This is a genomic window from Xenorhabdus sp. BG5, assembly GCF_015163665.1.
Classification (GTDB): domain Bacteria; phylum Pseudomonadota; class Gammaproteobacteria; order Enterobacterales; family Enterobacteriaceae; genus Xenorhabdus.
Genome location: NZ_JADEUG010000030.1, coordinates 1 through 47,307 on the forward strand (window position 1 = coordinate 1; position 47,307 = coordinate 47,307).

The following is a 47,307-nucleotide window of genomic DNA, read 5'->3' on the forward strand; positions in this document are numbered from 1 at the left end:
GTCTTACCAAAGCGAGGTAAACGCTGATAAAAGAGGCCGCCTGCCTCACGGTTTTCACGAATACGCCGGTAAATTGTGGTATGGCTGAGTGCTATCTCCGGACATTCTAGCAGCATTCTGTAGCCAATATTCTCCGGTGACCAGCCCATTAATAAGCCCTCAGACATAATGTGCTCGTGTCGGGCATGGTGTTTTCTAAACTTAAAAGCGGTCTTTTTTCGTTTATCTTTCACTGTCTCTGCGGACTCAGCACAATATTGTTCACCAGGGGTATTGCGTTTCAGTTCACGTGAAACGGTACTGGTGTGAACGCCAATGGCTTCAGCTATCTGATATTGTGGAAATCCCTTGTTATGTAGGGCTTGAAGCTGATATCTTTGTCCTAGAGTCAACTGTCGATACTGTCTGATTTGTTTATGCATATCAGGCTACTATTTCTGGTGTGAGAGCTGTGAAATTTATCACAGTTGACTCCTGTCTCTTCTACACAAATCCCTCGATTGAATCGAGGGATTTGTGTAGAAGAGACAGGGCAACATCAGGCTGTGACTCTTCTGCAAGGCGCAGATGCCCTGATTGCCCATCTGGAACGCATACAGGGCAGCAATGGGATTACCGGTACGCCAACGGGATTTCAGCAACTGGATGAAATAACCTGTGGCTTACAGGCGGGCGATCTCATTCTGCTGGCCGCCCGTCCTTCCATGGGGAAAACGGCACTGGGGCTGGCCTGTTGCCTCGGTGCGATTCGGCATCGTGATAATGCGGTGGTACAGATTTTCAGCCTGGAAATGCCGACCTCACAACTCATGATGCGTCTGTCTGCTATGGAAGGTGGCGTAGCGTTAACCGCGCTGCGCAGTGGTCTGCTGGACGATGAACAGTGGGGACGCATCAGCCAGAGTCTGGATCAGTTTGCGCAATGGGATAAGCGGCTGATTATCGATGATTGCAGTCACCAGACCCCTGCGCTATTACGTGCCCGTGCCCGCCGTTATACCCGCCAATATGGTAAACCTGCCCTGATTATGGTGGATTACCTCCAGTTGATGTGCGCCCCCGGGCAGGAAAATCGCACTCAGGAGATTGCCGATATCTCCCGCAGCCTGAAAGCGTTGGGCAAAGAACTGGATTGCCCGGTACTTGCGCTGTCCCAGCTGAACCGGCAAGTCGAAAACCGCCCGGATAAACGTCCCAACAACGGCGACTTACGTGATTCCGGCTCGCTGGAGCAGGACGCTGACTTGATATTGCACCTTTACCGCGATGAAGCCTATCACGAGGAAACCCCGGATATTGGGATTGCCGAAATCATTATCGGTAAGCAGCGTCAGGGACCGACAGGCACGGTGCGTGTGCGGTTTGACGGCCAATATACGCGTTTTTCTGATTTAGATGGCTACGGGAGGTAAATGATGGGACGCAATACGTTGAATTTAGGCCATGCTTTGTTACAGCAGGGACGACAGGCCGTGGCTACCCTCAATAACAGCCCGCCGATGGCGGAAATGCCGATGGTATTGACATTAGATCAGCTACGCCCCAATCCGGATAACCCCCGCACCAGCCGCAACCCGCGTTATGACGATATCAAGGCGTCGATCAAAGCCCGTGGGCTGGATACGGTGCCGAAAGTCACGCGTGATCCGGACGGTGATGAGGCCTACATCTTCAGTGATGGCGGGAATACACGTTACCAGATTCTGTCCGAGCTGTGGCAGGAAACCGGCGATGAAGTTTTTACCGTGTCCATTGCCTGTTTAAACCTTGGCAGGGCCGCTTACAGTGCGTTATCGGACACTTAGCCGAAAATGAGCTACGGGGTGACCTCAGTTTTATTGAAAAAGCTCTCGGTGTCTGCAAGGCCAGAACCCTTTATGAAGCGCAGAAACAGCAGAGAATCACGCTGCGTGAGCTGTCTGCGCTGTTGGGTAAAGCTGGTTTTCCCATCAGTATCAGCTATATCAGCCGAATGGAAGATACCGTGCTGTATCTCTATCCGTGGATGCCTAATCTGTTGAATTCGGGGCTGAACGTCCGACAAATCCGTCTTTTGTTGGCACTGCGGCAAGATGCAGAGGCAGTCTGGCAACAGCATCTTACCAGTATAAACCCGGAACCGACCGTGACTTTTGATGAAGTTTTTGGTGCCTGCTGCCGTAAGTTTGATGCGCCGGAAATTTGGTCGCCGGAGATGTTCCGGGATGAGCTGATTGGTGATTTATTGCAGGCACTGCCGCACCCGCTGCTCAATTACGACCGCTGGGTACTGGAATTAGATCCGAAAGAAAGCAACCGCCGGCAGCTCTTTGGTGAACAGGCCACCACGTCTGATACGGTGTTGGTATCGGAAAATCCTGAGACGAATAAATCGGCGCGGATTCGAGTGCCAAACAGGGAATCGAATCCGCACCATCTTTCTCAGTCTGCCGCTCAGGCACCTGCGCCGGAACCCGTGCTGGTCGATAAGGCACCTGTGCCAGCGCCGTTAAATCCAGTTATTCCGCCTTATCAGCCGGATAGCGCGGATAATCCACCTGAATCCGCGCTGCCTGTACCTGAAACCGAATGCCTGGCTTTTGCCCAGACGGGGCTGGAGCCGGTCAGTGCGGTCTGGGAAATTTCCCCGATGCAGGATGATATTGAACACCTGCAAAACATGGCGTTCCGGCTGGCGTTTGAACTGGCAGAAGTGGTGGGCTGTGACAGTGATTTACAGCCCGTGTCAGCGGTGGATTCGGCGGGCTTCTGCCTGATTGATGGGCAGGATGCCCACCCTTTTTCGTCTTTATTGTTCAGTCTGACCGGAGAGAACACGGCTGATCATGGTGAACTGACGCTGGCTGCCGTTCTGCTCGGCACCGCCAGACATGAAGATATACCGTTACTGGATGATATCCAGACCGTCAAGTTCCTGCGACTTATCCGGGTGCTCCGTCGTCTGCGTGAGCTTCAGCGTCAAATGACACCAGAGATGATAACGATGGCGTGATCCCGGTGCATCGTGCGGGGTGTCTGTTTTCCAATGTGTTGTTCATTACATTTTGACTGGCCTGATAGTGGAGGAAGTGGATGAATCATTTATCGCAAGCGACAAATAGCCTGCTGATGCAGCTGGTGATGGATTTGAAGAACGGCTATATCCGCCGTTGTGAGGCGCTGGGGCTGGCACCCAACGAGATGCTGATGTTGCAGCGCCTGACGATTGAGGATTTGCACTATCTGGGTAACAGCCCGGTGTCGGTGCTGAATGTCCATATTCATCACACTAATCTGGTGCGTCTCTTACAACAGGCGCGTATCGAGCAGCAGCGGATGCAACGGATTGACCGGGCACTGGAATTAGGCGGCTCTATCGAGCTGATGCACTATTTTTTTGGCCTGTCCAGTCTGGAAATCGCCGCCCGCCGACGTATTGCCGGCATGGCAGTCCGGCCGGGGCGCGGCTCGCCACTGACGGAAGATGAAAGCTGTGACCTGTGGCAACGCTGGCAGGCGGCAATGATTACCGATGCGGACAGTGCCGAAGGGCTGGATATCATGATGGAGATGGCTGAGCACCATGCGGTCTCGCTGACGTCCGTCTGGCGTGCGGTGAAGGACTGGCAGCAGAGGGGTGAAGCGATGCCGGAAAAAAAACAGGCATAAAACAGGGAATGAAGGAAACGATGTCAGGAAAATTAACGGAAATGATACCCGGCCTGCATGTGCCCTTGACGGCCCCGCTGTCATTTCGCCGCAAGGCGCAACATCAGGTGCGATGCTACCAGCGGGGCGAACACAATTACGTCCGGCTGAAAGAAAAAGGCACTGGGTATCTGAAAATCAATGTGGGGCTGTTCTGGCGGCTGTTAAGCCGTGATAACGGTCAATCGTGGGAGCTGATGCACCATGAACGCTACAACAATGAAATTCGTAAATCATAAATGTGACTGAAGTTGTGTCATTCTGCACCTTGTCAATGCAACAGGGTGCAGCCATGACATTATTTTTTTAAGGCTAACGCCGCAGAAAAGGGAATATCATGAACCTGTCCGCAGACAGCATAATTGCACACACCGTTGCCAAAATGAAAATCCGTCTGGCACAACGCTCAGACGACGACGTCTCACAACTGCGCAGTGGTCTGCTGTTTATGGGCAATATTCATGATGCCTATCCCCGCCGTCTGTTGCTGGATGATCGCCTGTCGCCACTGGATAAAACGGGCTGGATGATGATCCGCCTGTATGCCCAGCAAAATGAAGGTGCGGTTTTCCCCAGTTATGACGAATTGCAGATCCTGCTGGCTTCGCCGTATAAAGGTAAAGCCTCCCGTGAAACGGTCAGCCGGGTATTACTGATGCTGCGAATCACCGGCTGGCTGAGTTTATGTAAGCGTATCCGGGATGAACACGGACGGGTGCGGGGCAATATCTATGCGCAGCATGATGAGCCGCTGACCGGCCGTGATGCCGAAATTCTCGATCCCCACTGGCTGGATACCGTGGCGGAAGCCTGTCGCAGTAAAAACCGGACTGTCAGTCAGACGGCCTGGGACGTCCTAACCGACATCAAAGGCGATCCACTGATGCGCCATCGTCACAGTCATATTCGCCTGCTGGAAGAGAGATTGAATGCGGTGCAGACCCCGCAGCAAAGGGTGATGCGCCAGAACTATCAGCAAGGAAAACAGCTAACCGAACTCAGTCATATAAAGCCGGGTTCGGAAACCGAACTGAGTCCACTAACGGGGCAGTCTGAACTGAATTCGGTATCCGAACTCAGTCTTAAATCAACGTCTTATAGTGGATCAGCTAAACCGAACCGTTATGTACGTTCTTTCACACAGAGTGTGAATAAAAAAACATACGTAGATCCGCAATCCACTCTTTTTCTGCCAGAAGGACTTTGCCGACAACTGGAGCCGGAAGATGTGATGATGCTGAACAGCCAGTTGCAGGCGTTGCCTGCTGAACAGGCGCAGACCGTGCTGGGTTGTCTGGATAAGGCATTACAGGCAGGGAAAATCGGCAATCCGGTCGGCTGGCTGCTGGCGATGATGAAACGGGCACGGGAGGGGAAATTATACGGGCAACCTGAAACCGCTGTGACCGCGCCTGCCCCTGCGAAGAAGCCGGTTGAGTTCACTCAACGTGTTGAGCGTCCCGCTTCACCTTCCTCACAAGCCCATGTGCGTAATATGGTGAAAGACATCCGTCAGCGGCTGACAATGGCGAAATACCGCAATGATAACATTGATTAAAAAACATGCGCCTGTGCCCGTGGCACACACGATTAAAAAATATTCTGTTTTGAACAAAACAACAAAGGCTGGGAATCATCCTGTGTTGTCTGAGTCAAAGGCGGTTAAAAAGTATACGCCTGTGCCCGTGGCACACGCGATTAAAAAATGTTCTGTTTTGAGCGAAGCAACAAAGGCTGGAAATCATCCTGTGTTGTCTGAGCCAAGAGTGGTCAAAAAACATACGCCTGTGCCCGTGGCACATGAGGCTAAAAAATCATCATTTTTGATGGCGGATAAAATTCACTCTTTTTCCCGTTTCCCATAACTGGTTATTCATTGAGTCGCAGACGCTTTTGCCTTGATAGTTCTACTGACTTATCAAGTCCAAACAGGAGTCTTTGTGCATGTCTGATTCAGAAGACAAATCACCCTCCCAGCCACGTTTACGCGCTGGAGTCTTAACTTCCTCATTAACGATTGAACTGCATACCCATTATGCGATCCGGCTTTGGGCAGGACGCAGACGGGAAGAGATCAGTAATCCCCGAAAATTTTCAGGCATTCTCGGGATGCCGCAGGTCATTAAGCGAGCCGCTAATATCAGCGTGGATTCGGCAGCGGATAACCCGTATGCCGATACCTGGCTGGTGAAGCTGGAACACGCGCTGGATAAGGCTTTTACCAACCTCCAGCAGAGTATTGCCACTTTGCAGGATACCCTGAACGCCGTACCGCAGCAGATCACCTTATCCGCCGTTTCCTCTGTCGAGCCGCTGAATATCGGCGTCTACAGCCACTCCCCATTGGGCTATCGCTGTGTCTGGTTGCTGGTCGGCTATGACCAGCTTGCCATGAAAACGTTTCAGGCTTTCCATTATGGGCTGATTTCACGCTCAGAACGTGACGATTTTCTGCACAAAGGGAGCCGTGCCCTTCGCCAGATTTACGGCCTTGTGCGTTCTTACCGTTCACTGGCTGTCACCCGGCATGATATTGCGGAAAAAACGTCAGCAGGGCTTGAGGCGGTTAAGCTGTTGGGTGAACCGCATCCCGATATTTTGTCAGGCAAGTTGCGTTCGGTTTTCTCTCCACTTTTACGTTCGGTTGAACCCAATTAATGGAGGGGAATGCAATGCAGCTTTATTTGTGTGAAAAGCCCTCTCAGGCCAAAGACATTGCCAAAGTCCTGGGGGTGAAACAGAGCGGGCAGGGATTTCTCTTCGGCTCCGGTATGACTGTCACCTGGGCCATCGGGCATTTGCTGGAGGTCGCTGCACCCGAACACTATGGTGAACAATTTGGCTCGCCGTGGCGGATGGATGTACTGCCGGTGCTGCCCGCGCAATGGCAATGGTCGGTAAAAAAAGAGACCGCCGGGCAGTTTGCCGTGATTCAGCAATTATTGAAACAGGCCGATGAGGTGATTATTGCCACCGATGCCGACCGTGAGGGGGAAGTCATCGCGCGGGAATTGCTGGAGTATTGTCGTTTCACCGGTACAGTCAGGCGGCTGTGGTTGTCGGCACTGGATGAAACCAGTATCCGGCAGGCACTGGCTGCGATATTGCCGGGTGAGCAGACGGAGGCTCTCTATCAGGCAGGATTGGGACGGGCACGAGCAGACTGGCTGACAGGCATCAACCTGACCCGTTTGTATACCCTGAAAGCCCAGGCACTGGGTTTTGGCGAGGTGCTGTCCATCGGGCGAGTGCAGACCCCGACACTGGCACTGGTGGTGAACCGGGATAAGGCCATCAATCAGTTTGTGCCAAAACCCTACTGGCAGGTCACGGCGAAGCTGGAAAAAGAGAACCTCCGCTTTCAGGCTAAATGGCTGCCTTCAGCGGATGACTGCGATGAAGAAAAACGCTGTATCCGACAGGCCGTGGCGCAGGCTGTGCAGCAACGTTGTCAGCAGGCAACGCAGGCTACCGTGATGGGCGTCAGTAAGAAACGGGAGAAAACCCCGCCCCCGCTTTGTTTTGATTTAGGCACACTCCAGCAGACTGCTTCCCGTTTGTGGGGCATGGGGGCGAGCCAGGTGCTGGCGATTGCCCAGTCCCTGTATGAAACCCATAAAGCCACCACTTACCCGCGCACGGATTGTGGCTATTTACCTGTGTCCATGCAGGCAGATATTCCTGTAGTACTGACAGCACTGGCGCGAACCGACCCCGCTATGACTGCCATTATCAACCAACTGGATAGACAACTCGTGTCCCGCGTCTGGAATGACACAAAAATCACGGCACACCATGCCATTATTCCCACGCGTCACGTCTTTGATATCACCCGGTTAACGACCGATGAGTTAAAGGTTTATCAGCTTATCCGTCAGCATTACCTGGCGCAGTTTCTGCCGGTTCAGGAAACGGATGTGACTGAGGTCACGCTGGATATCGGCGGGTCATTATTCCGGGTAAAAGGTCGGGTGAATGTGATCACCGGCTGGAAAGCGCTGTTCACCTATGAGGCGGGAGAAGAGCATGAAAAGGAGGAAGAAAAGGAAAGCGATTTACCGCTACCGGCGCTTAATCAGGGTGATCGCTGTCAGGTGATTGAGGCAAAAATTCAGTCACTCTCCACCAAACCGCCGGCACCATTTACTGAAGGTACGCTGATTGCCGCGATGAAGAATGCCGCCAGTCTGGTCAGTGATCCGCAACTGAAACAAATTTTACGAGAAAGTGCCGGGCTGGGTACGGAAGCGACCCGGGCCGGCATTCTGGACACCTTGTTTAAACGCCAGTTGATTGAGCGGAAAAAGAAAGCGATCCACGCGACGCCGCTGGCGCAGGAACTGATTGCCGGGCTGCCGGCGGTGCTGACAGATCCGGGCATGACCGCGTTATGGGAGCAATCGCTGGAGGATATTGCGCAGGGCAAATCGTCGCTGGCGGTTTTTATGCAAAAACAGGCGCAGTGGCTCCAGCATTTAGTCGAACGGGGCAAGGCACAACCCCTTCATCTGACGTTGCCGAAAACCCCGGCCTGCCCGAACTGTGGTGGCCGGATGCGGCAACGGCAGGGAAAAACCGCGCCCTTCTGGGGTTGCGTGAACTATCCGGCCTGTAAAGGCATGCTGAATGACAAAGCGGTCACGCAATCGCGTAAAGTCAGGCGGGCAAATCAACGGACATGAAGATCTGGTTGTTGATTGACGTGCTGACGGGATGCTCCAAAAATCACCCTGTTTCTTAAATGATCGGTGAGCCTGTAACGATCGCCTCCGGGTGGCTATAAAACTCCCGTAGCCTGAAAGGGAGCGCCTCAACGCGGTACATCTGCCCACCTTTGGAAGCAGATATTGTCAGTCCAACGACAATGAAGGTTCATTATTCTTTATCAGAATGTCAGCAACGTATATGTCTGACACCCGGCGGGGAAAATCATTCCCGTCAGGGGAGGGGATTTTCTCCGTTGCACCTTATTTCTTGACCTCCATGGAGAAAATCGTATGTCTGAGAACACAACATCGTTAACCAAAAATGACTATTTCAACCTGAATATTAAGGGACTCGGCTATTTGAATAATATCCGCCATGTCAGCACGGCCAATGGCACGTTCCTGAGTTGCGTGATCAATGCGTTAAATGGTCCCGGTGATAATCCGGTCTATGTGCGTTTTGATATTACCGTGGTCGGCAAGGAGGCGACCAGTCTGATTGCCCGTTGTCAGAAATCGGTGGATGAGGACAAAAAAGTGTTACTGGGGTTTACCTTAAGTAACCCTTCAACCGATATTTTCACCCTGAAACGCGGAGATCATGCCGGTGAACAGCGCGTCAGCCTGAAAGCCCGTTTGATCAAGGTGGATTGGATTAAAATCGGTCAGGACAAGGTCTATCAGGCCGAACAATCCGACTCGACACCGCCACAGAACGGTGTTGCGCAAACTGAATATGCAGAAAATTCTTTCTGATATTTGTTATCCCTTTGACTTGCCCTGAATCGTCGTATTCAGGGCAGGTTCCTTTATCAAATAACAGGATACCGTTATGAATGTTCCATCAATTGGTTTTCTGGCACTGCAATATTGTCATAAGCAATTACCGTTAACGGTGTTGCAAACCCGTGCGGGCTTTTATATCGGCACGACAGAGGGCGGTGTGCCCTGCTCCCGTGAATCTATGGAATATTTGCCAGCCGTGAACAGGCAGAGTTTGCCCTGAAACAAGGGCGCTGGACGCAGCGTCAGTCATCGTAACAGAGAGGAAATATATGTCTTCACGTGGAATTAACAAGGTGATTTTAGTCGGTTTCCTGGGGCAAGATCCGGAAATCCGCTACTTGCCTACCGGTGGCACTGTAGCAACGTTGTCACTGGCGACCTCAGAAAACTGGCGGGATAAACAAACGGGCGAGATGCGGGAAAAAACCGAATGGCACCGGGTGGTGATCTTTGGCAAATTAGCAGAAATCGCCGCGGAATACCTGCAAAAAGGCGCCCAGGTTTATATCGAAGGTTCTTTGCAAACGCGAAAATGGCAGGACCAACAAGGGCAGGATCGCTATTCAACGGAAGTGGTGGTGAGTGTCAATGGCACAATGCAGATGCTGGGAAGTCGTGGCGATGCAAAACAGCCGGCTGCTCAGCAGGTTGGGCATAAGCCAGCACCGAAGCAACCGCCTTCTCAACCCGCCAATAAGGAGAGAAAAACGACTCGTGCGGTACAACCCGCTGCTTTACCGGAACCGGAAGAAATGGATTGGAATGAGGAGATCCCGTTCTGAGTGGTTTTTACTATCAACAAATTGCCCTGTTGCAACAGGGCTTCTTCATAAAATCGGTCAAAAAAATGAATAAAAATCAACCTTTCAGAGTTTTTTGGTATTACGTGTTATGCTAATGAATTAAAAGCATTTTCAAACATAAATAGCATTTTTTGTTAAAAAATAATGCGACACCTATGTATACTTAAGCACAAGTACACCTGCCACGCTGAGTCCCTTACTAGGGAATGCGCAAATTGGCGGGTTTTTTTTTACCTGAATTTTACTTTCCAGATATTTTATGACTACCCCTACGCAAAAGAAGATTTATCAAAAGCGCCCTGAAGATATTTCTTTTCTGATTAATAAGCTCCAGGAACGTGGCCTGATTATAAAAGATTACAAAGTGGCAGAAAATGCCCTGACATTTATCGGTTATTACAGATTGCGGGGTTATTTTTATCCTTTTTACATTATGGATGATCAGCGTATACCACAACCGATTGAACCCAAGAATTTTGTTGCAGGAACGACGCTGGAAGATGTTATTCAGCTTTATGAATTTGATCGCAAACTACGTTTAATTATACTCGAACAAATACAAAAAGTTGAAATAGGGTTGCGGACCTGTTTGTCTGAGCATATGAGTGGAAAATATGGTGCTCATTGGTTCATGAACTTATCTGTTCTGAGCAATGACTACCACTATGAAAATTTTTTTGGTCAAATTAATGAAGCCAAAGAAACGTTTATTGAACATTATAAGAAAAAATATCACACCCCGAAATATCCGCCTTCCTGGATGATTACAGAAACATTGAGTTTTGGTTCATGGTCGAAAATGTATAAGTCGTTATTACCTGTTGACCAGAAAGCGATCGCGCACAAGTTTAATGTTAAAAATTATGAAGTCATGGCGTCCTGGTTTCACACATTAAGCCATATTCGTAATCTCTGTGCACATCATAACCGTATCTGGAACCGATCTTTTCGTGCATTTCCGCCTAAAAAAGGCAGTGAATTAGCGCAACATATTATTAATCCATCCACGCTTTACAGTAGGCTGGCTGTGTTGAAATATCTTTCAGATCAAGTGTCTTACAATGATGGACTAAAAACACAATTAACTGAATTGATGAAGGATAAACCCTGTTGTGTGAAATGGGAAAAGATGGGGTTTATTGATAATTGGGCGGGGACTCCACTTTGGCAGCAAGAGATTATATCTCCCTCTGCTTAGAATAAGTTAATGAGGATGCTGCCAGTGTTATGTGCAGTGATAAATGTATCCCAGGTTGTGGAATGGGTTATTCAATTTAAGTGCGCTAATAACTTAATTTACTTATTAGACTTACCTGTTCGATTATTGAATTCGATAACACAATCGGTTAAAGTGAAAAAGCTATCGGCAAAATCCGATAGTCGGGGATTTGCGACCTCGTTTGTTATCCACTGGTAGGTAGTTTCTACCAGTGTGCCTGCTATCATCCTTTCAATGGTGGTTCAGGCAGGGGAGACTCACGTCTCGCCGGCTGATAACTCCGGTATCGCAAACCCTGTCTGAACTACCACCAATAATCAACAGAAGGGGAAGCAGGTATGATTAACACTCAACAAGACTGGCACCCAGCCGAAATTATTTGTGCATTACGCAAGCGTGGTACGACACTCGCCGCTTTATCCCGTGAATCGGGACTCAGCTCTTCTACACTGGCAAATACCTTATCCCGTCCATGGCCTAAAGGGGAGTTTATCATCGCTGCCCGTTTGGAGATGGAGCCTGCTGAAATCTGGCCAAGCCGCTACTTTGATCATAATGGCAATTTGATTGAACGGAGAAGACATAAATCGGTTGCTGAATAATGCTTCGTTATCACCCATGACACTGAATACGATAGTATTTGCTCAGGGTTCATCCGTTATTTTCTATTACGGCATGTTTATTTTCAGCAAACACAATTGAGTTGTTCATTGAATACATCACAGGGTTCCTTGCATAGTCAGGATTATTTTACGACTGGGCAGGAACCTATTTGGCATGAAAATAAACGCGTTAGTTGGTTTGATAGCGGTCATCATGACCGGATGCACCGCTCCCGTAAAACCACCGCCATCTCAACCCGCAAAAGAAACTTTTCCTTCCGTCACGCTGACCCGCAACGTTCAGCCGGTTTCACCGGATATTTATGGGCAAAAAGCAGAAGTTGTTCGTTATGGCCGCTATTTGCTGGTCAGCACCGACCCGACAGAAGCGCAGCGTGACCCGCTTTCCCAATTGATTGATAGCCCTATCCCTGCTTCTCTGAAACCCACCGTGGCTGATGCCATGCGTTACGTGTTGCGTCAATCGGGCTACGCACTCTGTGCACCGGAAAAAACCAATGATATTTTATATCGTCAGCCGTTGCCGTCTGTGCACACTCAGTTAGGCCCCGTTAGGTTACGTACTGCGTTACAAATTATGGCAGGTCCGGCCTGGCAACTGGAGGTCGATGAGGTGCAGCGTATGGTGTGCCACCATTTACGGCAGGGCTATCAGTTACCGGCTCCGGCTAAACAAACGCAGCAGGGAGGACATTGATGAAATGGCATCATTTCGGTTTATGGGTATGGTTGCTGAGCAGTTCGGTCTGGGCAGCCACACCGGCACCCTTAGCCTCTCAGCAGACGCAATCAATGGAAAACCAACAGCAACCCCTGAAAAATCAGGCTGAACAGTGGCAGTTAAGTGCGGATGAGTACCAGCGTTATCAGCAACTGTTGAACGGACCACGGGGTATCCAGTCACCGGGGCTTGACCCGCTGACCACATTAGGCATTGAAGCCGACAGTGATGCCGAACGTCGCCGTTATGCCGAACAGTGGGTCAGGGCGGAGTTTGCCCGTACCGAAAAAGAATTGCGTTTCCAGCGTGAAGTGGATGCGGCGTGGCAGCGGCTGTTTCCGGATGTGTTGCCGGTCAATATGACAACATCACGGGAGACAAGTGGTCGCCTGGCGTTGTTTGTCAGGGTCAAAGATTGCCCACCCTGTGAAACCCGTTTGGACGAAGTTCTGGCGGCGAAGCAACCGGTGGATATCTATCTGGTCGACAGTCAGGGTAATGACGATACATTACGGCAGTGGGCCAAAAACCATCATATTCCTGTTGAACGGATACGTCATCGGCAAATCACGCTGAATCATGATGCGGGGTACTGGTTCCGGTTTGGCAAGGGGCAGATGCCGGTATTATTGCGGCAAGGAGAGCAGGGATGGCACATCACATCATTACCATGAAACTGCTGAACCTGTTACCTATTATTGGTTTGTTATGGGTCACTGCCAGCCAGGCTGAACTGAACGTGATTGCCGATTTAGGCGGTAAAGAGGCTTCGCCCTTTTATGCAGGTATTTATGCTCAGTCAGGTGATATCACTTTGCCTCCACCGCATTTTTCACCCGAGCAGGCCGGTGAAGCTGCGATGTTACCGGTGAAAACACTGGAACTGACATCGGGGAAAGTGGCAAGCCGACCACTGCAACTGCCGGGCATTGGTGCGCTATTTCTGATTGGGGATGATCCCGATTCACGCCAGTGGTTAAGCCAACATGCTGTACGGCTTAAGCAATTGCATGCCGTGGGTCTGGTTGTCAATGTCAGTGAAATGGCGGGCTTACAGTCACTGCGCGCATTAGCACCGGATGTCTTGTTATCTCCGGCTTCCGGTTCGGAATTGGCTCGCCGTTTGCAACTGCAACATTATCCAGTATTAATCACCGAAACTTCACTTTCTCAGTCGTTATTACCATGAGCCGCCGTTATGTTGTTGAAGCCCTGTTACGTCCAGCTGTCGAGCTGAATACCGCGGTGGTCTCCGCCGTTGCCGCGTTTGTCTGCATCAGGGCACCCTGGGCCATTGCACTGGCACCGTCAGTCAGTTATGTGATGGCAGGCGGTTTTGCGGTATTAGCGATGATACGCACATGGCAGGGCATTCAGGTGATACGCTATCGCAGAAACCTGCGCCGTTTGCCACGTTACCAGATGGGTACAAAACAGATCCCTGTCAGTCATCAGCGCTTGTTTCTGGGCAAGGGATTTCGCTGGCAGCAAAAGCATACCCAGCGTTTGCAGGATACGCGGCGACCGGAAGTTGAACGATTTGTGCAACCGTCCCGGCTTTATCAGCTTGGCCGTTTACTGGAGCACCGAACGGAATATCGTTGGCCGAAATTGTCGGCCCTGTTACGCAACGATTCCCCGTTCAATCCGGTGCGGCCTTTGCCACCGGTTGGCGGCAATCCCATGATCCACGGTATTGAACCACAGGAAGCTGAAGTGTTTATGGATCTGCGCGAACGGGTCGGGCATACCTTAGTGATGGGCACCACCCGTGTGGGGAAAACCCGGCTGGCCGGAAATATCGGCACGTTATAACGCGGTCGGGCGATTTGGCCGGGTATCGGAAGTCGCTTCCCGTCTGGCCGGACAACTCAGTGGGGAAGGGAACAGCGCCGCTTTTCGGGAATTTGCCTGGCGGTTTGTTAATATTGTGGCTCGCGCGTTAGTCGCTTTGGGACATCGGCCGGATTACACGCTGATTACCCGTTACGTCAATAATATCAGCGAATTGTATCAGCTCTATGCCACCAAAATGATGGCAGAGCGACAACCCGCACTGCTGGAACAAATCAGCCAGTCTCTCAGCAAGCTGAAAGAAAAAGATATCCCGCGCAATATGCAGGGGCAGCCTGACGCGCTGAGACTCTGGGCGATGGAAGTGACGCTGAGTTCAGAAGCCGGTAAGCAGCTTTACGATCCGCTGTGCGTTATGACCGCACCTATTTTGATAAAATTGTGGCTTCTTTATTACCCCTGCTGGAAAAACTGACCACCGGCAAAATTTCAGAACTGCTCTCGCCGGATTATCTCAATATGGCTGATTTACGCCCGATTTTCGACTGGGAACAGGTGATCCGCAAAAACGGTATTGTCTATATCGGGCTGGATGCGCTGTCTGACAGTGATGTTGCCTCTGCGGTAGGAAACAGCATGTTTGCCGATTTGGTCAGTGTCGCGGGGCAGATTTATAAATACGGCATGAATGGGGGCTTACCCGTTCGCCATGATGGCAAGCTGGCGATTAACCTGCATTGTGACGAATTTAATGAGCTGATGGGCGATGAATTTATCCCGCTAATCAATAAAGGCGGCGGTGCGGGTATGCAGGTCACCGCTTATACCCAGACCTCCTCGGATATCGAAGCCCGTATCGGCAGCCCGGCTAAAACCGCGCAGGTGATCGGTAACTTCAATACCTTGATTATGTTGCGGGTGCGGGATAATCGGACGGCAGAGTTGCTCACCAGCCAGTTGGCCGAAGTGGAAATCTACAGTAAAACCCTGGTCTCGGGGCATTCGGATATTGCGGATGTTGAACAGGGTCAGGATTTTACCTCCTCCACACAGGACCGGGTAGGTACGGTCAAAACCCCGCTGGTGACCCCTGCCGAAATGATTAACCTGCCGAAAGGGCAGGCGTTCGCCTTACTGGAGGGCGGCCAGTTGTGGAAAATTCGGATGCCGCTGCCTACAGGGGATGACGATGATACCCTGATGCCGGCGAGTTTGCAGAAAATCGCCGAACAGATGCGACGGCACTACCGTACCCGTGAAGCCTGGTGGGAAGAGAAAGCATAATGGCACAGTCAGAACCGGCTTCCCGTCAATCCACCCAACCCCCGCGCAAGCACGGCCTGCTGTATCGTGTGTTATGGGAATGGCTGTGGCAACTCGTTGGGTTTATTGTGATGTCCTGGTTATTCAGCCTGTTACTGGAATACCTCGGGATGACCTTTCTCTGGCAGGATGAAGGCGCTTCTCACAGCCAGAAGATGATGAAAACTGAGTTGCAATTTTTATCCACGGAATTTACCCAGAGCCTGCTGTTATCCGAACCGTCACAAACGGTCTCTGACTGGCTGGTACAGGCGTATCAATGGCTGTTTGTGGACAGTGGTTTTATGCGCGGGATACAGGGGCAGCGGCAATATCCACTCAATCACAGCCATGATTTTAGGCGTGAATTCAATGCCGTATTACAGGGGGTATCAGGTTATTTGCAGGAATATGGGCTGGCCACAGTGTTTATCACGATGGTGACACTGACCCGAATAGCAATTCTGGTGTTATCTGTTCCGCTGTTTGTGATGGTGGTTTTAGTCGCAGGGGTTGACGGGCTGGGACGGCGGGATTTACGGCGTTATGGGGCGGGGTATGAGTCGAGTTTTGTCTATCATCATGCCAAACGAGGAATTAAACCGGCCTGCACGATCCCCTGTGTACTGTATTTATCCTGGCCGGATGTGGTGTATCCGGCGGTAATATTGTTACCAGCAGCACTACTTTTGGGTATGGCGGTGGTGATCACAACCTCGATGTTTAAAAAATACCTTTAATGCGCTGGACGATGGAATGCAAAACGGGTTTTTGTTTTGTATTCCATCGTCAGCAGACAAGCCGCATCGCGGCGCGTCAGTCTTCCCGGTTAATGCGGATACTTTGACTGAACATTAATGACATGCGTCATCCATTTAAACCAATCTCCGGCAGTATAGGCGCCCTTGATTGCGCTCAGCACCGTATTTTCCATATCAATATGAAAACGCTGGTGTGAGATATCCTGACAATAGCCCATAAAAGGCTCGTCGATACGATGAAGCTGAATGGCGGCGGCTTCTTTTCTGGAGGAAGGAAAAAACGCCCCGCCAACTTCCGCAAACATATCGGCATCATCCTGTTGAGCGCCACAGTGTTCGCAGTGATTTATCCAGTACGTTCGGCGTATTCGCTGCCCCTCCGTTTTGCACAAAGTATGATGAAAGCCAGATATCACGTTCCGCACGGTGGTGGGAATGTCGGCGACATAAAAGAGAAACGCCGGGCTGTCCTGCTCTGAGTAGTCAACTTCAGCGTGGGTTTCGTCGTCATCTTCTTCATCGTCATCATCCGTTTCCAGCATTTTATGCCCGGCAGGCAACATAAACCCAGTCACAGTCGTGTGTTCATGGCAGTGCGGGCACGGCGTCCGGGTTTGGGCGAGATACCAGAATTCAGCATGCACATTGTAGAATGGCAACCAGTTCATAAACGGGGTCGGGTCAAAACTGTCGTCGATATACCAGATTTGGGCGGCTGCATCCCAGTGTGCGCCCAGTTTGCGCGCCTTCTCGTGTTCTTCATCGGGGACATTTAAATCAATCCGCAGCATATTACTTCCTTTATTCTTCATGATTAAGTTTTGTCTGAATACGTTAGTCAGATTATTTAGCTAATTTTCACCAAAGCATAAAGAGTTTATTGCTGACCGTCGGTAAAAAACGCCGCATCCTTGGCATTTTGGAACCCATCATAAGGGAGTGTTTTGTTTATGCACGGTGGCTTTTCGATATCCTGTTCTGCCTGCCTGCTGGGGCTGGCGGTGTTATGTATGCCGCTGGCGCAAGCGGCCGAAAAAGACGAACTGGCGAGTGCAATGCGTCTGATTGAGCAGGTGCAGATAGCACTGGAGCGTGCCAGCATCGCAGAAAAGCAATCAGATACCTCAAAACTTCCTCGTTATGACTTTGATTATCAGCGCATCCAGGCTGATCTCAGCACCCTCAAAGCGGGTATCGAGCACTACCTCACACCTTCCCGCGACCAGCCCCAGAGTTTCGGCTCATTATCCGACCATTACCGTCAGGAAAACCCGCAATGACTGACGCACAACGCAATGCTTTTGAAGTGGCATCGGGGCATTTTGATATCACTTTTCTGTATCTGGTGTGCGTCGGGTTTTTTCTGGCCACCCTGTTTTTCTGGGCGGCCTGGGCCGCAGTGGATGTCTGGCAGGGCTGGGCGAATGAAAAAGTGCGCAGTGAGACCCTCAGCCAGTTTGCCCTTCGAACCGCGGTATTGCTGGTCGTGGCTGTCTGGATGTTTGCCAGTTAATGCCGCGAACATAATGAAAAGGAATAGATTGAATATGAAACACCTCTTTACTGTTTGTCGCCGTATCTGCACAAATCGGATAACCCGGATCAGCAGTTTTTTGCTGCTGCTGGGTCTTTCCTGTGAGTCTGCCTGGGCTGATTTACCCGCGATTGAACCCCCTAAGAGTGGCGGCGGCGGTGGATTAATGGGGCAGGTGAAAGGCTATGCGCAGGATAGCATTGTGATTGGCGGGTTGATCCTCTCGGCGGTGGCGTTCTTTAAAGTGGCTTCGGCCGCAGTGGAAACCTTCTCCGAAGTGCGCGACGGCAAAGCCACATGGACTCAGTTTGGTTCGATTATCGTGGTCGGTATTGTGCTGCTGGTTGCGGTGATCTGGCTGTTGGCGAAATCGGCCGGTATTATTTTTTAAGGTGCCGCTGATGCAGACGATCCCTTTTTTACCTGATCGCTTAAACGCAGAACCCGTCGTATTCCGGGGATTCACCACACCGGAGATGGGCATGGCGGCCATTGCGGGGGTGGCTCTCGGGCTGATTGTCAGCCTGCCTTTGATCCCGTTAGCCGGTTGGGTGATGCTGCCGACAGGGATGCTGATGATGCCTTTGTTCCTGATAAGCTTTGGCGGGCGCTGGCTCGCCCAGCTTAAGCGGGGTAAACCGGAAAATTATCTCTGGCTGAAACTGGCCGAGAAAAAACGTCGGTTCGGTCTGGGTGACCCGACGTTGATTATTGCAGCGCAGGGCTGGTCACTGCGCCGCAGCAGGAGAGCGCGATGAGCCAGTTTCGTCATGCGGTGAAAAACCGGGACCAGCATATTCTGACCCTGCGGGTGGCGTGCGGCATTCTGGTGCTGGTCTTGCTGCTGAGCCTGACGGGCTGGATGGCTTCACCGCGCAATCTCACCATCCATAACCCGCCGGACTTACGCACCGGCAGTACACGCCCGTGGTGGGAAGTGCCTGCGCCCAGTGTCTACAGCTTTGCCTTTTATATTTTCCAGCAACTGAATGCCTGGCCGAAAAATGGCGCGCAGGACTATCCATCCAAAATTTATGCGCTTTCCCCTTACCTGACGCCGGCCTGCCAGGATTTTCTGCGGGAAGATGCCAGAACCCGTGCCGACAGTGGCGAGCTGCTCGACCGGGTGCGCGTGGTCTATGAAATTCCCGGCCGGGGCTATGGGACGCGCAGTGTGACGGTGAGTGACCGGGATAACTGGGTGGTCCGGCTGGATTTGGTGGCCGATGAATATTACCACGCTGAACCGGTTAAACGGGCTCTGGTGCGTTATCCCCTGAAAGTGGTGCGCTGGGAAGGGGATGCTGAGCGTAATCCCTTCGGGCTGGCACTGGATTGTTACGACGGAATGCCACAGCGGCTGGAAGCGATGCCACAGCCAGTGGAAGAAAAAAAGGGCGTATTTCAATGAGTAGAGTGCCATTTGGTTGCCGCAGTGTTTGGTTAGGACTGGTCAGTCTCTTGTTGTTCAATACCAGCGTAAAGGCCGATGAACTGATGAAATGGGAACGCATTCCGTTATCCATTACGCTCAAGGTCGGTCAGGAACGCATTATTTTTGCTGACCGGAATGTCCGTATCGGTTTGCCGCCGTCACTCAGTGAGACATTGCGGGTACAAAGTGCCGGCGGGGCGGTGTACCTGAAAGCCAACAGTGCTTTCCCGCCAACCCGTTTACAATTGCAGGACAGTGAAAACGGTGAAATCATTTTACTGGATATCACTGCCAGTAAAACGGGCGCAACGGAACCCGTGCGTCTTGTTTACCCGGCTGAAAAACACTCCCTTCCGACTGAAAAATCGCAACAGCAGGGCAACGCCAAATTATTGGCACCTGTTCCGGTCGCCTTAACCCGTTATGCCGCGCAGCAACTGTATGCCCCGTTGCGTACCGTCGAGCCGGTGACAGGCATCCAGCCGGTGAATCTGCATTTGGCTTCATCCATCACCACACTCTATCCGTCAGAGCCGATTGAAATTACCCCGTTGGCAGGCTGGAGACTGCACAATCACACGGTCATCGCGCTGAAACTGCGCAATACGGCCAAACGCACACTCACCCTCGACCCGCGAGAATTACAGGGGCAGTTTGTGGCCGCCACGTTCCAGCATCGTTGGCTGGATGAAACGGGGTCGCCGGAGGATACGACAGTATTGTACCTCGTCACAAAAGGGCAGCCGGATAACGCCTTTATCCCTGAGCCGGCATCGGTGAAACCGGGAGGCCGCCATGGAGGTTAAGTCCAATGCGTTGGTGAAAATACTGGTGCCGACGGTATTGGTGATTGGCGGGTTTATCGGGATTAAAAGTTGCAATTCAACAGACAATAGCGCACCCAACACGCCCCAGAATAATGTGCTGGCGTCACTGTCACCGGAGGAGTTACAGGCGCTGGGCGTCGGTGGTGATACGCCGGAAGATACCTTGCGTACCCTGATAGGGGCCCTCAATAAAGTGCGGGCAGAGCAGAAACGCTTAAGCCAGCAGAATACCGATATCCTGAAAGAAAATGACCAGTTAAAACACCAAGGCCTTGATGTTGCCAGCCAAATCGATGCGGCTGTTGCGGCTATTCGTCAGGACGATGAACAGCGCCAGCACACGTTGCAGGATGAGCAGCAAAGTTTGCTGGCACAAATTGATTTGCTGACGGAACGGTTAAATTCAGCGCCTTTACCTTCGCAGGACAGCCAGATGCCGCTTGGACTGGGGCTGACAGGCAGTCCGTATGTGGCCAATCCAGTCAGGGGGCAGGATGAATTTATCTGGGTCAATCCCGCTGATGAAAAACCGGCAGCGTTGCAAGCGATGGGTCATGGTCAATCGACACCGCAATACCCCACTTCTTTTTTAAGCGAACAACCGACAGCCGGGCAAAAAGTGCAGAACGCGCCCGCGCTGAAGGAAAAGAACGAAACCCCGGTCTATACCTTGCCGGAAAATGCCACGCTGGTTGGCAGTCAAGCGATGACCGCGTTATTAGGCCGTGTGCCGGTCAATGGCACCGTGACGGACCCTTATCCGTTTAAGATTCTGATTGGCAAAGATAACCTGACCGCCAATGGCATCGGGTTGCCGGAAGTGGAAGGGGCGGTGGTTTCCGGTTCAGCCAGTGGTGACTGGACACTTTCCTGTGTACGCGGGCAGGTCAATTCCATCACCTTTGTGTTTCAGGATGGCACTGTGCGTACCTTGCCGGGCAAAGGGCAGAATCAGCAGGGTATCGGCTGGTTGTCTGATGAAAATGGCATCCCCTGTATCAGCGGCGAACGTAAATCCAATGCCAGCACCTATATGCCAACGCTGTTTGCCCTGTCGGCCATGAATTCCGCCGGCGATGCCCTGAACGAAAGCCAGCGAACCGCCCAAACCCACGGCGCAGGCGGCATCACTTCCGCGTTAACGGGTAACGCCGGACAAGCGGCATTAGGCAAAGCCATGGCCGGTGGTATGAATGACATCACCGAATGGCTCAAACAACGTTACAGCCAGACGTTTGATGCGGTCTACGTGCCGCCCGGTGCCGGTGTTGTGGTGCATATCACACAATCTCTGGCGATGGATTACGAAACGAAAGGCCGTAAGGTGCGCTACGACTTTAGTGAACCCATTCAACATGATACTCAGGAAGCCTTAGATTAATGGAAAAACCTGTCTTTCAATGGCTGTTTAGTGCCAGCCCGCCTTATTGCCTGCAAGTCAATACACCCTTCTGCTCTGAACAGACCTGGGTTCAGCTTGACTGGCGGCCTGTGCGTAAAAGAAAGCGCCGATTATATCTGTCAGCCGACAGGAAATGCTGGCCACTGGGTGAGGGGGATTTCACCGTCTTTCGTCTGACAGAAATCCAGTGGCAGGCGGTTATTGAAGGCAAAGCCAGGGCTGAGCCTGAACAGTGGGAACGTCAGCCTTTTACCTTATCGGAGCTGGCAGTCCATCCTGAATTTGCCACGTTTACCGCCATTGGCACTACGGAGACCGATATATGCGGAAAATAACCTATTCTATCGTGCTGTGTCTGACTGGGCTGCTGGCAGGCTGCGCGACCTCGAAAGAGACCTTATTACCCGCCGGAGAGCAGACGGTGCTGGCGATGTGGCAGGGCAATAAAGCCGGTCACACTGCCGTGCAGGCAAGAACCGCATTGCGCAGAACGTTGACCGAAACCGAACGGCATCGGGCACTGGAAGCGCCCTATCACTACAGCCGTTCGGCTGCGCAGGAAATCAGCCAACAGTTTCCCCGTCTTCCCAATCCCGATATGGTGATGTATATCTTCCCACATCTGACCGCCGGCAATACGCCAATACCGGGCTACAGTACGGTATTCCCGTTTTATCAGCAGGTGCAGTACGCCCTGCCGGGTGAACGCACGGAGGCCTGGTAATGAAAAATCCCAAACCATTGAACCGCCCCAGTAGGCTGCGTGAAACGGATGAAACCGCGATTTACCGGGCCAGTCCCTCCATCATTGACTACCTGCCCTGGGTGGAATATCTGGAAGACGGGCAATGCCTGTTGCTGGATGACGGGATTTCTGTGGGGGCGGTCTATCGCATCGAACCGGTTGCCACCGAAGGGCGTCCGCTTGAGAGGCTGATTGAAATTCGGGACCAGCTGGAAGATGCGATCCAGGACAGTCTGGAGGAAGACGATATTTCGCCGTGGGTGGTGCAGTTTTTTTGTCAGGATGAGGATGATCCAACCAGTGACCTCAGCACGTTACGGGACTATATAAAACCGTGGGCGCAAGGTACCGCGTTTACGGAGGCCTTTCTGGCCGAATCCGAACGGCATCTGAACAGCATTGCCCGGCCTGAGGGGATATTTCACGACAGCTTAATTACTGGGCAACCGTGGCGGGGACAACAACGCCAGACACGTATGGCAGTGTATTGCTGGTTGCCTGCGCACCAATCTCAGGCAAACCACTCCACGTTATCCTCGCTGGCAGCACTCAATCAGGTCTGCGAGCGTCTGGTGTCGTCACTGGCGGCAGCGGGTATTGTGGCTGTCCGGCAAAATGGCGAGCAGATCCATAGCTGGTTGTTACGTCATTTTAACCCGGCACCGGACTGGGGCATGGCAAAAGCCGATTTTTATCACACGGTGAGTTATGAAACGCCCATGCAGCTCGAGCTTCCGATTTATAATGACTTTGCCGAAAGCCTGTGGTTTACGCCACCGGTGTCTGATCCCGAAAACGGTGTCTGGTGGTTTGATGGCCTGCCACATAAAGCCATTCCGGTTGAACGTCTGCGCCGCCCGCCTGAGCCGGGCACGCTGACGGGCGAAGTGAAACGGGGGGATAATATCAATGCCCTGATGGATATGATGCCGGAAGGCACTGTAGTTTCCCTGACCATCGTGGCGCAGGCACAGGATACGCTGGAAGAGAGCTTTACCCGGCTGGCAAAAAATGCGGTGGGGGAAAATACCGAATCGGCGCGTGTCCGGCAGGATGTGCAGGAGGTCAAAGCCTTGCTGGGACGACGACATAAACTGTATCGCAGTGCGCTGACCTTTTTGGTGCGAGGCAACGATGTCACTGACCTGAACCAGCGGGTGCATCAGTTATCGTCAACATTGCTGAGTGCCGGATTACAACCGGTGCGACCGGAATTCAGTGTATCCCCGCTGAATGCCTATTTACGCGCCCTGCCAATGTGTTTTAATCCGCAGAAGGACAGGAAATACTGGTACAGTCGCCTGACCTGGGTGCAGCATCTGGCGGGACTTATGCCGGTGACAGGCCGTTCAACCGGCACCGGGCATCCGGGGTTCAGCTTTTTTAATCGCGGTGGTGCGCCGCTGACCTTCGATCCGATGAACAAACAGGATCGCACCCAGAATGCGCACTTATTGCTGTTTGGCCCGACCGGTGCAGGCAAATCCGCCACCCTGTGTGCTTCTCTGGTTCAACTGATGGCTATCCACCGACCGCGTTTGTTTATTGTCGAAGCCGGGAACAGTTTTGGTTTACTCGCCGATTACTACGCCAGTCTGGGGCTGACCGTGAATAAAATCGGTATCAAACCGGGCTGTGGTGTCAGTCTGGCCTTATTTGCTGATGCGCATCAGTTGCTGCAACTCAGCCCCCAACAGTTACGTATTCATGAAGCCGATATTCCGGATACGGAGGAATCGCAGGATGACGGTGATGAGCAGCGTGATATTCTGGGCGAGATGGAAATTGCCGCCCGGCTGATGATCACCGGCGGTGAGAAAAGAGAGGAAGAGCGCCTGACTCGCTCAGATCGCGGTTTGATCCGCGAAGCCATTATGATGGCGGCTCACACCAGTCATGAAGAACAACGCCAGATGCTTGCCTCAGACTTACAAAATGCGCTGTATGCCATCGCCCGCAATCACCAGCAGGATGAGCATGGCCAGCTCTTGATCACGGCACATCGTCGGGCACGGGCGGATGAAATGGCCGGTGCCATGTCGATGTTTACCCAAGGCTTTGAAGGGGAACTGTTTAACCGTCCCGGTACGCCCTGGCCGGAAGTGGATGTCACGTTGATTGATCTGGGGACACTGGCGCGGGAAAACTATTCGGCACAAATGGCGCTGGCGATGGTGTCGCTGATTAACACCGTGAATAATCTGGCGGAACGCGACCAGTATCAGGACAGGGAATTGCAACTGGTGATTGACGAAGGCCATATCACCACCACCAACCCGCTGCTCTCCCCCTTTATGACCAAGGTTGTGAAAATGTGGCGTAAACTGGGCGCCTGGCTGTGGCTCGCCACCCAAAACCTTGCCGATTACCCGGATACCGCTGAGAAAATGCTGAATATGGCCGAATGGTGGTTGTGCCTGACCATGCCGCCGGATGAAGTCGAACAAATCGCCCGTTTCAAAAAACTGAATGAAGAGCAGAAAGCCGTGTTGCTCTCCGCCAGTAAATTGCCCCGTTGTTATACCGAAGGGGTGGTGCTGGCGAAAAAAATCGAAGCGCTGTTTCGGGTGGTGCCACCCAGCCTTTATCTGGCGCTGGGGATGACGGAAAAAGAAGAAAAGGCCGAACGGCGGGCGTTAATGCGCGAGCACCAGTGCAGTGAACTGGAAGCGGCGATGTTGGTTGCAAGGCGGATGGATGGCGAACGGGGGTTGAAGATTTAAACGGTATAGTCTAATCATAATTTGAGAAATGAAAAGAGATAATTTCTTAGGTATGCCCAGGGCGGGATTCTACTTTGTTTAAAAAGCAATCTTTAGGTATCTGTACGTAAAATCTGACCCATTTTATTGAATGAGAAGACCTACTTTTTACATATGAACGCCATTTTTGTTCTAAAAACAATCAATTTTAAAGTAAGATCCCGCCCTGTAGGTATGCCTTCAACACTCTACACTTAAGCTATCGGGCGCATGCACTAGATTTACGGGGAAACGTTCCACTTGAAAGTTAAATCTGGCAAGTGGAATCCCATATTGGTTTATTATAATGTGCATTTGTACGTTATCCTCGGAATACTCATACATGCCCGTGGCTACTTTTGGAGGGAAATATTTATTTGTTTGAATTTTTTTGTGTTTATGTAAATAATTGAATTTATTTTCAATGTGATAATTAGTTTATTGGAATGTATTTTTATATTAATAATGATTTTTTCTTTAGTATGATAAACATAAAGTAAACATGAATATGATTTTAATTGACGAGGGTGTTTATTGAGTGTCATTATTTGCATGAGGAGATATTTAGGGGTTATTTCTTATATTACATAACAGTATTAAAGCTGTTTTATTACGTAGAGTTAATACTTTAAAAGTTAACGAGTAGATATTACTTTTAGTATTAATAAAATAATAGGAGAAACTATAATAGGGGTTCTCATGAATGAACAGAATGCATTGGTCTTTTTTCCATATGCAGGTGGAAGTGCCAGCTCTTTTGATATTTTAAAAAAACATTTATCTGAAGAAGTTAGAATTATCTCTGTGAGTTATTCAGTCAGCGAGTTTTCGGTGTCAAAAAGCTCTACAGATTTTTTTAGTGTATTATTGGAAAACCTCAAAAATCAGCTTAAAGAATTTGAGGGAAAACTTACTTTTTTTGGTCACAGTATAGGAGCTATTATTGCCTACGAACTGGCGATATTGGGCTGTAATCATCTAAATATTCAGAGATTGATTGTGTCTGCGTGTAAGCCTCCTGGATTATTGGTCAAATCTAAGATATTTAATTCAGAGGATGATGCATTCGAAAAAATCACACGTTTAGGTGGGTTACCTCAGATGGTTTCAAGTGACCCTATCAGATTGAAAAAGGTAAAGCATAAAGTTACTCGTGATCTTAGAGTGTTAATTTACTATGCAAGAATGACTTACCCCAAGGTTAATTGTGAAATACATGCACTATCAGCTAAAGATGATTTTTTGGCTTCTGAAAATGAAATGAAGATTTGGAGTAACTACACAAATAAAGGATTCAGAAAAACTACATTTGATGGTAATCATTTTTATTTCAGAGATAAATCGAAAGAAGTAGCAAAGCTTATCTTGTAATATAATACTTAATAAAGGTTTCTCATGAAAAAATTGGTCAATGCTGACTCTTATTTAGGAGCGTCAGAATCACGTTTTTTTGGTTCTGGATATAAAAAAGTTGATTATATAATAAAAGAAGAAAAAATACTTAATAATGAATATAAGTCTATTTTAACTCTGGTTTATCCTGAGAATTGGTCTATTAAAAGCAAAAAACTAAATCCTCACTTAAGTAGTATTGATGTAATATTAATGTCGGCTTATGCAAGTGGAAAATTGCTTAACCAGTTTGACCATTCTTACTATAAAATAACTTCGATGATAATTCGTTCATCACGTGTTCCCGTCGAAAAACTGATAAATATTCCAATTAATATTGGTCTGAATAATTGTGAAGAGGGTGTAATTTACTTGCGAGGGAAAGTTGGGAATATGCAAGTTCAACTGAAAGTAGAAAGGAGAGAGTTCAACGATAGGCTATTGAATTCCATATTTAGTCGTTGGGAGTTTAAAGATGTAAATCATGAAATAAATGATGTTTTATTAGAAAATAAATACAAAAGCAAAGCCTTAGTAATTAAGACTGCTTTTGGGGAAATAATCGATGATATTGATTATATAGATGCTTTCGTTTCAAGTTTGCAGATCGGTCAAATTCTTCTATATGAGTTAGATGGTATTACTAGGGAGGCTTCTAATAATCTTTGGATGCGCAGCATAAAGATAAATGAATCTGATGTATGTAATAACCAAAAGGTTGGAACATTAGAAGTGATTTTAGAGAATACCTGCTTGACATATAAAGGAAATGATAAGTGGAGAAGTGCTGACATCGTTTCAAGTATTAATAACATTCAGGTTCGATGTTCTGTAGCACATCAACTAATCTATTGAGGCAGTTATAGTTATGACAGTAAATGCAGTAAAAATTGTTGGATTAGGTGCATCACTACCTAAACATCAAGTTTCAAACAAAGGTATCTCAGAGTATCTGGATACTAATGATGAATGGATAACGACGAGAACAGGAATAAAAAACAGATTTCATGCAACTGAAGGTGAATACACCAGTTATTTAGCCTTTAAAGCTGGGAAAGCCGCATTATCTAGTATGAATATTGAGAATAGTATTGAGATTGATACTTTAATTGTTGCTACTTCAACTCCTGACAGATTATGCCCGGCCACAGCCCCTAAAGTTGCGACAATGTTGGGGTTGGGGAAAATTAGAGCATTCGATATAAATGCAGTTTGTACTGGTTTTGTGTATGGGCTTGAGTTGGCAGAATCATTTATAAGATCTGGAAAATCTAAAAGATTGATGCTTATTGGTGCAGATGTTTTTACTACAATTCTCGACAAAAATGATAGAGCAACCTACCCATTATTTGGTGATGGGGCGGGAGCTGTAATTCTTGAACAAGGAGATGAAGAAAATATTCTTTCCACTTATACAGGAAGTGATGGTGAATATGAAAATTTAATTACCATTTTAAATGGGGGGAGTGAGTCTAAGCTTTCAGTGAGCAAAGATACGTTTTCAAAATCTTCATACTTCAAAATGGAAGGCAAAGAGGTTTTTTTGAAGGCCATTTCATATATGAAAGGTTCTGTTCAAAAAGCATTGGAACTCAGCAATACAGATACAAGTGAAATTGACTATATTGTTCCACATCAAGCAAATAAGAGAATAATAGATACCTTAACTCAGCTGTTTGATTTGAAAGAAACACAAGCGTTAATGAGTCTTGAGGAGTTTGGGAATACTTCAGCAGCATCAATACCACTAACGTTAGCTGTCCATGCCAGAAATAATACAATAAAACCAGGCCATAAAATTGTTCTTACTGCGTTTGGTGGTGGAATTACATGGGGGGCAGCTGTTATTAAATGGCCTAACTCTGTATTTAGATCTATAGTTTTTAACTAACTAAATGGATGAGATATGAAAGATATGATTTTTGACCGAATTAAGTCTCTCCTTACAGATAAGTATTATGTTTCAGTTGATAAAATAACTAAAAATGTTATTTATGATGATCTTGAGTTAGACTCTTTAACTTTGCTGGAAATTTCAGTAGTACTAGAAAAAGAGTTTAATCTTAGCATACCAGACGGTCTGATTTCTTCAGACATGTCTATTGAAACATCGATAAATAAAATTTTAAATAATAATGTTAACGAAACATGATTTATTTAATGAGACATGGAATTACCAGTTACAATTTGAAGGGAAGAATGTTGGGTCAGACTGATATTCCTTTATGTGATATTGGTATAAGAAATGTAATAAATATTGCGCCTAAAATGAATCATATTGGTATCAGATTGATTTATTGTTCAAGTTACATTAGATCAATACAGACGGCTAATATCATATCTTCAGTTATTGGGGCAAATGTGATTAAACGTGAAAATCTAAAAGAACGTCATTTGGGAGTGCTTGACGGAGAATTTAAAGATACCCTCTGTTGGAGAGATGTTGTTAATAATCTAGGTGAGAAGAATTTTACCCCTGAGGGCGGTGAAAGTGTTGATAACTGTTTGAACAGATTCACTAATGAGATGAAAAGGATAGCAAATTCAAATTTAGATGGAGGGAACGTGCTCGTGGTGTCCCATGGTGGGGTTATTACTCTTTTTATGCGATATATGCTGCATATAAATAATAACCTTTCTTTTCTTGATAACTGTGATTTTCATATTTTAGATACAGACCGAAGAGGGAACTTTCATGTGAGTAAGTTAAATGTTAGTTTAATTTGAGGTGGATTGTGAGTATTAATATAGTTGTTTTCATTAAACCAAATATATCTATATTCAGATACTTTGGAGAAAAATTATCTCTTCTTCGTGAAGTAACTTTATTGGAAGAAGGTTGTGATATTTTTGATTTTTATATCTACGAAGATAAATATTTTCTCATAGAGCGGTGGGGGTCTCAGGAAAGTATTGATCTTCATATGAATAAAGATTACACACTTAGTTTTATCGAGCAAACCAAAGATTCCTTAATTAGCACAGAAGTTTTTCGATTAAAGGATTTTTAGAAAATAATATGACTAATATTGAATTCAATAAAATAGATATGCATGTTTTACTGACAGTATGTTTGTCAATGTTTATAATTCCACTGACAATTACATCCTCCAGTATTTTAAATATTTCTTTAATGAAACATTATTCCCTTACCTATCAGGAAGCACAGTGGTTCATTAATATTTTTATGGTAATGTATGGTGCTTTCTTGCCAATTACAGGTTCTCTTTCTGATTTTGTAGGGCGAAAAAATATTTTTTTGCTTGGACTAATTTTCTTCTCCATAGGTTTTCTGCTGGGTGGTATAATCGATAACTATGCATATATTCTATTTTTCAGGGCAATTTGCGGTATAGCTGCCGCAGCAGTAACAACATCTGCCACTTCACTACTGGCTTCACATATTGATGAAGCGAAACGGCCAAAAGCATTCTCGCTCTTCGGTGTTTTTTTAGGCGTAGGTATGATTGCTGGCCCTTTAGTGGCTTCTGGGTTTAATTATGTCAGCAGAGGATGGACTCTTTTCAGTGTTATTACTGCATTAATCTTATTATTGCTTTTTATTTCATTAATATATGTTAATGATAAAACTAGATATGCATATACGAAATTTGACTGGTTTGGCGGAATAGTTCTGACTCTTTTTCTTCTTTCAACAGTATCATTTATATCATTCTTGCCTATATGGTCAATAACTAACAGAAAAATAGAATTCCTAATTATTGTATCTCTGATATGTGCTCTGGCTTTATATCGAATTGAAAAATCTGCTAAAAATCCCGTCTTAGACTTGACTATTTTCAAGAATAGGACTTTTTCATCCATGAGCATAACAACGCTGCTTCTTGGTTTCGGGTATATAAGTATAATGTTCTATTTTCCGTATTATTTTAAGGTTACTACTGATTTCACAAGTTTTCAGGTCGGTGTGATTATGACTGTTGCAACTTTGCCTTCTTTCATATTCCCACCAATCGTTGCCAAGTTCAGAAGTTCACTCAATAATGGTTGTTTATTAAAAGCCACATTGGTTATTCTAAGTGTATCCCCATTATATTTGAATTATGTCCTTGGTAGTGAAGGAATATTACATTACTGTGTTGCTATGTTCCTATTAGGTAGTTCTTTCGGAATATCCTTGTCGTATATTGATGGTGTTGCAGTTAGTTCTGTCGATGTTTATCAATCTGGATTGGCGGCGGGCACTTTTAACACATTCCGGATTGGTGGAGAATCAATTTCAATCCCATTAGTGTCTACTGTCATCACTTTGTTAAATAATAAAATATCAGATAACAATGGTTCAGCCATACTTATGAATAATCATTTTATCAACAATGCAGGAAGTAGATTAACAACTTCGACATCAATAACTTTACTTGCTATGTCTTTTATTTGCTTAAATTTTTCAATACTAGTATTAATTCTTTTTTATAATACAAGCAAGAAACGGAACCAAACATATGAAAATTTCCAGGAGTGATAATCCAGTATTGATTGTTGGGGGAGGTCCAGTAGGAATGCTGACAGCCCTTGAGCTTTCTTTATTTGGTATTAAATCAAAAATTATATCTAAATATTCTCGGTATTCTCCTCATTCTAAAGCTACAATTATCTGGCCTCGCGTTCTGGAAATATTAACACGGACAGGAGTATCAGAAAGAATTATTGAATCTGGGCATTACTTCGATCAAATGAATTATTATTCCAATAAGAGAATGATTGGTAATATTCGATTTGATAAGCTGAAACACACTAATTATCGTTATGGAATTACCATACCTCAGTGGAAAACAGAGAAAATACTAGAAGATAGACTCAATGAAAATGGGATATTCATTGAATATGGTTGTGAATTCATAGATGGACATAATGAGAATGATGTAGTTAATGTTTCCCTACAAGATAATGCAGGACGTATATCTTATGAATCATATCAGTGGTTAATCGGTGCTGATGGATATTCAAGCCGAGTCAGAGAGTGTTTTGGATTTGGTTATAATGGATTCCAGATGGAAACTAAACTTGCTATTACCGATGCTGAGCTTGTAAGTGAATCGACCAGTCGTGAAGTTGGTTATTATCTCCATCGTACGGGTAACATGGTGTTAGCTCCAATTGGTGAGGGATTATTTCGCATAGGTGCTAGTGTTCCTGCTCATTACAAAGGTGAAATCAATCGAGAATTCTTTAATAAATTGCTCAATGATAGAGTTCCCGGCAATAAAATTTTAGGGGATATGAATTTCTGCGGCATTTTTAATGCTCATGTAAGGTCTGCTTCTTCTTACAGATATCAGAATGTTTTTCTTGTTGGTGATGCGGCTCATGTGATGAGTCCCTCTGGAGCTCAAGGGATGAATAGCGGGTTTCAGGATGCTGTGAATCTGGGCTGGAAATTGGCCGGTGTTATACGTAATGAGCATGATTCATCTCTCTTGGATAGTTATTCCACTGAACGAATGAATGGGATTAATCGGACATCAAAATTATCTACATTTCTAGCAAATGTGAGTTTGTATAAGAAGTTTCCAGCGATATTTGCTCGTGATTTTGCCTTCAAGTTTGCATCCAAAACTGGCATTGTAGATAGGTTTTTATCACCTCGAATCGCTCAGATTGATATTCCTCATGGGCAGCTGTCTGAAGGGATAATGAAACTTGAGTCAGGAAGACGAATTCCTCTTGAATGGAATAAAAGTACACTTTCGCCACATTTAAGCCTCACTAAGCATACTATTTTCTTCTGGCCAGGTGAGCATTACATCTATTCAGAGTGGGAAAAATACTTTGATTCGGCCACGAAAATTATCACTAGTGCAGTTCTTGTTAACTTGAGTGGAAAAGTTTTGGGACTTATCAAAGATCTTTTGCCAACTAATTCTGCCTGCATCATTGTAAGACCAGACGGATTTATCATTGATTTAGTTGATATTGGTAATATTTCATCAAATGAAGCTTTCAATATCCTCAACAAAAAGATTAATCAACAGTCTATATAAGGAGAAAGTAATGAATAATATGTTAGTTAAATTAACCGAAGTTCAGGATATGACACAGGAACAACTGAGTGTATATGAGAAGTTTCCTTCAAACTTGACTCGAGGTTTGCTTTTAACCAAATGTTCTGCTGGACCTCATTTAGCCTTAGGAGGTGCTTTGACGAAAGGATATTTGAATGACTATGAGCGTGAAATCATCGTCATGCGTGTAGCTAAACTGGTTAATAGCGAGTTCGAACGGATTATTCATTATCCGCTTGCAATTAAGGCTGGTTTAACAGAGCAGGAAATTAACGATATTGAGAATGGAAACTATGAGGCGATGGATTCACGCAGAAAAGCTATGGTGAAATATATTACAGAGTGCATTCTTGACGGCAAAGCTTCAATATCATCATTCCGCAGTTTAAATGAATTCTATTCACAAGGTGAAATCGCTGATGCTACACATCTCGCAGGGCATTGCTGGATGACAGCTATGTATTTGGCAAGTCTCGATATACCACTTGATGAACAAGAAACGTCGTGGTCCAGACTCACTGAGCTTAATAATTGAGGAGGAACATTTGCAATATTGTCACTTAGGAAAATCAGGGCTAATTGTGTCCAGGCTTGCTCTGGGGTGTATGTCCTTCGGAGACTCAACTAAAGGGGCTCACACATGGACTCTGGACTATACCCAAAGTGAGAAGATTATCACTAAATCGCTAGATTTAGGCATAAATTTTTTTGATACAGCCAATGTTTATTCAATTGGTTCAAGTGAAGAAATCGTGGGAACTTGTCTGAAAAAATATGCTAAACGTGATGATGTGGTCATAGCCACAAAAGTTTATGAGAAAATGACTGACTCTCCTTTGTCGGGAGGGTTGTCACGTAAGGAAATATTTATGCAGGTTAATGCCAGCTTAAAAAGACTTCAGACCGATTATATTGATCTTTATATAATTCATCGATGGGATGATAACACGCCGATCGAAGAAACGATGCTTGCTCTGAATGACTTGATTCAGTCAGGTAAAGTTCGGTATATCGGTGCTTCGTCAATGAGAACTTGGCAATTCATCAAAGCGCAATTCGTCGCCAGAATGAACGGATGGACTCAGTTCATTAGTATGCAAAATCATTACAATCTCATCAATCGTGAAGAGGAAAGAGAAATGCTTCCTTATTGTGTTTCCGAAGGGATTGGTGTTACGCCATGGAGTCCATTGGCCAGAGGTAAACTTGCAAAGAGTACTGATACTACTCGTACACAATCTGACAAGGTATTGTCATGGCTATATGAATCCGCAAAGCAGAGTGATGAAAAAATAATTTCTGTTCTGAATGAGATCGCAGCAAATAAAGAATGTAAACCCGCACATGTAGCTTTAGCTTGGCTGTTATCTAAGCCATCAATCGCTTCACCAATCGTTGGTGTGACCTCAGTAGAGCAACTTATAGACAATGCTTGTTGTATGAATGTCTCTCTTAGTAATGATGAAATCGCTGCACTGGAGGAGTTCTATACTCCGCATGCTAGAGCCGAGTTATCTTAAAATAGTTATTGGGGGATTTATGCGAGTCCAAAAACCGATCAATTCAGGATTTAGTGCGTCATCAACAGCCTCTGATGTACTTAAAGGTATTGATATTAAAGGTAAGACCGCTTTTATCACAGGCGGGCATTCTGGATTGGGATATGAGGCTACTAAAGCGCTATCAGAAGCAGGTGTTCATGTAGTGGTGGGAGCAAGGGATATGAGGAGTGCATCTAATGCATTAAGTAAACTAACCAATATTACCATTCTTCCACTTGATCTTTCGGACATAAATTCTGTCAGGACATTGGCTGCCTATGTCAATGCTAATAGATATCTCTTTGATTATGTGATTTGTAATGCTGGCATCATGGCTTCTCCAGAAAAACGGGTTGGTCCAGGATGGGAATCGCAGTTTGCTACAAATCATATTGGCCATTATGTACTGGTGAATCTCATATGGAACAATATCCGATCTGGAGGGAGAGTAGTATGTGTTTCATCTGCTGGACATCATAATTCTCCAATTCGATGGGATGACATTCAGTTTACCCGTGGTTATGACAAGTGGGTGGCATATGCACAGTCTAAAACTGCTAATGTGCTTTTTGCATTGCAACTGGATACGTATGGAAAAAATAAGAACATCAGAGCATTTTCTTTGCATCCCGGTAAAATATTTACCCCACTCCAAAGGCACTTGTCTTATGAAGAGATGGCAAACGAAGGATGGATGGATAGGAATGGTAACCCGATTGACCCCACTTTTAAATCTCCGGCACAAGGGGCTGCAACTGAGGTATGGGTAGCAACAAACCCAGCCTTGAATGAACAGGGGGGACTTTATTGTGAAGATTGTGACATTACCGGACTTGCATCAGATTATGAAGAATCCTTTGTCGGTGTTTGTGAATACGCGATTGATCCATCGGAAGCTTTAAGATTGTGGAATTTCACAGCTAATCTTACAGGTGTAAATGTATTTGCAGCTAACTAAATCGCAAGTAGTCTCATGACAACCTAAGATTCCAGGCAGAATACTATTTCTTATGGTATTAAGAAGTCTAATCCTTTGTATTTTTTCCCTTTGAAGGAGGATTGAGACAGAAATGGAGAAGACCATATACGAAGCTTAGGTTATCCAGAATTCGGGTTACAACGGGCTGTTCGTCGATAGATCAGGTTTTTTAAGGAAGGTGAATCCGCATTTGTCAGCCAATGATATTCCTGTACAGTGTCTGTGCTGTACGCATACATTTAATGGGGTTCCTGTTCACCGCTGATTCAGGTAATTTTCACCATGGGAAAAAGAATTAAGTACAGTATTTAGAGCGCTTTTTTTGCATGTTACCCCTTTCAGTATTAATGAAATAGGGTAACATGCAAAAAATCCAATCCCGTCGGTTCAGCAGGGGAAAATCTTCGATTGTCGGCCTGTTAAGCCTGTCACTCAGTTTTTCCGGTCAGGCCACACCAGAGGATCAACAGGCACAAAAACTGGCCGAACTCACTGCCCAATGGGGGCAACTTACGCAGTCACAATCCCCCAGCGAAGCGGCAAAAACAATGGCCTCCCAGCAGTTATCGTCTGCGGTGACATCAACACTGACACCGTGGTTGAATCAATATGGCAATGCCCGTCTCACACTCCCTTTCGACAGCCACTTTTCGTTAAAAGACGTTGCATTTGACGGGCTGTTACCCTGGTATAACGTAGCTTCGGGTACGGTATTCAGCCAGTTAGGAGTAAAAACTCACCATGGTCAGACAACAACCACACTTGGATTTGGCTATCGCTATTTAGCCGATAATTGGTTATGGGGTACCAATGTCTTCTGGGATGCGTTGTGGCCGGAGCAGCATCACCGCTATAGTCTTGGGTTAGAAGCCTGGCATGATAACGTCAAATTGTCTGCTAACCTTTACCAGCGTTTATCCCATTGGAAGCCTTCCCGACTTACGGATTTTGATGCAAGACCCGCCAATGGCTGGGATATTCAGGCCGAAGCCGGGTTGCCGGCTTTTCCTCACTGGGGCGGGCAGTTGAAGTATGAACACTATGACGGGCAGCAGGTCGCGTTATTTGGTGAAGCAGAACGCCAGAAAAACCCGTACAGCGTCACCGCCGGGCTGACTTACACGCCCGTGCCGTTAGTGACGTTGGGCACCGATTTTCGGCAGGGTAAACACGGTGTCAGTGAAAACCGTTTTACCCTGAACCTTAATTATCGGTTGGGTGTTCCGTTCCGCCAACAGTTTGATCCAAACGCGGTCGCACCCCTGCGCAGTCTGAGAGCCAGCCAATTTGATTTTGTGAACCGGCGCAGCGATATGGTGCTGGATTATCAGAAGCAAACGCTGCTGACACTGGCCTTCCCCGCATCTGTTAATGGGTATGAAGGCAAGGAAGTGACCTTTGTACCGATTATCCAATCCAAATATCCGCTGGCACGTTTAGCGCTGGATACGGCGGAATTACAGCAGGCAGGCGGAAAAATACTTTATCAACAACCAGATAAAGTGACATTACAGTTGCCGAAAATCACGAAAAACTCCGTTCGATTTTCGGGGGTCGCCATCGACAGCCGGGGTAATCGCTCCAACCGGGCAGAAATCATGATAGTGAGTTTGCCGACCGAAAAGCAATGGCAGGTGACAGCAAATAAAACGCAGGCAAAAGCTGATGGTCATGACAGTGTGATCTATACCGTCCTTGTCACCGATCAGGAGGGGGCTCCCGTCCCGAATCAGGCTGTTATCTGGTCAAGTGATAAAGGTGAATTATCCCAAACCCGGCAGGACACGGATGCGCAGGGGCAGGCATCGGTCGTACTGCACAGTCGTCAGCAGGGGCTGCACACAGTACGTGTTACCGTGGATGGAGAGATTGCTGTTGCACCTTCCGTACAGTTTGATGCGGTGTTGATACCCGCAATCACCGTTGATAAACACAGCGTTAAGGCGGATGGGAAATCAAGGGTAACCTTAACTGTCACAGTTAAAAACGCCGGTGGTCAACCTGTGCCCAATCAGGCCGTTGGCTGGCAGACCCCCCTTGGCCAGTTCTCCACATTTTCATTAATGACTGATGCGAAAGGGCAGGCCATGGCGTATTTAACCAGCAAAGTGTCTGGAAATGCCGAAGTGACGGTGGCGGTTGGCAGTGAAACGAGTGTGTCTTCTCCAATTCACTTTACTGCTTCGCTAACCCATACGCTTCAGTCGGACAAACAAACGGCGATTGCCGATGGTCAGGACAGCATCCTTTATACGGTGAACGTGCGCGATGCAGCAGATAGACCCGTTGCCCACAGCAAAGTGCAATGGTCAGCGGATAACGGGCAACTGTTGGACAGGCAGGAACAGACAAACAGTCAGGGAGAAGCGACAGCCCGGTTAGTCAGCCGCACCGCAGGGAGGGCAACGGTGAAAGCAGAGGCGGCGGGAAAAAACCTTCATGCTGCTCCGGTGATGTTTGAACGTTTGCTGAAACCCGCTATCACGGTGGACAAAGTCCGGGCGAAAGGCGATGGGCAGGATGCGGTGGTGTTGACGGCCAGGGTGTTAGATTCACTGGGATCACCCGTGGAAAATCAGCCAGTGAGTTGGCAAACGGATCACGGTGTGTTGTCCTCAAAACGGACAGAAACAGATAATCAGGGACAAACGCAGGTTAAGCTGAGCAGTATGTTGACAGGTGAGCATCAGGTTCAGATCCAGGTCGACGATCATAAAGTGGCCGCCCCTGTTGTCACCTTTGAGGAAGTACTGTTATCCACCCTTCGGGTCAATAAAACCCGTGCCGCGGCGGATGGCGAAGATCGGGTAATTTTTACTGTAACCGTCACCGATATTCATGGGCAGGGGCTTGCGGATAAAGCGGTTGACTGGTCTGGCCATCTTGGCGAGATGATTTTTGCAGAAGACAGAACAGACAGTCAGGGAAAGGCAACCGCAACCCTTGTCAGTCGTCATGCTGGACAGGCTTTGGTCACTGCGGAAGTGGGTGAGCAGCAAGTTGTCTCCTCTGTGGAATTTATCCTGCCGTTACGCCTGGTTGATACCATTGCCATTGACCGTCAGGGTGGCAATGCCAACCAGAAATCGTTTGGTCCCCGGGGGCCTTCCGTACTCTGGCGTGGCGCGAAATTTCGCCTTATCACGGCAGGTAATACAGGCTGGGTGAACTGGCAGAGTGATTCGCCCGCCGTCACGGTATCGGGGGATGTGGTGACGGTGCAGCAAAATCCTGACGGAGTCAGGCTCACGGGTACTGATGAAACCGGGCAGCAGGTCGAACTGACCTTGACGGTTCACACCTGGTTTGAGCGCTCAGGGCTGACAAAAGATTTTTATTCTCATGCGAAACAGCTTTGCAAATCACTCGGCAGCCGGATTGCCTCCAAATATGCGCTGGAACAGCTCTACGAGGAATGGGGGAACTTTTATCTTTATGATGGCTGGACACGGGAATTTTACGTGACATCAACGGATTATCTGGCTGCCAGCTCAGGTTCCGCAGAGCATCAGGCGAAATGGGCGTTTTGGGCAGAAACAGACCGGTGGATGCGAAATGGCTGGCCGATGACAGGATTTGCCTGTAGTCGTTAATGAATAACAGGGGTGTTTTGCTTTGCACTTCAATCCTTTTTTCATTTTTTGGAAAACTAATTAAGGGCTGATTTCTGCAACACATTTCTTCAGGCTATCCCGATGTTTGATAAAACGGGAAATGTGCTATGTGGAAGTCGGCTTTATTGCTTTGGGTGGGATTGCTGGCCTCATTATCGGCCAATGCGAAAATAGTTATCTATACCGACAGCCAGCATCCTCCCGTCAATTTTTCCCAGGACACACACATTGTCTGGCTGGATGCGGCTGAGCAACATCAGAGACAAATCTTTGCTCATTTGTCTGCCGACCCGCAGCAAGCTTTGATGCAGGCACAAGCGATACTGCAATCTCCCCAATGGCGTGAGCAGGAGCACCAATTTATCAATGCCTATCGTGCTGTTGTTGATGCCTGGCAATCCGGTGTGCGCAAGTACCCTGCCGTGGTATTTGATGACCGGGACGTCGTGTATGGCACGGCGGATGTGGCAAAAGCGAACACCCTCAGGGAGCAGCGTCAACCATGACACCACGCCTTGCTTTTCCTGTTGTCATCACGCTGGTCGCTGCGTTTGTTCCCTTTGCGCAGGCTTCCCTCAACACCGCGCAAATCGTGGCCAGCAGCCTCTCGCCCGCCTGTATTCAGTGGCGGGTCAGTGGCATTTGTTACTGGTTGTTTTGTTCCTGGCATGGCTGCACGGTAAAAACCTCGGTCAAAGTCACCCATTACCTGCCCGAAGTGGTGGTGTCCACTTATCACGCACCCGGTGGTAATCCGTGGTCAGAAATGGCACAGGTCAGCCGATTATCCGGCGGACTGGAAAATGCCGTCACTGGGGCGTTATCCCACCTGAGTGCCGGCGGCGGCAACCATAATCACCAGATGTCAGGCCAGCGCCGTACCCGTTTGCGTTTCAAATACGCGGATGCCATTGGGCATCCCGCCACCAGTCTGATTGGCGGGCAAATTCCCGGTTATTCCTGCCGCAGTGCGGCCACCCCGTTGGTGCCTTATTTTCTCAGCACACTGGATACGGTGGCGTGGCGCACCGGTTTGCCGGAATCGTTCTATCCAGAAGCGCTTATTCCCGGTCAGCGGGAGCTGGGCAGCCAAATGGCCGCCAATCTGTGGGGCACGATTTATCCGCGCTCAGGGTTTGTCAATCAGACCGATGATGACAAGGCGTCTGCCGTGGTGGCGCAGCGGGTGGCGGATATTATCACCCGTGCCGGGCAGCCCCATGTTTATCAGGCATTAAAAGGCCAACGCGCTGACGGTTATTGGCCACCGGAGCCGGTGACAGAAAACGCCGGCACCCAAAATCACCAGTGGCAGCGGCTATCACCACAACTAAGCTCAAACTGTGCGGTGTTTCCGGATGGTGAACACACTGCCGCCATCGATGGCAATCAGGCGTATGCCCTGTGGCAACCCTACAGCTGCTGTCAGCGCCGGGGACAGCGCTTTTTGGGCAGTACCGATATTTAAAAAGGAGTTTTTATGCCGAAAAGAAAAGCCGTGTGGCTGATGGTCAGTTTGCTGGTCAGTGGGATAGCGCAAACGGGATGGGCTGAAAACGGGTTGACGGTTTCTCTGCCCCAGGTCAATCGCGGTGCTCTGGGCTATGGTGCAGATGTCAGTGGCGCGATCTCAGACTCCCTATTTTATACTCTTGGCGGTGGTTCGGTGATTTCACAACCAGCTACCCGCCGTTCCCTGACCCAACTGGGCGGACTGGAACTCGGCTGGAGTTCGGATTTGATGTGCGGCAATTTTGATTTAAAAACCACGGTCGGCAACCAGCTAAACGGCATTACCGCCGGGTTTAAGAACCTGATGAGTGAGGTGATCCAGGGGGCAACCGGCGCGGTGGCCAGTCTTCCTGCCATGGTCATTCAGCGCGCCAATCCGGGTCTCTATGACATGCTGACCAATGGAGTTTTGCAGGCCAATGTGGCGTTCGACAAGGCCCAGTTTAATTGCCAGAACATGGCCAAACGGATGATGGATTTTGCGCAAAACAGTAAATGGACCCAATCGGCCGCGATGCAGGAATACAAAACGCAGGTGAACAGCGGGGATGCGGATGCGGTGAGGGTGAATAATGCTGGCAGCAAATCGACAGGGACAGGCGGGCATCAATGGATTGGCGGTAAGAAGCAGGGAGGCAAGGGACAGAGCGCTATCCGGCCCACCCGTGATTTAGCCAGCGCAGGGTTTAATATGATGAATCATCTGCCAGTGCTGAGTCAGGCTTCCGTCAGCCACCCACGTTGTGATGGCGGTGCCTGCACTCAATTCCAGAATGCCACCGAAGCGGCAGAAGCCGTGGTGAAGGTGCTGGGCGACCGGGCTATCCGTACCTGTGCCAATGCCGCGGAATGCACCAGCGGCGGGGCGTCCCAACAACCGGGCGCGACGGTGGCTGGCACGGGCTTTGCCCCGATGCTGGAAGAAGACACCAAAACCAATATTGAACAGCTGGTGAAACTCCTCAATGGCACGGAAAAACCCACTGCCGCCAATCTGGCCAAACTGAAAACCGGCAGTCTGGCCGTGACCAAAGGGGTCATTCAGGCGTTGCAGCGAGACCCGGACAGTGCCGCGTTGACCGCGCGTCTGGCGGGGGAGCTGGCGATGGCCGAGACCACCGAGACCGCATTGCTGATGCGGCGAATGTTAATCACTGGCATGTCAGAACCCAATGCAGCGGCCCAGCCGGAAGCCCTGGCAGAAGGGGAACGGCGGATTGATGCGCTGGATCGGGAAATCAATGCGCTGAAAAATGAGATGTTGCTGAAACGGGAACTGTCGCGCAACGCGATCCTGACCATTATTGAACGGGAAAACCGGCGGATTGAAGCCCATCCCCAAAAGCAAGTGCCGGACAGTACTGATGCGCGTTTTTATCAGCTGGAAATGCCTAACAGTGAACGGCGGTAAGTTGATATGGCAGTGATGATCACCACATTGAGAAAAGGTGTTGTGCTATTACTGATTATTGCTTTGGTGATGGTTATCAGTTTAGCGATAGGCTGGGCCGGGCTGCATCAGGCGGAAAATATCACCGAGATGCACCATTGGGTGATTGAGACCAAGGGATTTTGGTTAGTCTGGCGATTATGCCTGTATGCAGTGCTGGTCTGGGGTAGCCGGAAAATTGGGCAAAGGACAACACACCAGCCGGAATACCGCACAACACTGATACGGATGATGGTGGTCAGCCTGCTGTTTATTGTGCTGGGTGAATATGCCCTGTCAGGCTCGATTGAGGTAACGCAATGACCACCAACAGCTATCTGGAATACTTTCTGACCCTGCTCGGCTGGGTGGTCAATAACGGGTTATGGCACATTCTGATTGCTACGGGGCTGTTTACCCTGCCTTTGGTGATAAAGGTCATCGCTGTCTGGCTGAAAGTAAGAGAGTGTGGCGAAGAGGAGGGCAGTGGTGGGTTGCAGTCACTTGCCCGGATTGAAAATACCTTGTACGGTGCCTTTTTCGTGATGGTGGTGTGCTGTGTGCCGCTGGTCAATGTCAGCCTCACTACCCTTCAGTATGACTCGTCCCGCGCCAAAAGTTGTGGCACCTGGACACCGCAAGCACCGGATAAAAGTGGCTATGCGCCGGTGATCTCCAGCCTGAATAATCAGACGGCGGCGGTGCCCCTCTGGTGGGCCATGGTACATCGGCTGTCAAAAGGGTTAACGCAAGCAGCGGTAGCCTCCATTCCCTGCCGGCCGGATTTAAGGCAGCTGCGTTTTGAAGTACAGCATACCCGTATCAGTCATCCGGCACTGGCGGCGGAGTTACAGGATTTTACCAATGACTGTTACGCACTGGCACTTTATCAGTGGAAACAACGGGATCAGGGACAAACTACCGAATCGGCCATACTGCATGATATTGAATGGCTGGGCAGTCGCACCTTCTTATCCGGCGATTACCACACCCTGCAATCCCGAACGCCTAGGGCACCATTTCCGTGGAATGAAAACCGGGACAGTGGCCGGCCCAATACCGGGCAGGGCGGTTATCCCACCTGCCAGGCCTGGTGGTCAACCCCAAAAACCGGACTGGAGGCCAGAGTATTGGCCCAGGCCGATCCGGGATTATGGCTGCGTTTGTCGGCCGCCCTCAAAATGCTGGGCAAAGAAACCCGTGAATATAAAGAAGCGGTGATCCGCCGTCTGGTCAGCCCGGTGAATCTGACCGTATCTCAGGAAGGCTATGTGTATGCGGGCTATGGAGGCAACGCGGATTTTACGGTCTGGGACGGTTCCAATCGGGTCGGTGCGGCGGCGGGGACGATATTAGGGGGATTGATCAGTGCCCCGATGTTTGATGCGGTACGCCAGGCTTTACCCATGATGCAGGCGGTGATCCTGATGGCGTTGTATATCCTGATCCCGTTGATCCTGCTGTTTGCCGCCTATGAATTTAAGACGGTGCTCACACTGACGTTCGCCCTGTTTGCGTTGAATTTCCTGACCTTCTGGTGGGAAACCGCCCGCTGGCTGGACAGCTATTTACTGGACGCCCTGTACGGCTCTGATACCCATAGCCTGTTGAATCTGGCGGGTTTTCAGAATACCTCGGATGATTTGATTATGGGGCTGGTGATGGGCACCCTGTTTATTGTGCTGCCGATGGTCTGGCTGGGCGCACTGGCCTGGGCCGGGGTGCGAATGGGCGATATGGCGGGCATGATGAGTCAGGGCGTGGGGCAGGTCAGGCAGTCAGCGGGCATGTTCGGGCAAATGATGATGCAGAAGCTGTTATCCAAAGGAAAGTAGTCAAATTAAAACTAAATTTGATATTTTTCTTTATTTAACCTATTGATAATTGTTTCGATAATTAAAATAAGTAATGCTGATGCGTTATTTTTTAATTTGTTCTCATCTAAATTCAGGGGTTATATTTACATAATTAACGCGATATTTATGATGTGTGTCACAAAGGGGTGAGGTATTTAATGCCATTTTAGTCAGTGTATATTATATATAAATGGCTATACTTCCATGTTTATATCGATACCCTTTTTAGGGTAATAGACGATATTTAATTATTATAGAGGCCTCAAGGGTTGCAACCGTTGAGGCTTCGCTACTTATTATGATGGGAATGAATACTAAGTTGATCAGATAAACTATCTGCATTGGTGTTATCATCGTTAATCTGATGACTTTCCGACTGTTCTTATGAAATCGAATATCACGCTGTCTGAACCTGAACGTATTACATTACAACAACTGGCTTTGAATCATCCACACCGGGATATCCGTACGCGAGGAACGGGGTTACTCATGCTTGCCAGAGGTCTTAAACCCCGTCAGATCGCCGCTGAGATAGGATGCAGTCTCAGAGTTATCTATGACTGGGTTCACGTCTGGTACGATTCAGGGATAGTTGGATTGTTAGGTGGCCATGCCGGAGGCCGTTATCCCGCGATGACATCGGAGATGATTGCCACGGCGGTTAACGCCGCTAGGGCGGAATCTCTGACACTGGCCCGAATCGCACAGAAAGTAGAGGACAAGCATGTCCCGCTGCCCTGTACGCTTGAGACGTTGGCAAATACCCTGAAAAGACAGGGGCTCACCTATAAACGAGCCCGCCTGTCTTTAAAAAAAACGAAATGAAGCGGAGTTTGCTGAAAAAGCCGCTTTGCTGAATAAAATGAAAGTGGGCGCGCGGTCGGAGCATTACCGGCTGGTCTATCTTGATGAGGCGGGTTTTTACGCATCCCCACCGGTGCAATACGGATGGAGCCCACGGGGTAAGCCTCATGAAACAGAGCCGCAAAATCATGTCAGACGGTCAGTGTTGAGGGCGCTAAACTACACCGATAACACGCTGTTTTATCCGATAATATCGGACAATGTCACGCGGGCTGATGTCATTGATTTTTTAGCGTAGATCGCCCAACAAGGCGATGATCGCCTGACATTTGTCGTGTTAGATAATGCGCGTATTCACCATGGGCTCGAGAAAGAAATAGAACGTCGCTGGTTACAGGAGCACAACCTGTTTTTACTTTATCTTCCCGCCTACAGCCCGGAACTGAATCTGATTGAAATCGTCTGGAGGCAGGCTAAATACCACTGGCGACGTTTTATCACCTGGACTCAGGAAACAATGGAATATGAGCTAAATACGTTATTGGCAGGTTATGGCAACAAATTTGCAATTAATTTCTCTTGAGGACTTATGTAAAAAACGTTATCCCATTTTTACATCGGATTAGATGTTTTATTTAAATGATTTTATAAAATTGTAGGTCATGTCCAATATGTTTTCATGATTTTTAATGTGTCACAATGAGAGGAATCGATTTACTGACTTAACTTAAATGTTAAGTTTATTTTTTTCGTTATTGAATTAATAATGAAAATAGTTAAATTAGAACACATTTAATGTGTTGCCAAATGGATTAAAAGAAGTGATGAACGATAACAATGAAAAGAGTAAGAACAGGAAGAATAAAAAACACGTTGATTATTTTATTCCTTACAAAACAACGTATGACTTACGTTTAAGTAAAAAGGAGCCTAATTTAATCAACATACTGAGACAGGTTCAAGGCTATGAATATGGCTTTTTTACCGTGTTGGGTGTCCGCCCTTTGTCTCAACGGAATGGAGGAAAAATAATTCCATTTATGTCGTCAGATGTCGGTGTGGTAAATATGCTGTCAGGACATTAAAAGCCATTAAAAACCCGAATAATGTTAATGATATGTGTGTGCATTGCCAGCATCTATTTAGTCAAAGGCGTAAAGAAATCTTTCACACGACAGGAAACGATGTGGATTTGTCAGAACTAACCGGTATTCAATATAAAACTCCTTTGGAAATTAAAGAATAAGAAAATAGTGTTGTGCTTCGGGATTGAATTATCGGAATACACCTTATTCCTTATACATGAGAGCAGTTTTTTGCATGGAGTAGTTCATTGAAATAAAATAAAGTTTTTTAGGCTAGGGATTCACAAGGGGCTGTGGAATAACTATCAAATTTGGCAATAGACGGCTAGTCTCTCCCCTAACTATACCGGAAACAACTTACGGTACCATTATGCTTAGAGCAAGAACGTCAATAATTTTGAATTAAAAAGGTAAAACAAGAAATTAAACCGACGTGTCAACTACTATTTTCACGATTTGTTCTCTGACATGTCTTCTGGAAAGTATTTATTACCTTTGTAACAAAATAACATCTAGTTCATGTTTTTTATTGATATCAGAACGTGTATCATCTATCTTTATGATAAATTTAAAAATATTCATTATTATGATCACTATTTTATGGAATGGTGTGATCTTAACGTTTTATTTAAAGAAGTACCTATAAGAAATTATATTTTGGTTTTTATTTAACCACAATAACCCTGTTAATATTGTGAAATCTCGCCCTGCGCGCGGGATAAGGAATACTCCTATCATTTTGAAACGCTATTTAGATCGTAATTAAAACCCCACCTTGTTGTTATCTCATAAAACAGGGTGGGATGGCATAGATCTACAGAGATTCTAAATTAAATCTAAAGAAAACTATATTTTCTTCGATTTGCTTTTGACTAATTTAATAATCCAATCATTGAATGATGAAAACTCTGCTTCTTCAATCCAATATTCAGGAGGAACATCAGGGTAAAAAATAGAATAGCAATTTTTATTCTCTTCCAACATCCAAAAACCGCCAAAATATCCTGTTTTAGGTATAGATGTCGTCAATAATAAATTAGGATATAGATCCTCACCATATCCATCAAATACTTCTTTTGAAAAGCTCTTTATTTCGGCTGGCTCTAATACTTCAATTCCAGCAGTAATTTCACTTGAAAATATATCTACAGAGCCAACATTTTCAAGGAAATATTTATATTCATCAGGAAGTAATATATTGTTATTACTTTCAAAGCTGGTAAGTTCAGTGTGATTGAATTTCTTTTTTAGAATAAATGAAAATAATTCCCCATCGCCTAAATCAATCAATTCACCATTGCTTTTTACAAGCCATTCATTCAATAAGTTATAAGCATCAACAATATTCATCATATCACCTTAAACGACTCAATAGATTCCATATTTTCCCACCTACCTTCTGATAAGGTATGTGGGTTCTTAACGCAGAGCCAGTTCCATGTATTGTCCCTGTATGTGGATGTTTAACAGGAATTAAATTCCACCATTCATTTGTTCCACCATTTTTCAGTGGGATTACATGATGAGGAGTTGCTCGTTTACCATTAGCTAGTGTAGGCCAAGAGTTTCCTGTTTGTTTCTCCCATTCTCTAATTAGACCTTTTTCATTCTCACTAAAATGCTCTCTCATTTTTCTATTCAGTTTTGATGAACGTTCTTTTACAACGGGTAACTTATCTCTGATCATTCCTTTCTGACGCTCACCTATTTTAGATAGTGACCATTTATCGACATCATCAAATATTTCTTTTAAAGGACAGCTAGCTAATCCTAAGGGGTCGACTCCCCTTGTTGGGTTTTGTACATAGCTATATAAGCTGCTTCCACCCAATAATCCAATCGGGTCTTAGGAACGATTCCGGTGCGGTCATACTTTTTTAAGCGATTTTTTCTTTGACTATCAGCTTGTTAAAGAACCATTTTTACCTGTTCCGCCCATCCCCGCGAACCTAAAACGCCGATGTGCACTTTTGGCCTGTTTTGCGA

48 protein-coding genes and 4 pseudogenes are annotated in these 47,307 nt (G+C 47.5%); 48 read left to right on the forward strand and 4 right to left on the reverse strand.

The window, feature by feature from the left end:
• Positions 1 to 422: helix-turn-helix domain-containing protein (locus IQ209_RS14130; protein WP_193851895.1), on the reverse strand; the 422-nt coding region annotated here is incomplete at its 3' end.
• A gap of 105 nt (positions 423 to 527) precedes the next feature.
• Here IQ209_RS14130 and IQ209_RS14135 point away from each other — a divergent pair.
• The 18 genes and pseudogenes from IQ209_RS14135 to IQ209_RS14220 form a co-directional block, all read left to right on the forward strand.
• Positions 528 to 1,412 (forward strand): annotated as a pseudogene (locus tag IQ209_RS14135) (DnaB-like helicase C-terminal domain-containing protein); the annotation flags it as partial.
• A 3-nt stretch (positions 1,413 to 1,415) separates the two neighbouring features.
• Positions 1,416 to 2,992: pseudogene (locus IQ209_RS14140) on the forward strand (ParB family protein).
• 80 nt (positions 2,993 to 3,072) lie between these two features.
• The gene (locus IQ209_RS14145) at positions 3,073 to 3,648 is read left to right on the forward strand and encodes a DUF2857 domain-containing protein (protein WP_193851896.1); all 576 of its coding nucleotides are present in this window, start codon (positions 3,073 to 3,075) and stop codon (positions 3,646 to 3,648) included.
• Between the two features lie 20 nt (positions 3,649 to 3,668).
• On the forward strand, positions 3,669 to 3,926 hold the full coding sequence (locus IQ209_RS14150) for a hypothetical protein (RefSeq protein WP_193851897.1): 258 nt from the start codon (positions 3,669 to 3,671) through the stop codon (positions 3,924 to 3,926).
• 98 nt (positions 3,927 to 4,024) lie between these two features.
• The gene (locus tag IQ209_RS14155) at positions 4,025 to 5,245 is read left to right on the forward strand and encodes an STY4528 family pathogenicity island replication protein (protein ID WP_193851898.1); all 1,221 of its coding nucleotides are present in this window, start codon (positions 4,025 to 4,027) and stop codon (positions 5,243 to 5,245) included.
• Positions 5,229 to 5,552: a hypothetical protein gene (locus tag IQ209_RS14160; protein ID WP_193851899.1), complete on the forward strand. Its 324-nt coding sequence runs from the start codon at positions 5,229 to 5,231 to the stop codon at positions 5,550 to 5,552. The genes IQ209_RS14155 and IQ209_RS14160 overlap by 17 nt, the downstream gene beginning before the upstream one ends.
• Before the next feature lie 79 nt (positions 5,553 to 5,631).
• Positions 5,632 to 6,345 (forward strand): PFL_4669 family integrating conjugative element protein, encoded by a 714-nt coding sequence (locus IQ209_RS14165; protein WP_193851900.1) that lies wholly within the window; start codon positions 5,632 to 5,634, stop codon positions 6,343 to 6,345.
• Between the two features lie 14 nt (positions 6,346 to 6,359).
• Positions 6,360 to 8,369, forward strand: coding sequence for a DNA topoisomerase III (locus tag IQ209_RS14170; RefSeq protein WP_193851901.1), 2,010 nt, complete (start codon positions 6,360 to 6,362; stop codon positions 8,367 to 8,369).
• Between the two features lie 315 nt (positions 8,370 to 8,684).
• Positions 8,685 to 9,149, forward strand: a complete 465-nt coding sequence (locus tag IQ209_RS14175) for an STY4534 family ICE replication protein (protein WP_189760113.1) — start codon at positions 8,685 to 8,687, stop codon at positions 9,147 to 9,149.
• 76 nt (positions 9,150 to 9,225) lie between these two features.
• A complete protein-coding gene (locus tag IQ209_RS14180; RefSeq protein WP_370588424.1) occupies positions 9,226 to 9,399 on the forward strand; it encodes a hypothetical protein in 174 nt (57 codons plus the stop codon).
• 49 nt (positions 9,400 to 9,448) lie between these two features.
• Positions 9,449 to 9,961 (forward strand): single-stranded DNA-binding protein, encoded by a 513-nt coding sequence (gene ssb, locus IQ209_RS14185; RefSeq protein ID WP_193851902.1) that lies wholly within the window; start codon positions 9,449 to 9,451, stop codon positions 9,959 to 9,961.
• 280 nt (positions 9,962 to 10,241) lie between these two features.
• Positions 10,242 to 11,180, forward strand: coding sequence for an Abi family protein (locus IQ209_RS14190; protein WP_193851903.1), 939 nt, complete (start codon positions 10,242 to 10,244; stop codon positions 11,178 to 11,180).
• A gap of 359 nt (positions 11,181 to 11,539) precedes the next feature.
• A complete protein-coding gene (locus IQ209_RS14195; protein WP_193851904.1) occupies positions 11,540 to 11,803 on the forward strand; it encodes a helix-turn-helix transcriptional regulator in 264 nt (87 codons plus the stop codon).
• A gap of 175 nt (positions 11,804 to 11,978) precedes the next feature.
• On the forward strand, positions 11,979 to 12,521 hold the full coding sequence (locus IQ209_RS14200; RefSeq protein WP_193851905.1) for a PilL N-terminal domain-containing protein: 543 nt from the start codon (positions 11,979 to 11,981) through the stop codon (positions 12,519 to 12,521).
• Entirely contained in the window at positions 12,521 to 13,219 is a 699-nt protein-coding gene (locus tag IQ209_RS14205; RefSeq protein WP_193851906.1) for a TIGR03759 family integrating conjugative element protein, read from the forward strand. The genes IQ209_RS14200 and IQ209_RS14205 overlap by 1 nt, the downstream gene beginning before the upstream one ends.
• On the forward strand, positions 13,195 to 13,734 hold the full coding sequence (locus IQ209_RS14210; protein ID WP_193851907.1) for an integrating conjugative element protein: 540 nt from the start codon (positions 13,195 to 13,197) through the stop codon (positions 13,732 to 13,734). The genes IQ209_RS14205 and IQ209_RS14210 overlap by 25 nt, the downstream gene beginning before the upstream one ends.
• Positions 13,731 to 15,623 (forward strand): annotated as a pseudogene (gene traD, locus IQ209_RS14215) (conjugative transfer system coupling protein TraD). The gene IQ209_RS14210 and the pseudogene traD overlap by 4 nt, the downstream one beginning before the upstream one ends.
• A complete protein-coding gene (locus IQ209_RS14220) occupies positions 15,623 to 16,381 on the forward strand; it encodes a TIGR03747 family integrating conjugative element membrane protein (RefSeq protein ID WP_193851908.1) in 759 nt (252 codons plus the stop codon). The pseudogene traD and the gene IQ209_RS14220 overlap by 1 nt, the downstream one beginning before the upstream one ends.
• Positions 16,382 to 16,470: 89 nt before the next feature.
• On the opposite strand, the gene IQ209_RS14225 is transcribed toward IQ209_RS14220, so the two are convergent.
• Positions 16,471 to 17,193, reverse strand: coding sequence for a DUF5710 domain-containing protein (locus tag IQ209_RS14225; protein WP_193851909.1), 723 nt, complete (start codon positions 17,191 to 17,193; stop codon positions 16,471 to 16,473).
• Positions 17,194 to 17,352: 159 nt separating this feature from the next.
• On the opposite strand from IQ209_RS14225, the gene IQ209_RS14230 reads away from it, so the two are divergent.
• The 30 genes and pseudogenes from IQ209_RS14230 to IQ209_RS18385 all read left to right on the forward strand — a co-directional run bounded on the left by IQ209_RS14230 (position 17,353) and on the right by IQ209_RS18385 (position 45,321).
• Positions 17,353 to 17,682: an RAQPRD family integrative conjugative element protein gene (locus IQ209_RS14230; RefSeq protein ID WP_193851910.1), complete on the forward strand. Its 330-nt coding sequence runs from the start codon at positions 17,353 to 17,355 to the stop codon at positions 17,680 to 17,682.
• Positions 17,679 to 17,915 carry a TIGR03758 family integrating conjugative element protein gene (locus IQ209_RS14235; RefSeq protein ID WP_193851911.1) on the forward strand — a complete coding sequence of 79 codons (237 nt, stop codon included), beginning with the start codon at positions 17,679 to 17,681 and terminating at the stop codon, positions 17,913 to 17,915. The genes IQ209_RS14230 and IQ209_RS14235 overlap by 4 nt, the downstream gene beginning before the upstream one ends.
• Positions 17,916 to 17,949: 34 nt before the next feature.
• Positions 17,950 to 18,327 (forward strand): TIGR03745 family integrating conjugative element membrane protein, encoded by a 378-nt coding sequence (locus IQ209_RS14240; RefSeq protein WP_193851912.1) that lies wholly within the window; start codon positions 17,950 to 17,952, stop codon positions 18,325 to 18,327.
• Between the two features lie 10 nt (positions 18,328 to 18,337).
• Positions 18,338 to 18,694: a TIGR03750 family conjugal transfer protein gene (locus IQ209_RS14245; protein WP_193851913.1), complete on the forward strand. Its 357-nt coding sequence runs from the start codon at positions 18,338 to 18,340 to the stop codon at positions 18,692 to 18,694.
• Positions 18,691 to 19,347: a PFL_4703 family integrating conjugative element protein gene (locus IQ209_RS14250; RefSeq protein ID WP_193851914.1), complete on the forward strand. Its 657-nt coding sequence runs from the start codon at positions 18,691 to 18,693 to the stop codon at positions 19,345 to 19,347. The genes IQ209_RS14245 and IQ209_RS14250 overlap by 4 nt, the downstream gene beginning before the upstream one ends.
• Positions 19,344 to 20,177, forward strand: coding sequence for a TIGR03749 family integrating conjugative element protein (locus tag IQ209_RS14255; RefSeq protein WP_193851915.1), 834 nt, complete (start codon positions 19,344 to 19,346; stop codon positions 20,175 to 20,177). Before IQ209_RS14250 ends, IQ209_RS14255 begins: the two co-directional genes overlap by 4 nt.
• Positions 20,167 to 21,579 (forward strand): TIGR03752 family integrating conjugative element protein, encoded by a 1,413-nt coding sequence (locus tag IQ209_RS14260; RefSeq protein ID WP_193851916.1) that lies wholly within the window; start codon positions 20,167 to 20,169, stop codon positions 21,577 to 21,579. Before IQ209_RS14255 ends, IQ209_RS14260 begins: the two co-directional genes overlap by 11 nt.
• The gene (locus IQ209_RS14265; protein WP_193851917.1) at positions 21,579 to 21,935 is read left to right on the forward strand and encodes a hypothetical protein; all 357 of its coding nucleotides are present in this window, start codon (positions 21,579 to 21,581) and stop codon (positions 21,933 to 21,935) included. The genes IQ209_RS14260 and IQ209_RS14265 overlap by 1 nt, the downstream gene beginning before the upstream one ends.
• Complete coding sequence (locus IQ209_RS14270) at positions 21,923 to 22,324, forward strand: TIGR03751 family conjugal transfer lipoprotein (protein WP_193851918.1); 402 nt, start codon at positions 21,923 to 21,925, stop codon at positions 22,322 to 22,324. Before IQ209_RS14265 ends, IQ209_RS14270 begins: the two co-directional genes overlap by 13 nt.
• Positions 22,324 to 25,068, forward strand: coding sequence for a conjugative transfer ATPase (locus IQ209_RS14275; protein ID WP_193851919.1), 2,745 nt, complete (start codon positions 22,324 to 22,326; stop codon positions 25,066 to 25,068). Before IQ209_RS14270 ends, IQ209_RS14275 begins: the two co-directional genes overlap by 1 nt.
• Positions 25,069 to 25,785: 717 nt before the next feature.
• Positions 25,786 to 26,457 carry a thioesterase II family protein gene (locus tag IQ209_RS14280; protein WP_193851920.1) on the forward strand — a complete coding sequence of 224 codons (672 nt, stop codon included), beginning with the start codon at positions 25,786 to 25,788 and terminating at the stop codon, positions 26,455 to 26,457.
• 24 nt (positions 26,458 to 26,481) lie between these two features.
• Positions 26,482 to 27,333, forward strand: a complete 852-nt coding sequence (locus IQ209_RS14285; RefSeq protein ID WP_193851921.1) for an AvrD family protein — start codon at positions 26,482 to 26,484, stop codon at positions 27,331 to 27,333.
• 13 nt (positions 27,334 to 27,346) lie between these two features.
• Positions 27,347 to 28,369 (forward strand): beta-ketoacyl-ACP synthase III, encoded by a 1,023-nt coding sequence (locus IQ209_RS14290; protein WP_193851922.1) that lies wholly within the window; start codon positions 27,347 to 27,349, stop codon positions 28,367 to 28,369.
• Between the two features lie 15 nt (positions 28,370 to 28,384).
• A complete protein-coding gene (locus IQ209_RS14295; RefSeq protein WP_193851923.1) occupies positions 28,385 to 28,630 on the forward strand; it encodes an acyl carrier protein in 246 nt (81 codons plus the stop codon).
• An 8-nt stretch (positions 28,631 to 28,638) separates the two neighbouring features.
• Positions 28,639 to 29,205, forward strand: a complete 567-nt coding sequence (locus IQ209_RS14300; RefSeq protein WP_193851924.1) for a histidine phosphatase family protein — start codon at positions 28,639 to 28,641, stop codon at positions 29,203 to 29,205.
• An 8-nt stretch (positions 29,206 to 29,213) separates the two neighbouring features.
• Positions 29,214 to 29,489 (forward strand): putative quinol monooxygenase, encoded by a 276-nt coding sequence (locus IQ209_RS14305; RefSeq protein ID WP_193851925.1) that lies wholly within the window; start codon positions 29,214 to 29,216, stop codon positions 29,487 to 29,489.
• An 8-nt stretch (positions 29,490 to 29,497) separates the two neighbouring features.
• Positions 29,498 to 30,961: an MFS transporter gene (locus tag IQ209_RS14310; RefSeq protein WP_193851926.1), complete on the forward strand. Its 1,464-nt coding sequence runs from the start codon at positions 29,498 to 29,500 to the stop codon at positions 30,959 to 30,961.
• Positions 30,942 to 32,480: an FAD-dependent monooxygenase gene (locus IQ209_RS14315; RefSeq protein ID WP_193851927.1), complete on the forward strand. Its 1,539-nt coding sequence runs from the start codon at positions 30,942 to 30,944 to the stop codon at positions 32,478 to 32,480. Before IQ209_RS14310 ends, IQ209_RS14315 begins: the two co-directional genes overlap by 20 nt.
• Positions 32,481 to 32,490: 10 nt before the next feature.
• Positions 32,491 to 33,036, forward strand: a complete 546-nt coding sequence (locus IQ209_RS14320; protein ID WP_193851928.1) for a carboxymuconolactone decarboxylase family protein — start codon at positions 32,491 to 32,493, stop codon at positions 33,034 to 33,036.
• The gene (locus IQ209_RS14325) at positions 32,990 to 34,021 is read left to right on the forward strand and encodes an aldo/keto reductase (RefSeq protein ID WP_304952576.1); all 1,032 of its coding nucleotides are present in this window, start codon (positions 32,990 to 32,992) and stop codon (positions 34,019 to 34,021) included. The genes IQ209_RS14320 and IQ209_RS14325 overlap by 47 nt, the downstream gene beginning before the upstream one ends.
• Positions 33,999 to 35,000 (forward strand): SDR family NAD(P)-dependent oxidoreductase, encoded by a 1,002-nt coding sequence (locus tag IQ209_RS14330; protein ID WP_228005895.1) that lies wholly within the window; start codon positions 33,999 to 34,001, stop codon positions 34,998 to 35,000. The genes IQ209_RS14325 and IQ209_RS14330 overlap by 23 nt, the downstream gene beginning before the upstream one ends.
• Positions 35,001 to 35,383: 383 nt before the next feature.
• Positions 35,384 to 38,614, forward strand: a complete 3,231-nt coding sequence (locus IQ209_RS14335; protein ID WP_193851929.1) for an Ig-like domain-containing protein — start codon at positions 35,384 to 35,386, stop codon at positions 38,612 to 38,614.
• A 128-nt stretch (positions 38,615 to 38,742) separates the two neighbouring features.
• The gene (locus IQ209_RS14340) at positions 38,743 to 39,141 is read left to right on the forward strand and encodes a TIGR03757 family integrating conjugative element protein (protein WP_193851930.1); all 399 of its coding nucleotides are present in this window, start codon (positions 38,743 to 38,745) and stop codon (positions 39,139 to 39,141) included.
• Entirely contained in the window at positions 39,138 to 40,103 is a 966-nt protein-coding gene (locus IQ209_RS14345; protein ID WP_193851931.1) for a TIGR03756 family integrating conjugative element protein, read from the forward strand. Before IQ209_RS14340 ends, IQ209_RS14345 begins: the two co-directional genes overlap by 4 nt.
• Before the next feature lie 39 nt (positions 40,104 to 40,142).
• Complete coding sequence (locus tag IQ209_RS14350) at positions 40,143 to 41,558, forward strand: integrating conjugative element protein (protein ID WP_193851940.1); 1,416 nt, start codon at positions 40,143 to 40,145, stop codon at positions 41,556 to 41,558.
• Between the two features lie 6 nt (positions 41,559 to 41,564).
• On the forward strand, positions 41,565 to 41,900 hold the full coding sequence (locus IQ209_RS14355) for a hypothetical protein (protein WP_193851932.1): 336 nt from the start codon (positions 41,565 to 41,567) through the stop codon (positions 41,898 to 41,900).
• Positions 41,897 to 43,411, forward strand: a complete 1,515-nt coding sequence (locus tag IQ209_RS14360; RefSeq protein WP_193851933.1) for a conjugal transfer protein TraG N-terminal domain-containing protein — start codon at positions 41,897 to 41,899, stop codon at positions 43,409 to 43,411. Before IQ209_RS14355 ends, IQ209_RS14360 begins: the two co-directional genes overlap by 4 nt.
• Positions 43,412 to 43,816: 405 nt before the next feature.
• Complete coding sequence (locus IQ209_RS14365) at positions 43,817 to 44,257, forward strand: helix-turn-helix domain-containing protein (RefSeq protein WP_193851934.1); 441 nt, start codon at positions 43,817 to 43,819, stop codon at positions 44,255 to 44,257.
• A gap of 37 nt (positions 44,258 to 44,294) precedes the next feature.
• A pseudogene (locus tag IQ209_RS18380) lies at positions 44,295 to 44,819 on the forward strand (IS630 family transposase).
• Positions 44,820 to 45,060: 241 nt separating this feature from the next.
• On the forward strand, positions 45,061 to 45,321 hold the full coding sequence (locus tag IQ209_RS18385) for a hypothetical protein (protein ID WP_228005896.1): 261 nt from the start codon (positions 45,061 to 45,063) through the stop codon (positions 45,319 to 45,321).
• Between the two features lie 846 nt (positions 45,322 to 46,167).
• On the opposite strand, the gene IQ209_RS14385 is transcribed toward IQ209_RS18385, so the two are convergent.
• Together IQ209_RS14385 and IQ209_RS14390 are read right to left on the reverse strand one after the other, a co-directional pair.
• A complete protein-coding gene (locus tag IQ209_RS14385) occupies positions 46,168 to 46,671 on the reverse strand; it encodes an SMI1/KNR4 family protein (RefSeq protein WP_193851936.1) in 504 nt (167 codons plus the stop codon).
• 4 nt (positions 46,672 to 46,675) lie between these two features.
• The gene (locus IQ209_RS14390) at positions 46,676 to 47,152 is read right to left on the reverse strand and encodes an HNH endonuclease (protein WP_193851937.1); all 477 of its coding nucleotides are present in this window, start codon (positions 47,150 to 47,152) and stop codon (positions 46,676 to 46,678) included.
• Positions 47,153 to 47,307: the final 155 nt, after the last annotated feature.

Bases quoted from the DNA above. Each gene is read 5' to 3' on its own strand.
- IQ209_RS14145 (WP_193851896.1), top strand. From the start codon at position 3,073: ATGAATCATTTATCGCAAGCGACAAATAGCCTGCTGATGCAGCTGGTG.
- IQ209_RS14150 (WP_193851897.1), top strand. From the start codon at position 3,669: ATGTCAGGAAAATTAACGGAAATGATACCCGGCCTGCATGTGCCCTTG.
- IQ209_RS14155 (WP_193851898.1), top strand. From the start codon at position 4,025: ATGAACCTGTCCGCAGACAGCATAATTGCACACACCGTTGCCAAAATG.
- IQ209_RS14160 (WP_193851899.1), top strand. From the start codon at position 5,229: ATGATAACATTGATTAAAAAACATGCGCCTGTGCCCGTGGCACACACG.
- IQ209_RS14165 (WP_193851900.1), top strand. From the start codon at position 5,632: ATGTCTGATTCAGAAGACAAATCACCCTCCCAGCCACGTTTACGCGCT.
- IQ209_RS14170 (WP_193851901.1), top strand. From the start codon at position 6,360: ATGCAGCTTTATTTGTGTGAAAAGCCCTCTCAGGCCAAAGACATTGCC.
- IQ209_RS14175 (WP_189760113.1), top strand. From the start codon at position 8,685: ATGTCTGAGAACACAACATCGTTAACCAAAAATGACTATTTCAACCTG.
- IQ209_RS14180 (WP_370588424.1), top strand. From the start codon at position 9,226: ATGAATGTTCCATCAATTGGTTTTCTGGCACTGCAATATTGTCATAAG.
- ssb (WP_193851902.1), top strand. From the start codon at position 9,449: ATGTCTTCACGTGGAATTAACAAGGTGATTTTAGTCGGTTTCCTGGGG.
- IQ209_RS14190 (WP_193851903.1), top strand. From the start codon at position 10,242: ATGACTACCCCTACGCAAAAGAAGATTTATCAAAAGCGCCCTGAAGAT.
- IQ209_RS14195 (WP_193851904.1), top strand. From the start codon at position 11,540: ATGATTAACACTCAACAAGACTGGCACCCAGCCGAAATTATTTGTGCA.
- IQ209_RS14200 (WP_193851905.1), top strand. From the start codon at position 11,979: ATGAAAATAAACGCGTTAGTTGGTTTGATAGCGGTCATCATGACCGGA.
- IQ209_RS14205 (WP_193851906.1), top strand. From the start codon at position 12,521: ATGAAATGGCATCATTTCGGTTTATGGGTATGGTTGCTGAGCAGTTCG.
- IQ209_RS14210 (WP_193851907.1), top strand. From the start codon at position 13,195: ATGGCACATCACATCATTACCATGAAACTGCTGAACCTGTTACCTATT.
- IQ209_RS14220 (WP_193851908.1), top strand. From the start codon at position 15,623: ATGGCACAGTCAGAACCGGCTTCCCGTCAATCCACCCAACCCCCGCGC.
- IQ209_RS14225 (WP_193851909.1), bottom strand. From the start codon at position 17,193: ATGCTGCGGATTGATTTAAATGTCCCCGATGAAGAACACGAGAAGGCG.
- IQ209_RS14230 (WP_193851910.1), top strand. From the start codon at position 17,353: ATGCACGGTGGCTTTTCGATATCCTGTTCTGCCTGCCTGCTGGGGCTG.
- IQ209_RS14235 (WP_193851911.1), top strand. From the start codon at position 17,679: ATGACTGACGCACAACGCAATGCTTTTGAAGTGGCATCGGGGCATTTT.
- IQ209_RS14240 (WP_193851912.1), top strand. From the start codon at position 17,950: ATGAAACACCTCTTTACTGTTTGTCGCCGTATCTGCACAAATCGGATA.
- IQ209_RS14245 (WP_193851913.1), top strand. From the start codon at position 18,338: ATGCAGACGATCCCTTTTTTACCTGATCGCTTAAACGCAGAACCCGTC.
- IQ209_RS14250 (WP_193851914.1), top strand. From the start codon at position 18,691: ATGAGCCAGTTTCGTCATGCGGTGAAAAACCGGGACCAGCATATTCTG.
- IQ209_RS14255 (WP_193851915.1), top strand. From the start codon at position 19,344: ATGAGTAGAGTGCCATTTGGTTGCCGCAGTGTTTGGTTAGGACTGGTC.
- IQ209_RS14260 (WP_193851916.1), top strand. From the start codon at position 20,167: ATGGAGGTTAAGTCCAATGCGTTGGTGAAAATACTGGTGCCGACGGTA.
- IQ209_RS14265 (WP_193851917.1), top strand. From the start codon at position 21,579: ATGGAAAAACCTGTCTTTCAATGGCTGTTTAGTGCCAGCCCGCCTTAT.
- IQ209_RS14270 (WP_193851918.1), top strand. From the start codon at position 21,923: ATGCGGAAAATAACCTATTCTATCGTGCTGTGTCTGACTGGGCTGCTG.
- IQ209_RS14275 (WP_193851919.1), top strand. From the start codon at position 22,324: ATGAAAAATCCCAAACCATTGAACCGCCCCAGTAGGCTGCGTGAAACG.
- IQ209_RS14280 (WP_193851920.1), top strand. From the start codon at position 25,786: ATGAATGAACAGAATGCATTGGTCTTTTTTCCATATGCAGGTGGAAGT.
- IQ209_RS14285 (WP_193851921.1), top strand. From the start codon at position 26,482: ATGAAAAAATTGGTCAATGCTGACTCTTATTTAGGAGCGTCAGAATCA.
- IQ209_RS14290 (WP_193851922.1), top strand. From the start codon at position 27,347: ATGACAGTAAATGCAGTAAAAATTGTTGGATTAGGTGCATCACTACCT.
- IQ209_RS14295 (WP_193851923.1), top strand. From the start codon at position 28,385: ATGAAAGATATGATTTTTGACCGAATTAAGTCTCTCCTTACAGATAAG.
- IQ209_RS14300 (WP_193851924.1), top strand. From the start codon at position 28,639: ATGAGACATGGAATTACCAGTTACAATTTGAAGGGAAGAATGTTGGGT.
- IQ209_RS14310 (WP_193851926.1), top strand. From the start codon at position 29,498: ATGACTAATATTGAATTCAATAAAATAGATATGCATGTTTTACTGACA.
- IQ209_RS14315 (WP_193851927.1), top strand. From the start codon at position 30,942: ATGAAAATTTCCAGGAGTGATAATCCAGTATTGATTGTTGGGGGAGGT.
- IQ209_RS14320 (WP_193851928.1), top strand. From the start codon at position 32,491: ATGAATAATATGTTAGTTAAATTAACCGAAGTTCAGGATATGACACAG.
- IQ209_RS14325 (WP_304952576.1), top strand. From the start codon at position 32,990: ATGAACAAGAAACGTCGTGGTCCAGACTCACTGAGCTTAATAATTGAG.
- IQ209_RS14330 (WP_228005895.1), top strand. From the start codon at position 33,999: ATGCTAGAGCCGAGTTATCTTAAAATAGTTATTGGGGGATTTATGCGA.
- IQ209_RS14335 (WP_193851929.1), top strand. From the start codon at position 35,384: ATGCAAAAAATCCAATCCCGTCGGTTCAGCAGGGGAAAATCTTCGATT.
- IQ209_RS14340 (WP_193851930.1), top strand. From the start codon at position 38,743: ATGTGGAAGTCGGCTTTATTGCTTTGGGTGGGATTGCTGGCCTCATTA.
- IQ209_RS14345 (WP_193851931.1), top strand. From the start codon at position 39,138: ATGACACCACGCCTTGCTTTTCCTGTTGTCATCACGCTGGTCGCTGCG.
- IQ209_RS14350 (WP_193851940.1), top strand. From the start codon at position 40,143: ATGGTCAGTTTGCTGGTCAGTGGGATAGCGCAAACGGGATGGGCTGAA.
- IQ209_RS14355 (WP_193851932.1), top strand. From the start codon at position 41,565: ATGGCAGTGATGATCACCACATTGAGAAAAGGTGTTGTGCTATTACTG.
- IQ209_RS14360 (WP_193851933.1), top strand. From the start codon at position 41,897: ATGACCACCAACAGCTATCTGGAATACTTTCTGACCCTGCTCGGCTGG.
- IQ209_RS14365 (WP_193851934.1), top strand. From the start codon at position 43,817: ATGAAATCGAATATCACGCTGTCTGAACCTGAACGTATTACATTACAA.
- IQ209_RS18385 (WP_228005896.1), top strand. From the start codon at position 45,061: ATGAACGATAACAATGAAAAGAGTAAGAACAGGAAGAATAAAAAACAC.
- IQ209_RS14385 (WP_193851936.1), bottom strand. From the start codon at position 46,671: ATGAATATTGTTGATGCTTATAACTTATTGAATGAATGGCTTGTAAAA.